Origin of the sequence: Bacillus chungangensis (assembly GCF_030812995.1) — a bacterium.
In the GTDB taxonomy this organism is placed as follows: Bacteria; Bacillota; Bacilli; order Bacillales; family Bacillaceae_C; genus Bacillus_CF; species Bacillus_CF chungangensis.
In genome coordinates, this window is record NZ_JAUSTT010000002.1 from 115343 (window position 1) to 173013 (window position 57671).

The following is a 57671-nucleotide window of genomic DNA, read 5'->3' on the forward strand; positions in this document are numbered from 1 at the left end:
CGCCGCTTAACACCCTTCCACCATTTCCAATTACTTCATCATATCTGTGCGGCAAACTCTCAACAAGCTTTTCAAGACCAGCTGCCTTTATAGCTTGCTCCACTTCTTCTCTGCTCGCGTCAGGTACATAGAAACGTACATTATCAGCCAGCGTCTGATTAAAAAGATAAGGCTGTTGAGGAATGTACGTGATTTGTTCATGCCAGCCTTCTCGCTGCAAGGAGCTTGTTTCCCAGCTGTTTATACGAAGGGAGCCACTGGAAGGTTGGAGAAATCCCCCTAATACATCTATCAAGGTGGATTTTCCAGCACCGCTCTCTCCAACAATTCCAACCTTCAATGGACCGTTTATTTCAAAAGAGATATCTTGTAATGAACTTTTATTTGTACCTTGATGCTTCACTTTTATATGAGAAAATGCCACCGAATCAATTTTCCCCATTTGCAATGCTTCATTATCTTCCGTGCTTGAGGCGTTTTTTAATTGTCCCATTATCGATTGAATATTCTCAGCTGCAGTTCTTCCATCCAATGTCGCATGATAATCAGAACCAACCTCTCTTATTGGCAGAAAATACTCAGGCGCTAAAATTAAGATTGTCAAAGCTGGGCCTAATGTCATCGTTCCATCGACAAGACGCAGGCCGAGACTAACAGCTACAAAAGCTACCGAAAGGCTCGTGAAAAAATCAAGCGCAAACGAGGATAAAAAAGCCACTCTTAAAGTACGAACCGTTGCAGACCGATAAGAATCACTCGTTCGGGCAATCGTTTCTTCATGTGCTTTACTTTGCCCTAAATATTTCAGTGTCTCCAATCCTCGAAGTGTATCAACAAAATGATTCGAGAGCACTCGATACGTATGCCATTGCTGATCCATTTGTTTTCGAGCAGCCATTCCTAATAAAATCATAAACACAATTACTATCGGAACGGTAACCATTAAGATAATTCCTGAAATGATATCCTGCATAAAAACATAGATGAGAATAGCGATAGGCACAACCATCGTCGTGATCATTTTCGGAATAAATAGCTCTAGAAACGTCCGTAATTGTGATATGCCTTCCATCGCTAACGTAACGAGCTTCCCTGTCCCTTCTGCTCTAGTAAATCTAGGACCTAATTGAAACAATGTCTCCAATAGCTGCTTTCTCGTTTTTGTTCCAATTGATTCGGCATAGCGATAAGCAACCTTTTGACGCATCATGGTGAGTAGATGGCGAGCAAGAAAAGCAAGTAAAAAATAAGTAATGCTTTTTGCTACATTTTCAATCGGAATACCATTAAAAAGTGCTGTAATGGCCTCAGCTAGCCAAACCGCTTGTAAAATAATACAAATGCTTTGTAATACGGTAAGCAAGCCCAAAATGAGAGAAAGCGGTTTGATACCATCATATTGTGAAATTCTTTGTTTATTTTTCATTAGTACTCCAGCTGCTTTGGATGACTAAGGCGTTTGCGGAAAACGTAATAGCTCCACAATTGGCTGGCAATAACGAACGGCAAAAGTGTTAAAGAAACATATGACATCACTTTTAACGTATACGATCCAGAAGCTGCATTATAAATCGTTAAATGAAAATCTGGATTCAGTGAACTGATCATCACTCTTGGGAATAAGCCAATGAACGCACTAGCAGCAGATAGAATAATCACTGCACCAGTCATCGTAAAGGCTAAACCATCCCGTTTTTGCTTCGCAGCAATGCCTGTTAACAAGAAAGCGACCCCGGCAAGAATCGGCAATGCGAGCCATCCAGTTCCATGAACGGTGAAAATATCTGTACTTGTGTATGTCATAATTCCAAGAATCAAGAATACAATTGCAACGAACGCACCAATTTTTTTCGCGGCATCGCGGGCTCGTTCTTGCAAATCACCAGTTGTCCGCAAAGTGATAAAAAAGAGGCCATGCAATACGAAAATCCCAATGGCTGCAACGCCGCCAACTAGCGCATAGACATTTAATAGATCAAAAAAGCTTCCGATAAGCTCCTTCTCTTGATCAATTGCAACACCGCGCACAATATTTGCCATTGCAACACCCCATAAAAGAGCGGGTACTAAACTAGAAAAGAATATCGCCCAATCCCATGTTTTTTTCCAGCCTTTTTGCTCCATCTTCCCTCTAAACTCAAAGGCAACACCACGGACAATGAGCGCTAGAAGCATCAAGACAAATGGAATATAAAAGCCGCTGAATAAAGTAGCATACCAATGTGGAAATGCTGCAAACATAGCACCACCAGCAGTAATCAGCCATACTTCGTTTGCATCCCAAAACGGGCCTATCGTATTGATAATCAACCGGCGTTCTAGGTCATCTTTTCCTAAAAACCTTGCAACAATCCCCACACCAAAATCAAAGCCCTCTAAGAAGAAAAAACCGATAAAAAGGACAGCGATTAAAATAAACCATAACTCATTTAGTGACAGCATGTAATCCCTCCTTATCATACGGATCACTGGAACGAGCCGCAGATGTGTCATGTTTTGTTGGTGTCGATCCTTTGCGGATAGTTTTAACAAACAGATACGCTCCAATTCCTCCAACGATAACATAGAGACTTGTAAAAGAAATTAAAGAAAATAATAATTGTCCAGCAGTAACTGTAGGAGATACCGCATCCTCAGTCTGCATTAAACCAAATACAACCCAAGGCTGGCGTCCCATTTCCGCCATGATCCATCCAGCAGTATTAGCAATAAACGGCAAGGCGATTCCCCAAACCATCAGCTTCAAATATAGCTTCTTTTGTTCCAGTTTTCTTTTCATTTGCATATAAAGCCCGTACATGCCAAGAAGAATCATTGCCATTCCACTACCAACCATTATTCTAAAGCTCCAAAAAACAGTTCGTACTGGCGGTATATAATCTCCTGGTCCATACTTTGCTTCGTATGCTGCTTGTATATCATTGATTCCCTCTACCTGCCCGCTAAACTTATTAAAGGTCAATAAACTTAGCATATATGGAATTTTTAATTCGGCAGAGTTTTCTTTGTTCTCTGGATCTATTTTAGCAAAAACAGTAAATGGCGCAGGATCCTCACTTGTTTCCCAAAGTGCTTCTGCCGCAGCTAATTTCATAGGCTGAGAAACAAACAAATGCTGTGCTTGTTGATGCCCAAAGATGGCAACGAGCAACCCTGAAACCATTCCGAGCATGATTGAAATCTGAAAAGAACGTTTAAAGAGCTCATACTCGCTTCGTTTCAACATTTTCCATGCACTAACACCTGCTACAAAAAAAGCACCTGTTGCAAAAGCAGAAAACAACACATGCGGGAACTGCACCCATAAATTAGGGTTTTTCAACAATGCAAAGAAATCAACCATTTCAGCCCGTCCATTTTGGATCACATAGCCAGCTGGCGACTGCATAAAAGAATTAGCAGTAAGTATCCAAAATGCAGATAAAATTGTACCGATTGATACAAGCCAGATGCTTAACAAATGTACTCGTTTTGACAAACGATCCCATCCAAATATCCAAAATCCGATAAATGTCGATTCCATGAAGAAAGCAAGCAGCCCTTCGATGGCTAACGATGGCCCAAACACATCACCGACAAATCTTGAATATGTGGACCAGTTCATTCCAAATTGAAATTCCTGAAGAATACCTGTAACAACCCCAATAGCGAAGTTAATCAAAAACAATTTACCCCAAAATTTCGCCATTTGCTTATACATTTCTTTTCCTTTTATTACATAGAGTGTTTCCATGATCGCAATAATAAATGCTAACCCTATGGACATCGGAACGAAGATATAGTGAAAAATCGTCGTTGATGCAAATTGAATACGTGCGAGAATTAAAGTGTCCATATTGAACCTCCTTTTGTCGTTCAGGATGCTATTTTTCTAGTACGTGAAAAATCTTTCTGGCTGCTCAATAGCAAAAGAACACAGGTCCCCTTTATCCCTGTCACGTACGAATAAATATTCCCTGTAGTTTGATATACTTGTAGTCATATAGAATGGGAATTTCGCTCTATTTCTCACCTACCTATATTTTATATCTTAAAAAAGTAATTAAAATGAAAGTTAAATGGCGAATCATTGACTAATCAATGGCGATTTCATGGCTAAAAAGTGGCGAATTTTTGACATAGAAGATATGCTGAAACAAACATTTATTCGTAATTTTCAATTATCAGATTTACATTTCATGGTTATAAGGGCTTACTTTTGAAATCGACTAAAATGACTAGAGAAGTGACACTGCCTTATTTTGTTTATTTACAGCGGCGGAACTGAACTTGTCGCTAGACGTTGATTTGATTATAATGTTTGGTAAACTAGACAATAAGCTCATGAGGAGGAGAATGTTTTTATGTCTAAAGAGAATTCTTTTGATATTGTTTCTAAAGTCGATATAGAAGAAGTAAGAAATGCAATTAATATTGCAATGAAGGAAATTCAGAACCGCTATGACTTTAAAGGAAGTAAAAGCGATATTAAACTTGAAAAGGAAGAACTAATCCTGATTTCAGATGATGAATTTAAAATGAATCAGCTAAAGGACGTCCTCATTAGCAAACTCATCAAACGGGCTGTCCCTGTAAAAAACATTCATTACGGCAAATTAGAAAATGCATTCGGCGGCACTGTTCGTCAAAAAGCAGCGCTTGTCCAAGGTATTGACAAAGATAATGCAAAGACAATTAACATACTGATCAAAAACAGCAAGCTAAAAGTAAAAAGTCAAATCCAAGAGGATCAAATTCGAGTTACAGGAAAAAACCGCGACGATCTCCAACAAATTATCAGCATCATTCGTGGGGCAGAACTTCCTATTGAAGTACAGTTCGTCAATTACCGATAGTACTCATTTATAGGAATAAAGAAAAAGGGGCTCGAGAAAGTCAGATTACTAACTTTCTCGAGCCCCTTGTTATTACTTTTACTGAAAAACAAACAAACGCTAGTATTGCATATAGCTATTTTTATTTAATTAGTATTAACATCATATTTTGCGGCAAGTTTTTTTCGTACATTCCATGGCAAATATAATTAATAGATATAACGATTTGTATTTTTCGTTCGGAAACACTCTTGTATGAAGTGTATCCTTTTTTAGTAGATAAACATTTAGAAGGATTAACTGTAATAATGTCGAATAGTGTAACTGGAGGCTTATAAAAAGAAAAGGAAGTGGTAACTGCATGTTCATCATGCTCGTACAAGAGAAAAAGAAAAAGTATGTAATCGATTATGATTATCTATGGAAGACGGTGATTACCGAACTGTTCGAGGACTTTATGTATTTGTTTGCTCCAAATTTAGCACAGAAGATCGACTGGCGTTATGAACCGAAAGCACTGGAGCAGGAGCTTTTAAAGCTGTTTCCGAAACACGATAAAAAAGGGACTCGCCATATGGATAAGCTAATGAAAGTAAGGCTGAGAAACGGCAAAGATCAATGGATTCTCATTCACGTTGAAATCCAGCAATCACAAGACGACCATTTTGGCTTACGCATGTTTCAATATTTTTACCGCACCTTTGATAAGTATGAACAGAAAATTGTAGCCCTAGCTCTTTTAACAGATGGCAACCGTTCGTTTCATCCTACAGCATATCACTACAATTTCCACGGCACTCGACTTAAGTATCAATTCAATACCTATAAAATCCTCGATCAAGACGAAACAAAGCTTCTTCAAATGAATAACCGTTTTGCTTATGCAATCTTAGCTGGCAAGTATGCACTACAAACGAAAAAGGACATGGACATCCGCTATCAATTTAAACGCAAACTCCTCACACTCGTACTTCAAGATAAGCACATTCTTCGTCAAAACAAGCGCAGCTACCTCAACACACTCTTTTCCTTCATTGACTATTTGCTTTACATCCCATTAGAATTGAAAGAGAAGCTTCAAACACAATTGAATCCACTAATCGATAAGGAGGTATCCACACTTATGCAGCCGATGAAAATGAAACCAAGCCCAATGATAAAAGACTATATTGCAATGAAACGTGAGGAAGGAGTTAAAAAAGGGAAAGTGGATGGGATTAAAGAAGTAGCGAAGAGGATGCTACAAAAAAAGATGGAGATTGAAAACATCATCGAATGTACAGGTTTGTCGAAAGAAAAGATCATGTTATTGCAAAAGGAGCTAGAAGACTAAGCAAAATAAGGGGTTCTGGAGTTCTTTTGAAATGATTTCAGAAACATAGATCGTGTATTCATCAATTTAAGAAAAATTAAAATTCGAAATAAGCCTCAATTTCGAATTTTTATGGCAAACTGCAAACGCAAAAGGAAACGAATGAAAGCGTTTCTTTTTGCGTTGGATTATCGATACCAAACTTTTATTACTTTTTTGGAGTCTGGATTAAAGAAGATCTTTAATATGACAACAAAACGTTAAATGATTGGCATTCGTATTGATGCTCTTCAGCGTCTATTCGTAAGCTTTTTCTTATTATGTAAATAGAGAGTCACCTTAGCCCCTCCCCCTTCTCTTAAGCCAACTATTACTACCTCACAATTAGGACCTCAATCTATGGCGGCACACATAAACCCATTTTATATTTATTTTCCTATCATTAGTTTATCCATTAAATGATGCTATACTAATGATAGAAAAATATCACCTGAGGAGTGGAAAGATGAACCAAAAGCAGCAGGATAATATTGAGGAAACAACTAACCTAGTAATGGAAACACAAATGGACCCGCCCCCAGAATCTGTACGGTCTACATACAAAGGAAGCGGAAAATTAAATGGAAAGATTGCGATCATTACTGGTGGTGACAGCGGAATTGGCCAGTCAGTCTCCATTTACTTTGCTAAAGAAGGTGCAGATATTGCGATTTGCTATCTTTCTAAAGAGAGTGCAAGTGCGCAGAAAACAAAGCAGCTAATTGAAGCAGAAGGAAGAAAATGTTTGCTCCTTCCCGGCGACTTAGGCAATGAAGCTCACTGTCAGGAAGTTGTCAAAAAAGTGATGGATCATTATGGAAAAATAGATATTCTTGTTAATAATGCTGGTATCCAACATCTTCAAGATAGTATTTTAGATATTTCTTCTGCTCAATTAGAAAAAACTTTTCAAACAAATTTTTTCTCTTACTTTTATATGGCAAAAGCAGTTCTTCCTCATCTACATAAAGGAAGCAGCATTATCAATACATCTTCCCTTACTGCTTATGAAGGGAATGCAAAACTAATTGATTATTCAGCCAGCAAAGGGGCGATTGCAGCTTTTACCCGTTCACTCGCGCTTTCGCTTGCTTCTCGTGAAATTCGTGTGAATAGCGTTGCTCCTGGTCCAATTTGGACACCGCTCATTACCACAACGAATACTCCCGAAGCTGTAGCAGTCTTCGGAAAAACACAGCCAATGGAACGTGCTGGCCAGCCAGCTGAAGTAGCCCCTGCATATGTGTATTTAGCTTCAGAAGATGCAAGCTATGTAACTGGCCAAACGCTTCACGTGAATGGAGGCGGCATCGTCAACGGATAATGATGAGAATTTCAAAAGCAGCAAGCCCTAAAATTTTGAATTGACGAGGCTTGCTGCTTATAAAAGTAATAGATAGAAACACTATTTTATGAAAGAAAAGTACCTAAAATGCAGTATCTTTTCCGGCCACTTTTTTAAGAAGTCGTTCTTCTTTTTCCACGTTTCCACGCTGCGTACATAAACAAAGAGAAAAGTAAAAAGACTGCAAAGATCGAAAAAACGAAAAAGTAATTTATTCCCGATCTATTTTCCAGTTTATAAATGTCTGAGCTTTCTCTTTTAATAACGAATTGATAGGTGCCATTTTCACTGCGGGACATATCCGTTCCAATCAAACTTCGCAATTCTTTATCATTTTCTAATTGATCAGCTGTTAAAGACACTTTTTGATCTTCAGTCGTATTGTTAATCGCAATGACTATTGTTTCATCTTCAAACTGGCGTTTATACACTGCAAGACCGTTTTTGCTCTCTAACAAGGTCAGGTTTCCTTTCGTAAGAGCAGGATATTGGCTCCGCACTTCTCCCAGTCTCGTAATATAGTCTACTAACTCTTTTTCACTTCGAAAATTCATCATTTTTTGATTGTCTGGGGCTTCTCCCCCATCAATCGCAATCTCGGTTCCATAATAGACAACCGGAATTTCAGGTATTGTATACAAAAAGCTTAAAGCTAATTTCCAGCGTCCACCAGGAAATTCATTATTCTCCACCATATCACGCGTGAAGCGCTTCATTTCATGATCATCAAAAAAAGCACCCATGAAAGACGGTTGTTGATAAATTTCCTGACCTTTATCCAATATCGCAAAAAGCTCATCTAAGGAAGCATCTGGCTTAGCAAAAGCTTTTCGTATCGGTTGATGAAGCGGATAATCGAGAAATCCATCGATACCGGCTTTCTCATATTGAAGGTAATCTTGCGGATTATCTGAACGTACTTGTCCTAACAAAAAAAAGTTATCCTTGACTGCCTTTACTTCCTTAGAAAAATCCTTCCAAAAATCAACCGGTGCTTCATTTACAGCATGTAGACGATAGCCGTCAATATCCGTTTCCGTAATCCACCATACTGCGGCATCCATTAAATATTGCTTTACTTCAGGATTGGCATGATTCAGCTTTGGCAATCCCTGAAACCACATAGGCTCTACTTCGGCTTTCTCTTCAAGAAACCAATCCTTTTTCGCTTCGTCTGCTACCCATGGATGGTTAGGGCCGACATAGTTCGCAACGAAATCAATCATTACTTTCATTTCACGTTTATGTGCTTCTTTCACAAGTTCCTTAAATTTGTCAATTGTTCCAAAGTGGGCTTCCGTTTCGTAGAAATTTTCTATCCAATATCCATGATAGCCGCCAGCTTCATTTGAAAAAACCGGCGTTAGCCAAATGGTTGTAAAGCCCATATCTTGTATATAATCAAGCTGATCGATAATGCCTTGAAAATCCCCGCCTTGATAAGCAAGCGGGTCTTGAGTATTGATTTCCAAATCATTGGTTGAGTCGCCGTTTTGAAAACGATCCACCATCAATAAATAAATAATTTCATCTTGCCATGTCCGTTCTTCTTTTTCAACAGCGCCTACAGGAAGGGCATAAAAAAGAAGAAACGGAAGCAACATTGATAATAACATTCTCCTCAACATATCCGTTCCCCCCCTAAAACGAGTTCAAAAATTAATGAAATTGATCGTTCCAAAAAATAAGCATTGTTTATCCTCATATATGTGAAACGCCTTCAATGCTCAAAAACTTTTGAACGTCCCTCTAAAAAATAATCATACGCCCTTTAAGATTATCCTTTTGCACCTCTTGTCGTCAAACGAGAGATAGCCTTTTTAAGCGTTTTAAATTTAACTTCATTAATATGTCACAATACCTAAAACAGTTGCACGTTGGATTTGTTTATTTCAATAAAATGAAATTTTAGAAGTCATATCATCATTTCCAAAAACTCTGTTTCGGATATTACCTTAAAACCTTCTTTTCTTAATAATGCTGCTGTTACGCCCTCTCCATTTATTTTTGTATGAGTAAAACTTCCATTATAGATCAATTGACTTCCACAGGAAGGACTATACTCTTTTAAAACAATGTAAGTAGCTTTTACTTTCTTTGCAAAATCCAATGTTTTGTATGCACCTGCTAGATATTGTTCTGTAACGTCTTTTCCAGATTTTGCGATAATGGACGCCTTCCCATCTAAAACATCTTTCCCGGTGCCACCAATAATTTCTGCAGGTTCACGTGGCGTAGAAAAGCCGCCAAGCAACTCCGGACATACCATCATTGCTTTTTTTTCATTCACTAATTGTTGGATTTTTTTTACTAAACTATGGGTGCCATTATAACGGCATTCTTTACCTGCTAAACAAGAGCTAACGATGATCATTTCCATTCATCCCTTATCACAATTTTTCCAAAAATCATTAAGGTAAATCGAATATTTTTGTTATTAATAAAGGTTAGCATGGCATAAATATAGGTCTATCGTCAATATTTTTTTCTCGTTTTACTTTACCAGAAGCTTGGCATGTATACAATTCGAAGATAGACAATAATGTATTAGAATCATTTTTTCCGCTGTTGCTGCTTTTTATTGAGAATCCAATCACCGGCTCCTTATAAATAAGATAATGATGGATATTCCAGCTAGTCCCTTTTCCCATATATGATTGAACCTGCTTTTTTTCACTCATTTTGCTACTCAGTTATCTCGAATGTACAGATACACCATTATTGATTATTTTGACAAAGCTTTATGTAGAGCCTCTTGTGTATTTTTTTTTAATTTCACCCAAATAACTGCTCCGTTCGGATGTTCATAACGGATAGGTTCACTTAACCTTTGCGGATTTTTTAGTTCCCAAGCAAAGGTTTGTTTATATGGTAAGGTTTGTGTCCTATTTAAATATTGCGGGTCAACACCCCCTCCTAAAGAATACGTTTCAATATATTCCTCCAATGAAAGTGGACCTCTAACTCCAACTAACTCACAGACACCAATTATTTTTCCAGTTCCACCTGCGATAATCCCAATTGGTTCACGAATATTCGTATTTGAACCTCTTATTTCCAATATTTTTTTACCTGATACAATTTTACTTGCCCATGGTTCACGTACAATAAGTGCTCTTTCGATAAGAGCAGGTTCTTTACTACGATCGAAAAGTGATATTTGTTTAAAAAGATTCAACGAATAGTTCCTCCTAAGTAGGTATTACTATTACTTATAAAATAGTTATATGATACACGATTCTATTGACCTATTTAGAATCCCTTCATTTTTTTTATTCCGTCTTATTCTAAAAAAATGCCACCATTCTTACATTTCGGTAAGAATAGTGGCAAATCCTGCAGCATTTAATAGATTAAAATCTATTATTCTTCATATCCAAAATCCAATAGTTGTTGGATGTTTTCTAAACTTGTTTCACCAGATTCCTCGTCAATAATAGATGTGTAAAGATGAGGGATCACTTGTTTTGCACCATTTTCTAAACAGCAATCAACAATCTTTTTCACATTATTGACTGTAATGCCGCCAGTTGGTTCAAAGATCTCTAATCCTGCTTCCACAGTTGCTTTCACCATAGCAGCAACCTCATCAAGACAGCTATCCCCACCTATCGGATAAAATTTTACCGACGGAACACCGATTTCAGCAAGCATCGTAGCCGCCAGCTCACAAGAGACTTTTTCTTTTTTGTGAGCACTATTTGGTCCTGTACCAATATATACATAGCCAACCTCACCAGAAGGCTCTACTAGCGCATTGACAATCGGAGCCGCCTTGAGAGAAACCATTCTCCCCAACGTATAACCAGCAGCAGGAAATACTTGGTTAATATGATCTGGATGAGCATCGGCAGCGACATCGGCTACTTTCTTCCATTGAGCTGGGTCGCCCGCTCCTAAACCAATTGAAACAGGTATGCCTGCCTCTTTATAAAGCTGAACGTCCTTGACTGCTTCTTTTTCATTTGCATAATTTTTTACCAATAGACCAATTAACACACGATCTCCAGCTATTTGGACAATGTCTTTTGCATTGTTAAGGTCTTTTGCTAATACATTAAAGATAACCTTTTGTGTCAATTTCATGTCGCTACTTCCCTTCCTGTAATATTTTTGTGATCTCTTTCACAATGATTGCTTCATCACCAGGCAATAAAGGGCGTGGATCAACATACAGCAAGCCTACATTTGCATAATGATGCCGCAAATAAATAGCGGGATTTCCTTTTTCTAACTTCTCTTGGAGTTGTGCTGCGGTTATTCCTGCTTCTTCTTGTACTTTTATTTGCGCCCGGCAAATAGTTCGCCCTGCCTCGTCCATGTGTAATGAACATGCAAGGCCAGTAAGCTTATTAAGTGCTTCGCACATTACAGACATCTGTTCACGTTGTTCCTCAAGCGTTTTTTCATGGGAGGTTTGCTGTTGCAGAGCAGCAATTAGTCCTGCCACTGATTCCTTCCCTACTTTCATTGCCCTTCCAATTCCTTTGTATTGCGCTCGACAGGCGGCCATCCAGTTCCTTTTTCCACAAAGAAAACCCGAGGTCGGACCTGCTAATGCCTTTGCTCCACTGTAAACGACGATATCCGCCCCCATCTTAATATAATGTTGAAAATCCTGCTCTGCAGCAGCATCAATGATCAACGGAATATGATACTTGGCAGCGAGATCAACCATGACATCGATAGGCTGCATGCCTTTTTGAACGGCATGGTGAGACTTCACATAAAACAATGCGGCCGTTTGATCTGTGATCGTATCTTCAATATGTTCCTTCTCTACTTTGTTTGCAGCTCCTACTTCCATCACTTTGCCGCCACCGAGCCGGATCATTTGTCCAATGTTTGCTCCGTAGTGGACAAGCTGCCCCTTTTGGATAATGACTTCATTCTTTAATCCTGCTGACTGAGGCATTCTTTCTATCAAGCTAAGGTTCGTTCCCGTAATTGTTGCTGCAGTGGCTATTGCGATGCCAGCAGATGCACTAGCTGTTGGACAGCCATCTTCAGCGCCAGTACGAGAAGCGATGATTGTTCCCGCAAATTTGATTAATTCATCCATTTCAACATACCCTTGAGCAGCCTCTTTGAGTGCAAATGCAACTTCCTCACTTACTGAGGATGCTCCTAAAGCTGTCATCTTCCCACTCGCATTGATTACTTTTTTTAGACCAAATACTTCAAAACAACTAGTCATCTTTTATCATCCTCCAATTGTAATGGGGAAAAATGCGCCTAAAATCATTGCGCCTAAAATAGCACCGCCAGCTACAGGTTTATTCCACATATAGAAAATAGCAGCTCCAGCAATCGAACCTAGTCCAACAGGAATGGAGGCACTAACTGCTGAAATGACAATCAAAGGACCTAGAAAACGGCCAGAGGTATTGCCCGCTCCCATCATGACATCTGCCCCAAAGGTTGAATTTGCTTGCCCTACTGTGAACTTCTTAATGCCGATAACAGCATAGCCGATCATTAAGCCTAAAAGCGCACCTGTAAGCAGTGATAAGGTAAAGTTTTCTATTGGCGCTACTATTCCTGCTCCTAATAACAGCGCTGGAACACCAATCCCAATACCCGTTTGCAAAGCTCCGCCAATATCAAGAATTCCAACGAGTGAGCCTTCTAGTACTCGTGCAAATAAAAAACTTGCACCAAAAGCCGCCGCTGCGCCATAGCCTCCGCCTTGAATTCCGGCTTCAAGCATCGCAACAATTGCAACATCATTAAAAGCACCAATATGATAGACATAATACATATGAGTCCCAGCAAAAATCCCAGCGGAAAGAAGAGCGACAAAAATTGGAAAAGACCAGTCCGCATACCAAAAGTTTCTTGACAGCTGTTTCTCTCCTGTCACTGTTTTTTCAGTCATTTGTGCATCCATATTAGCTGCCTCCTCCTTTTAATAATTGGTGAAATTCTCTTAACCAGTTAGGTGGATTCATATGAAAGCTTTCTATTAATTGCAAATCGAATTCGCGGAAAAATCCACTTAAAATAAAGAGAATAATAACAGAGATAAGCAATGATCTTGTTACTTTATTCCACCCGCCATCGTCAACACCTTTACCAATCAAAATTCCTAGTACAACACCTGGTACAGCATTACCCATTATTAAATGAGCAAGACCGCCAAAAATCGTTCCCCACATCCCAGAGCGTTTGCCAGCATCTAATGCAGCTAGCCAGAAAATAACCGGCATAACAGGATTAATTAACCAATTTGCTGCTGGAACTAGTACTTCAATCGCAATTGCTTGTAATGATTCGGGAATCGCTGATGCCGTTGTATTAAGAAAAGCAACAACAATCATACCAATAATTGCCCCAGAAATAGCCATTTTTTTCGAATCATGCAATGTCTCTTCTGGGCTCTTTCCTTTTCGCATTAAAACAGCTGCCGCCCAATTCGGAATAATCCGGTGATCTACATCTTGTGTAAATGCTCCAGCACCTACTGATGATGCCCAAGCGTTAAAAAAGAAACCCAATCCAAATGAAAAGTGTGAAACAGCGTCGCCTGCACAAGCATTTAGCTCTCCTAACGTTCGAAAAGCCCCCATACCTTGGACTTTAGGCGCATGAAACATTCGTGCAGCACCTGCTCCAACACCAAAACCTACTAACCCGCCAATAATGACGGACTTAACGAGAATTTCCACAAATGCCATGTCGTTTTTTTACCTCCCTTTAAGTGCGTACAAAAAGCCATTAAATCAGACACAAGCAAGATAGGAACGGCTGAAAAAATGGCGATTGTAGTATTGGTGCAGAGCTGCTATTTTTTCAGACGTTGTATGAGCGTCCGACATTCTTTGACTGGACTTTTTGATTCACTTTTTATGCTTTGTAAAATGAATTTCTTCTAGTTGAAGGATTGTCACCTGAACCTCTACATGCATCGTTACTGTGAACGTACTTTTCTTTCTTGGGAAAAAGAGTAATAAAAATCGTTCTATCTCTTCTTTCTCTATTGCCTCTACTATCTCTACATGAAGTGGTTCAATTCGAATGATCATCCCTTTTAATTGTTCTGTTACCTTTTTTTGAATTTTACCTAAAGCACTGGCAACTGCCTGCTCTTTCGTTTTTCCGGTTCCTGTAACCTCGACTTTGTAATGCTGCTTTTTCTGCATGTCGATTATCCTTTTAATTTCATCAATTCTTCTGTAAGCCGTTTTCCTAATTCCTCACTATCCAGAAACCCAAACCCTAGCACTTGATAGCCTTCTTGAATAGCCGTTATTCCCTCTTCAATCGAACGCATGCCATAACGTGCTTGATAGCCATATTTAGATTGGGCTGTAATCGCTCCTGCTCCTCCGCTGCCGCAAAAGGAAATTCCTAAAGCTGCTTGATGTTTCTGCATCTCGTCCCCTAGCTTCATATCGGCGCCAAAGCCACTAATGACAACTGCTTGACCACCTGCCGCTTCCACTCCTTTCCCAACGTTTTGCCCCTTGCCTAAACGATCTCCAATAACAACTACCAATTTTTCACTCATTTTTTTATCTCCTTTATCCCTTATTTTGTCTTGCTACTTCAAAATGAATAGATAACAAATAAATTTCATCTGCTATTAAGTTAGGCAAAAAATCTGTAATTTTCTTCGATAATTTGATTGAATTTTCTGAAACATCTGTAAATATTGCTTTATCAACCGCAGTTACTTTTTCTTTTGTGATCGAACGATGCACCATTGCCGACAGATGAGAAATCAATGATAACTGTTGATAATCTGTCATGATAATATTTTCTTGTTGGCATAGCTGCTTTGATAAAAGATACACCTGTTCACAAAGCGCTTCGTCACCACTTTTTTGAAATAATTGCCTCATTTCTGCTGTTATGTTTCCATCTGTCATTTTTTAAAAACAACCTTTCCTTCCCTTAACGTATAACAAGGTGTCAATAATTTGTCTACAATCATTTGTTGTCCCTCTGAATCTGTCAAACTTGTTTCTCCTTCCTTGATGGAGAAAATCGTGACATCTGCTCTCGTTCCAGTTTGAAAAGTACCTTGCTCTTTTAATGATAGTGCTTGTGCAGGTTTACTCGTCACAGCTGCGACTAGCTCTTCCAAAGGAAATCCGAGCGCTAGCAACTTAGACATCGTTGTCATTAAACTACCGACAGGGTTGTCATAGTTTGCTAAATAAATATCGGTGCTAATCGTAAATGGATAATCGTATTGCTGTTTGTACAGCTTCATTACTTCATAAGAAAAACTAGAAGTACCATGGCCAACATCGAATAGAACACCAGCATTCAGCGCTTCCCTTGCTTCAGGAATCAGTGTGCCTTTTTCGTCTAATATCCCGCCTTTTTTTCCATGAAAGGCGTGGGTCACAATATCACCTTGCTTTAAAAGTGGTAAAATCTCGACTAATGGAGGCGGCGCATTGCCAATATGAACCATAATCGGCAAATCGACTGCATCTGCAAGCTTTCGTGCATGTTTTAAAGGTTTTATTCCACTATTTTTCACGACAGAATGACTCATTCGTGCTTTTAAACCGACAATCGTGCTTTCTTTCAATATACATGTCTGCAGGTCATTCAGTTGAACGAGCTTGTCCATACTGTCTAGCTCCGATAACCCATTGCAAAGCCCATGCTTTGAAATATTCAAAAAAGCAAGCACTTCTGTTGCACTTTTCGCTGTTTTTTCTTTAAATATCGGAAAATCTTCGATTCCAGCACTTCCAGCATCAACAATGGTTGTGACGCCTTGCTTAATGCCGACAAGGTCGGGGTTAATTCCAAGCGGTGTTTTATCTTGAAAAACATGGACATGCATATCAATAAAGCCAGGTGCGACAAAACAGCCTGCTGCATCAATTTCCGTTTGTTTTACATCCTTCTCGTGAGGAGAGTTGGCAAATTTGCCGTCTTTCATAAAAAGATCTTTTTTCTCTATTTGCATTGTTTCTGGATCGATGACTAATCCATTTTTAATGACGACTGCTTCTTGCATCTTTCCTTCACCACCTCATTATTTAAAATATTGGCTTAATGAAATAAGCTCTGTTTTATTAACTGATACATGATATTTTTTCAAGACAGTGTCGAGCTGTTCTAATAATTGTTCTGTTTGATGCTTCTCTTTTGAACGGATCATAAAATGATCGTACTGTTTGTTAAAATAAAATCGGTGCACCATTAAAAAGAGATGAATCATAAAGCCTTCTTTTCTGTCGGGATGAAGCTGTGAACCGAAAGTATCCATTATCTCATGTGCAATTTCAAAACCTTTGAGAATGATTTCCTGACTGATCTCTTCATTGTTTTTTTCTTCCTCAAATGCTTGATTGCTTTGTTGTAAAAATGCTGTAGAAGTATCGGCCGTTTCTTGAATGATTTCGTACACAGCCTCCCGAATAGCGCGTATATTTTCTTCACTTGGAACGGAATCAACAATAATGACTGGAACATTTGCTTTTAAAGGAAATACACTAATAATTAAGTCAATATCTTGTTCCTTCATTCTTTCCTCTACTTCCAACATCGAGCAATATGCAGCAATTTCGATTTGTTTAATTTCCCTTTCCACACGATTCTTAATTAACCTGGCAACACCGCGTCCAGTTGAGCAGACATACAGAGCAGTTACACACGGTTTCTTCTTAAAAACATTTTCATATGATACTAGAAAATGCAGTGTAATAAAGGAAATGAACGAATCGTGGACAATACTCGTGTAAGGGCCTATGTACTTCAAACAGGCATCCCTAATATGTGAAAACAAGGAAAAATGACTGTTTTTAATTTCTTCCTTAAAAGGGTTGATTTCCGTTAAATAGGTTGTGCTTTTTTCAAAGCGCAGTGATAAATGCGCTAGCAAGTTGCCATACAGTTTAACATCTTGTACATAAGGCACATCTTCTTTCTTGCTTACATAATGAATAATTTGATTCGTAATTTTAACCAAATCAAGCTTTTGATCAAGTAAAAAATTTCGGTGTACATAATGAAATTCATCTTCTAACATCGGCACTTGATATTCTGTACAAACTCTTGCCATCAATTTTTCAAGAAACGATGAAGATTTATCATCCGATTGGAACAAGCGATAGCTTCCGATCGTACAACCGCAATCCATTCTAACTAACATAATGGTAAGGCGAATAAATATGGACAAGATTTCAACATGAGAAATGCTTTCTCCCTTTGCTTCCAGAAGAATTTCTCTCGATTGTTTCATGACATTTTTACATGCAGCAAGGATTGTGTCGTCTAAATTTAATGACAGCTCATCTATTTTCCCTGTCTGAATGGTAGTGAAAATATGATACATATCATAGTCGCTTACATTTTCGCGTATGATATGTTCTGTCAACAAGCGCAGGTGGATTTCCTTGCCAACTATACGATACCCTTTTCGCTGTTTTCGTTCTAAGTGCAGCATCCAAGGCTGAATAAATTCCTCAAAGGCTTTTAAATCATTAATAATGGTGTTGCGGCTTACCTGAATTTGATCTGCTAATTGCGAAGCTGTGATATAACCCTCTTTTACAAAAAACATATATAAAATTCTTTCTAAACGAGCATGCTGGTCGACATAGAATGATTCATTTTTATTTTCGATCATTGCTCGATAAAGCTGCAGCTTTTCATTTTCGCTGCATTCCAGCCACAGCCCTTTGTTCGGCTGTGCATAGATCTCAATGCTAAACTGCTCAAGCCATTTTCGAATATTTTCTAAATCATATTTAATCGTTCTTGTACTAACCTCCAACTCTTTAGATAAATCTTTAATTCGAATTGTTTTTCTCGCTTCGATTAATTTTGACACGATTAAATTTTCTCTCATCGTCAACAATGTACATTCACCACGCTGCTTGTAGTTCGCTCATTTTTTGACTGACACAGGCCGCTCAAAAAGTCTTACTTTTACTGAATATGTTGAAATCATCCTTTTTTTTCAAGCGTTTCGAAACGTCTTTCGTATCATCTGCTCACTTATTTTTCTTTTTGAACTTGCCTATATCTTGATTATAGACGGTTTAAAGTGAAAGCGACAGACCAAGTTGGCTCACCATCATTAGTGAAATTTCCTGATATAATACAAATATCTTAATCTCCACCTGTTTCACAGTGAGTTCAAGGAATGGCGAGAAACTATTGATGAAGGAGGAAAAAGAAATATGCATTATTTCTCTGAAATTTTTATAGGTTATTTAACTATTTTTGTTTTTTTGGAAGCTTTTTTAATTGGCGTATTCATTTCAACATCCATTTATTTTTTTACTAAAAATAAATGGGGCAGTATATTGCTATGTGTTCCTTTTAGCGCTGCATATCTTTTCATCATTTACGAGTATCCTTTTCATCTAATATTTATGCTTTTTGAATTAATCATGCAATATGCAATCATACAACTAATTTCAAACTTAACAAAAAAGCAAAGCCATCAAAACATATCATTTTTCAAATTTAAAGTATGTCAACCATTAGTTAATACCACTAACCAAATGCAGGGAGCACCTCTAAAGTGACGTTTACAAAAAGCATCAAACATTATCTTTTTATGCTTTTTGAGAAGAGCGAAAGATGGTTCACTCACTCGAAACAAGCGATAAACTTCCGATCTTTACAACCGTAAAAAAAGGGCAGTCATCATTGACTAGCCCTTTTACTGGCTTCTACTTCTAGATTATTTATCTTTCTCATGAGACAATTGCATAGAAATCACAACGCTAGTCCCTTTCCCCACCTTTGAATGAACGGTTATTTTTCCTTTATGCGCATCTACGACAGCCTTTGCGATACTCATTCCAAGACCAGAACCTTCTGTAGACTCTATCGTATTAGTCCCTCGATAATAGCGGGTAAATAATTGCGCCAGCGTTTCTTCATCCATTCCCTTCCCATTGTCTTCGATCCGAATATGTACGCAGCCTCCCGCTAACTCAATCGTAACAGCAATCTTTACTTTATGATGATTATGCTTGATCGCATTCATGATGACATTGTTAATCAAACGTGTAAATAACGTTTGATCCACTAATAAAAAAATGCGCTCTGGCGCCTCATTAAATTCAAATTTGACACGCTGCAGTGTTCTATCATTGACAAAACGAATCACGATGGAACGGAGCAAGCTATTCAGCTCTACAGATGTAAGTGTAAGCGGCAGGTCTGTATTTCTTAATTGAAAAATAAGCGAGAAATCTTCTACAAGTCTTTGCATATATTCACTTTTCTCACGAATCGTACTCCCCATCTTACATATTTCTTGCTCCGTAAAGGAATACTCTTTATTCTCCATTAAATGACCATAGCCTTTCATTGTCGCTATAGGTGTCCGTAAATCATGAGAGATGCCAGACATCCATTCTTCACGCATACGTTCCAACTGCTGCCGCATTTCTTCATTTTCTTTAAGCGAATGTCCAAGTTCTTGAAATGATGCAATCACCTCTTCGTAAATTTGATATTTTTGCCGCAAGGCTCCCTTCTTTGTGTACAGCTTTTCTTGTTCGCCATCAGCGATTAAATAAGAAAAATGCGGCTTGCCTAGCCGTTCAAGCCAACTAACAAATAAAAGCAGCGGACGGCTGTAGCGATTCGCATACCAAATAGAGTAGAGGATCATCATAATTAAAATAAGGCTATTGATGATAATGCCGATATAAATGGTTTTTTTCACCCAATTTATTTCAGTATGGATAATATTGTTCTGTTTTTGGAACACAACCCATCTCAATGAACTGCCAAGAGGATGATGTGTGGCAATATTTCGATTCTGTTCTCCTTGTCGATATTGTTTTAATAATATATCTAATGGATGATGCTGCAGCTTCGCCTTTTCTGCACCGAATGCTTGCACGACCTCATTATTTGCATCTACAATATATAGTTCCGCATATGCTTCTCTTACCTTCTGATTGAATACATCACTTTTCGCCTCTGGAATCATGCCATTTTCAGCATATTGATTGCTCCATTCCTCCACAAGCTGCGGGAGTTCGTTTTTCCTGCCAAGCAGCATGATATAGGAATCTTTTTGTTGATCAAATTCAACATGCCAGCTTACTTCATAGCCCGCAATTTGACCTGTTTCTTGTATATCAACTAACTGAGAAATCGTATACTGTTTTGGTATTTCTTGTGCTTCCCCTTGTTCATAGATGACCTCACCATCCATCCGAATGATTTGCACCCACATATGATGCTGCTCAAGTTGATGAACATAGCTACTTGATATTTTTGGCCCGCCATCCTCTATCGATGTTTCAAGGCTAATGAGATGAAGCAAAGATTCAGGAAAATCTGCATATAGCTGCTCTCGAGATACATACACAATCAAAAATAGCACTAAAAGGGTAAAGAAGATAACTGCAAAAACAAGTCCTAGTAGAAATTGACCGCTAAAATGAAACATTAAACGTTTGCGAATCGATTTCATTTTTTCTAACTCTCCTTCACAAGCTTGTATCCCAGTCCTCTTAACGTGATCAAATATCTAGGTTCACTTGGATTCTCTTCAATTTTTTCACGAAGCCTGCGAATATGCACCATCACAGTATTGTCGTCACTCACATCTCGAAATCCCCATACTGCCTGCAATAAATGTTCCTTTGAAAATACTTGGTTCGGATATTTACAGAAATGTAAAAGCAATTGAAAGACTTGAGGTGGGCATTCCACTTGCTTTCCTTCTACGATCAATTCACCAGCAGCCTCATCTACTTGAAAGCGGCCAAAATCAAAATGATCAGTATTTTTTTTCCGTTCATTTAGCTGACTTTGTTTCACTAGCGGGTATTGACGGCGTAATTTAGCATTAATACGGGCAACCACTTCAAGTGGATTGAAAGGCTTCGTTATATAATCATCGCCTCCAAGGGCAAAGCCTAAAATCCGATCAAGATCGGATACCTTTGCAGTTAAAAATAAAATAAAAGCATCCGTTTTTTCACGGATCGTCGGACAAATGTTAAAGCCGCTTTCATCTGGCAGCATCACGTCTAAAATAATAAAATCAAATGGTTCGGCATCTATCATTGAAATAGCTTCTTTCGCATTATACGCATAAAAAAGTTGCTGAAAGCCCTCTTTTTTCAAAGCCATTTCAAGTACATGGATGATTGATGGCTCATCATCAATGATTAGAATACGTGTTCCTTCCATTTTATTCCCCTCCAAAAATATCGTATCACAGCGACTTTACGAAAACCTTACAAGTAAACGTGCCAAAAATGGTCCATACATACGCACCAATTAATAAAGCTGTTATTTTCCCAGATGCAACAAAGAAGCTATGACTTTTAGACTGAGTAGCTGTATTACGAAAACCTTATCGAATGCTTACATTTTTATATAAAAATTGTAAGGCACTCGTCAATATTCCGTTACATTCATTTTTTAAGATAACCCTCAGCAGCAGTTTCCTTCGCATCGCTGTCAGTGGAGTTTTTTTCCTCTCCCCCTCATTAAATTGATTTAATCCCTCTAACTAATGAGATTGTCGGATAAAGTGAAACTTCCATCAGTGGGGGTTTTCTCTCATCCCCCACTGATGGTTAGTTGAACCAATCGGACATTTGACTTTCAGTTATCCCCCACCTAGACTTCTTCGATTCCTCTTAATCTTGAGGTGGGGGTCTTACTGCCAGTTAGATGTGGGATAAAGGAGGAAAGCTTTTTAATTAACAAGAGATAAAGATGAAGGAAAGCGGAAATGGCAAGCTATTCACTATTTTCAGGAGGAATTAGGATGAATCATTCAATCAAGATCGCTCATGATCGTGAGCCGACAGCTCCTATCGAACGAGAGAAGCTGGCAATAAGAACAAAGAGGATTACAGTCGTCGATGCAATGCGCGGTGCCAGCCTGCTTGGAATATTGATAAGTAATATGCTTATTTTCCAATATGGGATGTGGGGAAAGGATGCACTGGATCTTTCATCGTTCTCAGCACTTTCACAAGGAGTCTATTATTTTATTAAAATATTTATTGAAAGCAGCTTCATGCCGATTTTTTCATTTTTATTTGGCTTTGGTGTCGTGAAAATGGCAGAAAGCTTAGCCCGTAAACAATTGCGTGTAAAATGGCATTTATTTCGCCGTGCCTTATTTTTATTATTTGCTGGTTTTGTGCATCGTTATTTTTTATGGGAAGGAGATATTTTATTCGGCTACGGTTTAACTTGCCTTGTATTAATCATGTTTGTCAATCGGCAAGCAAAAACGATTCTAATTTGGGGAATTCTCTTTTTAACTTTATTAGTAGGAATGATGGCAGTACCACAAGTAATGATAGAAAAAGATCAAGAAAAAGTAGATCACTTTATTGAAGAAACAAATCATATTTACCAGAATGGAAATTATCTTGCAATAAAAGATCATCGAAATAATGCCCACCCAGTTGAGTTAAGTCCAGAAATGAATATTTTATTCGTGATATTAACACCATTTATGACAAGTGCCTTATTCTGGTTTGGCATGTATGCGGCAAAGCGTAATTGGTTTATAGAAGGATCGTTTCGGTTAACAACAGGGATTGGCATCACGGTTATTGCACTTGCTTTAAAATCAGTTCAATATATTTTTCCACATTCCCCTTTACAAGGCTTTACCTATATAGCTGGCAGTTTATTGCTTTCAGTCGGATACATGATCATTTTTGTCAACCTTTATCGCAAAACAGAAAAGCTTCCAATCCACCAATTTTTTATTGCCGTTGGAAGGCTATCACTATCGAATTATTTACTGCAAACGGTTATTTGTACAACTATTTTTTACGGCTATGGCTTTGGATTATTTGGAAAACTGGGAGTCTTTCTAGGGTTAGTGCTTTCATTCGTCATTTTCGCTTTCCAAATGATTGGAAGCAAGCTGTATTTAAAAAAATTCCGCACTGGTCCATTTGAAAAAGTACTGCGATATTGGACTTACTTGCGTTCAGTCTAATCCATTCAACACGTAATTAAGTTCGGCCAAAAAAACCGCCCGTGAAAATATAATGGGCGGTTCGTTTAAATTTATAATGGAAGTTTAAATCCTAAATAAATTGTTGCTCCTAACGACAATAGCAGAAGAATCCAGAACACTGTTGTCGGCTTCCCTTTTGATAATTTTACTAGAATCATTTCAAACATAGCAATAACAACGAAGCCAAGCAGCATTTTAACGCCATAGAGCGCTGGATCCAGCGTTTGAAACTTGAAAAATAGCAATGCTCCTGTCAAGATGATAAGTAAATAGAACAAACGCAAAATCATATGTGTAATTTTAAAACCTTTTCCTGTACTCTTGCTTAGGCCAAGCGCGACCAAAAATAAAATAAGCGCAATGACCCATGCCGTAATATGAGCATGTGTACTTTCCATCATATCAATGTTGCCTCCCTCTTTCCTTTCAATTTTTCACATAATAATAGTGAAAACATTGGATTAACATCATTATCTTACCACATCGTTAAAAAAAGCAATAATGATAGATTTCTCACACAATTGTATTTATTAATGTCCCAATTCCTTCAACAGTGATCGCAATTGTATCACCTGGCTGTAAAAATTGTGGCGGATTTAATCCTTTCCCTACTCCTGCCGGTGTTCCGGTAGCGATAATATCACCAGGCTCCAAAGTCATTCCTTGTGATAGCGTTGAAATAATGGTTTCAATTGAAAAAATCAATTGCTTCGTGTTGGACTGCTGGCGAATATCGCCATTGACCGTCGTCATAATATCTAATTGATTTGGATTTGCTATTGCCGTATGATGTACAATCCATGGACCAATCGGACAACTTGTATCGAGGCTTTTCCCAATAAAATATTGTTGATGGCGAGCTTGTAAATCGCGGGCAGTAATGTCATTGATGATCGTATAGCCAAACACATGCGATAACGCATCTGATGGTTCGATATTTCGCCCGCTTTTTCCAATGACAATTGCCAGCTCACCCTCATAATCTAATTCTTTTGTTAAATGTTGATGTGATTCTATCAATTGTTGATGGCCCGTTACACTTGTCGGCGCTTTCGTAAATACAATAAGCGCTAAAGGTATGTCTGCTTCACTTCCCATTTCAATGGCATGGTCGCGATAATTTTTCCCAACGCATATGATATTCTTCGCGGGACGGGGAATAGGAGCAGTCAACGTTATCTTATCTAATTCTAGACAATGAAGAGTAGATGGATAGGCTTTCCACCAATCATATAAATCAGAAACACGGCGAATAAAAGCATCTCCTAAAGTAATGCCTTCTTGTAATGTGGATGGCAAAAGCTGCTCCTTATTCCTTGCTTTTTCAAGCGCTTGTAAATCTACTATTTTTCCTGTTTCTTCAATAAATAAACCATAGCTGCTTCTATCTTGAGTAGTAAAGGATACAAACTTCATTTATATACACCTTCTCCATGTAAGATCTTATGCTTCTATTTTTCGAGCAACGGCTTTTCTTCCATACGTCATTGTGCGCCACAATTTCTCCACTGGCCCGTAGCGGAACTTTGTAAACCAAATTTCTGCGAAAACAACTTGGAGTACGTATATTGCTAATGCTAATAAAGTACCGTTTACTAAGCTAATTTGGTTATACAATCCTAATCCATAGCTATAAAAAATTAATGTTCCGATAATAGATTGCGACAAATAAATGGTCAAAGACATTCTTCCAGCTGTTGCAAATGGCTTCAACACTTTCGCAATCTGTTTATTTGTCATTAACAATACAATGAGAGCAGCAAAAGCAAATCCCAATATCGGACCGCCTAACATATCCTGAATAACCATATATCCAAGATTCGGTTCGATTAAATAAGGCAGTAATTTAATTGGCAAGCCAACTACAAGAGAAAGGAGTAAAATAACGAGCCATTTTACTTTTTGTTCTTGAGCATTTTGCAGCCACTGAAGCTTGCTTGCTCCTGCTCCAATCATCATCATCGGCAAAATCATGAACAAGAGAAAGAAAATATTTTGCGGGCCGTTGACCATATACCAATCAGTGAAGCGCTGTCCCATAATCTCGATAAAGGAGCCAGATGAATAAAAATTGATCGAATTTGTTACACTCGTAATATCCATCCAAAATGTCATTTCTTTTGGTTCAAAAACAGCTGCGAGAAGCATGAGACCGCTCATCGGTATTTGAACTAGTAAAAATATTCCCATCCCAAGCCATATTAACAACTTGCCAGATAACCGGAGCATACTTAACAGAATGAGACCAAACAGTGCATAATTGATTAAGATATCACCAGACCAAATTAAAAATGCATGAATAATCCCGATGAAGAGAAGCGCAAGCAGCCTCCTCACTCCTATTTTTCCAAATGAGATGCCTCTTTCCTGTGAACGCTGCCACATGATCATAAGACCATATCCGAACATCATCGCAAAAATAGGATAGAAGCTTCCTTGTACAAGCACATCAAGCCAAGCATACAACGTGGCGTCTTCATATTCCCACCACTCTATCGGATTGTAATACTGCCAAGGAGAATGCATTGCCATGATATTGACGAGAAAAATACCTAGCAAGGATACCCCTCTTAACACATCAAGTGATAAAATTCTTTCTTGTACCTTTGTTGGCTTCATCTGAACCATAAACATCCCCTTTTCCAAAACTCGTTAATCTGATTTTAAATGATTTACTTGTATTAGGCGAATGAATCGCATCATTAATTGTTATGTTATTCTCTACGAAAGTTAACTATTTTCTTAAAGTTTTTATTAACAGGGTGTTCCATTACGTCCTGGAACATAGAAACTGCATTCTTTTCTTGCGATGTATCGCTTCACGTTGCTCCCGCCAATGTAGCTAATCGGATTTTTGAGGGAGGAAGGCTTACAGCTAGTTAGATTCGGATAAAACGCTGTAAGAATTTCTCGTCAGCGATTTGAAATTTAATATAATAGTAGGAAGAAACGCTATTATTTTTTAGAGATATATTTAAAACATGATTTATTCAAACATCTAACTGGCAAGTAAGACACCCTCACCTGAAGAGTAAGAGGATCAGAAGCGTAGGTGAGGAATAACTGAAAGTCAAATGTTCGGTTAATTAGGGCCGACAGGATAAGGAAAGCTTCTTGAATCAGCATCGCACGAAGAAAAAGCGGTTTCCTTATTCGAGGACGGTTTGACTTTAGCATTTGTTCTACTTCTATGAGTGGAGGATGGGAGAACCCCCTCCACTCATAAGAAGTTTCACTTTCTGACTTCCTTCTTTTGATTTCGGAATCAGCTCTTATTTGTATGAGGTTCATGAAGGATAGATTTTGTTATTAGTTTTGCAATTAAAATTATACCAAATAACGAAGAGATATACTGCTATTTTTGAAAGGAGTTCCTTTAACGAAATGATTCATGATAAAGTATCACGACTTTTTGAAATTAACCGCAGCTTGACACAATCACTGGATGTTGAGGATGTTCTTATTAAACTTGTAAAGGCTGCATTTGATTTAATTGATAATGCCGACACCGTCATTCTTTATAAACTGAAAGAAGATGGGTTGATACATTATTCCCATGGTGTTGGTGTAAATGAGAAAGCAATGCAGCATGTAAAATTTAGACCGGGAGAATCTATAACAGGGAAAGTGTTTTTATCTAAAAAAGGCGTTGTTTGTTCTGGCAATGCGATGAAAGAGCATATGACAAGCATGTCTAAAATCAATTTTGATTACTTTTTAAAAGGAGTCAACCATCGGGAAATCAAAAGTGGCATGGTCGTTCCGCTATTATATAAAAATGATTGTATTGGAGTCCTCGTTGTTGATAATTTCAATGAAAACAACGTTCAATTTTCAGAAGACGAAATTAACATTATGGAGATTGCAGCCGATCAAGCCGCCATTGCAATAATGAACTCTATGCTTTTTCAAGAGGTGAAAAGCAAAAATGAGGCATTAACTTATTCGCTTGAAGTTCAGCGGAAATTTACAAAGATTCTTCTTGAAGGCAAAGGATCACCAGCAATTCTTGACATGATTAGTAGAATGCTAAAAATAACAGTTACGTATTCTGATACAATTTTAGACCATGCAAACTATTACCCCATTATTAGTTCGAGGGAAGTATTTGGATATTTGGTACTGAATAAACCTCTCAAAAGTTTGTCTCTCATACAGAAAGCAGCTTTAGAACATGCTGCAACTGCAATGGCACTTGAATTTTTTAAACAACATACGCTTTTTGAAAAAGAAATGCATGGAAGAGAAGAGCTGTTTCAAGAGATTCTTAATGGTAGCCGAACGGAGTCAACTAAAAAAATGCAGGAAAAACTCGATCTATATGATCATAGTAAATTAACCTGTATGATTGCTGAATGTAAAAATGGCATGATTTGGAATAGCAATGCTGTTTTTCAAAAAGAGAAATTGATTCGTTCGATTGAACAAATTTTAATAAAATATGGTTTCACCCCGTTTGTGTTTACGAAAACATTTCAAATAGTCATTTTGCTAACTGACATAGAAAATGAGAAATATAGGAAATTGGTCAAGGAAATTTTAAATGAAGCGAATTTAAATAATCGAATGGTCATAGGCATAGGTAGAGCAGTTCTACTCCCAGAAATAGTAGATTCTTACAACGAAGCTTCTGAAGCAGCCGCTTTTTGCAAAAGTACAAAGAATAAAGAATTTGCAGCTTATTCAGAGCTAGGTGTGGAGAGGCTTTGGTTAAATACAGACCAATATCTGTTAAAAAAATTTGTCCATGATAAAATCGGATTGCTTTTAAAAATGGATGCAGAATATGTTGCGACAATGAAAGCCTTTATTCATTATAATAAAAGTCACAAAAAAACAGCTGCTTCATTGCATATTCATCCTAATACACTTTCCTATAGGCTCAAAAAAATAGAAAAGCAATTAGGCATCGATTTTCAACGTAAAGAAGACTGGATTAATGTCGTTCTTGCCTTTCAAATGGATGATTACATAAAAGTTTAACTGTGGATATACACAAAAATGCAAGCTTATTTTTGTAACCCGGCATATATGAAATTAATAATCTGAATTTTATTATTAATATTATTAATAAGGGGTTTTCCTTCATCCCCCACTCATGGGAAGTAAAGGACGCAACGTCCTCGAAAAGGAAACCGCTTTTCTTCGTGCGATGTATCGCTGCCGAAGCTTTCCTTGTCCTGTTGCAACGCCTTTGTGACCGACATCCTCGAAAAAGAAGAGCACTTTTTCTTCGTGCGATGCTGATTCAAGGAGCTTTCCTTATCCTGTCGGCCCGAACCAATCGGACATTTACTGGCAGTCCCCTACCTAGACTTCTTCGGTTCCTCTTATTCTTGAGGTGGTGGTCTTACTGCCAGTTAGATGTGGGATAAACCTTTAAAACAAGGGAGAGATTCAGATGACAACGATCAAAACATATCAAAACTACATTGATGGCAAATGGGTATCATCTGTAACTGGAGAAACATACCCAAGCACGAATCCAGCAAATACCGAGGAAGTGTTGGGCTATTTTCAAAAATCAAATGAAGTCGATGTTCAGCGGGCAATTGAAAGCGCTAAAAAAGCATTCCCTGCTTGGGCAAAGACTTCGCCAATAAAGCGCGGTGATGTGTTATTTCAATTAATCTATTTAATTGAACAGCAAAAAGAAATGTTGGCAAACATCATTACAAAAGAAGTCGGAAAGACAATTTCCGCCGCTCGAAATGAAGTAAAAGCGACAGTTCAAGCATTAAAGCATTTCAGTGGAGAGGCTAATCGGCTATCAGGTGAAACTGTTCCTGCAATTGATCCCAATACATTTGCTTGTACAATTCAAGAGCCTTTAGGCGTCGTCGGTGTTGTAACGCCTTTTAATTTTCCGCTTGGTATTGCGATATACAAAATTGCACCATCCATGTTAGCAGGAAATACGATTATTTATAAACCAGCAAGTGATACTTCTCTTATTGCAGTAAAAGTGATCGAGCTGTTTGAACAAGCAGGCATGCCAAGCGGGGTCTTGAATCTGATTACAGGGCCGGGATCAGTTGTAGGAGAAGCGTTTGGCAATAGTCCCGACATTAAAGCGGTTTCATTCACTGGCTCTTCGGATGTAGGAATTCATCTTGGAAAACAAGTTACTGCTCGAGGCGGAAAAATGCAGGCAGAAATGGGCGGAAAAAATGCGACGATTATTTTGGAAGATGCTCATTTGGAAGAGGCTGTTCAAAGCGTTGTCATTAGCGGATTTTATAACAATGGCCAAAGCTGCACAGGGACGAGCCGTGTCATTGTTCCCCGTTCCATTTCACAACGAGTCACAAAGATGTTGGTGGAAAAAGCGAAGCAGATAAAAGTAGGCGATGGATTTCAAGAAACAAACGATAATGGTGCTGTCGCAAACAAGCATCAATTAGATACATATCTTCATTACGTTAACACCGCCATTTCTGAAGGTGCTGTTCTTGAATATGGCGGAAAGCAGCTAACTGAAGGCGACCTAGCAAAAGGCTATTTTGTGGTTCCAACTGTTTTTAGTAATGTTGCAAAAAATAGTGCAATTGCGAAAGAAGAGATTTTCGGTCCTGTTATTGTAATTATGGAAGTAGACAGTTATGATGAAGCGATAGTCTTAGCAAATGATAGCGATTTTGGTTTGTCTTCCGCGATTTTTACGAATGATCTTCAAAAAGCATTTTATTTTATTCGGAATATCGAAACAGGAGTAACCCATGTAAATATTCCATCCAATCACTATGAAAATCAACTCCCTTTTGGCGGAAAAAAGACTTCAAGCATTGGGCCTCGTGAACAAGGCAGCACCGCATTAGACTTTTGGCTTGAGACAAAAACCGTCTATATAAAACCTTAAAATGGCTCTTATGATAAAGTGAAACTTCCATGAGTGGGGGTTTTCTCTCATCCGCTACTCATGGTTAGTTGAACCAATCGGACATTTGACTTTCAGTTATCCCCCACCTAGACTTCTTCGATTCCTCTTACTCTTGAGGTTGGGGTCTTACTGCCAGTTAGATGTAGGATAAAGTGAGGAAGTGAATGGAAATGAAGAACATCGGTTTAATTGGCTGCGGCGCTATGGGGAAAGGAATTGCTAAAAATTTAGTAAAGAACGGTTTTCACGTTTTCGCTTATGATAGAGATCAACAGGCATTGGATATCTGCAGCGATATTGGCGCACATCCACAAGCCTCGCCTTTTGAAGTAGGGAAACAGGCTGATGCAGTGATTACCTCGTTACCTGGTCCTCAAATCGTAAAAGACGTTTTGCTTGGAGACGACGGTATTTTTGCAGCATTGAAGCCAGGAAGTTTCGTGTTGGACATGAGTACAATTGACCCAAAGACAGCCCAGGATATATATCTGTTCGCAAAAGATAGAAGCATTCATTTTTTTGACTGTCCTTTAAGTGGAGGGCCCGCAGGAGCTGATTCAGGAACATTAACGATTATGGTCGGTGGAGATGAAGCTTACATAAATGATGTTCTGCCAATCCTTCATAGTGTTGGGAGAGATATTATTCTTCTCGGTTCTTCTGGTTATGGACAAGTTGCAAAATTGTGCCACAATATGCTCGTTGCAACCATTACAGCTGCATTGGGAGAAGCATTTGCTGTCGGAGAGAAGGCAGGTGTTCCCCGAAAACAGTTAGCAGAAGTCATACAAAGCGGTTCGGCACATAATCGAGTATTATCCGTTTTTGGCGAAAATATTGTGAAAGATTCATATGAACATGTCCTTTTTAGCCTTCAGCATATGAATAAAGATATTCATTTGTATACAGAAACAGCACAGTATTTTGCTCAACCTTCTCCAATAGGTTTGTTGGTAAGCGACATCTATCAAACAGCGATGGAAAAAGGAAAAGGTCTGCTCGATTCATCTGCTGTCTGTCAATCAAATGAATGAATTGCCTAAACCCAAGAAATCAGATCTTGGCTTCTATCCTCTTGATTGAAAAATCCCGCTTCTATAAGCGGGATTCTCAATCCTTAGAAACTTCCATCAGTGTGGGGGGAGGGTTCTCTCATCCTCACTGATAAGAAGTAGAACTAAAATTAGGACGCAACATCCCGTTGCAACTCGTTTGTGACTGATATCCTCGAAAAAAAAAGAGTACTTTTTCTTCGTTCGGATGCTATTTCAAGAAGCTATCCTTATCCTGTCAGGCTTGAAACAATAGGACATTTGACTTTCAGTTATCCCCCATCTAGAGGGTAGGGGGTGTACTGCTAGTTAGATAAGAGATAAAAATAAGGGAGGAAAGAAATGCACCTACTTAAGAATATGAAGATTCACCTTATCGTATTTGTCTTAGTAATTGTCGCAGAATATATTGGTGTTTATAAATTGGACATTGGAATTGGGGTGTTGGCGCTATTTCCATTGCTCTATGCGATGCTATTCGGGGCAATCATTAGTTGGCCATCTTTAAAGTTATTAAAACAGAAAGAAATGAAAACTGCTTCACGCGTCTTAGAAGTGGCATTCCTACTCTTTGTCGCTAAATTAGGCACAATGATGGGACCGTCACTTTCACAATTGAAAGATGCCGGACTTCCTTTAATCTTTCAAGAAGTTGGACATTTTTTAGGCACGATCATATTAGGGCTGCCAATTGCCATTTTAATTGGAATGAAACGTGAAGCAATTGGTGCTACATTCTCCATTGATCGGGAACCGAACTTGGCAATTATCGCTGAGAAATATGGAGCTGATTCAGCTGAGTCCAGAGGCGCACTTGGTGTATATGTTTGCGGAACATTATTCGGAGCTATCTATTTAGCTTTGTTAGCTGGTTTTCTAGGCAACCTTGGCATCTTTCATCCGATCGCTTTAGCAATGGGAGCTGGGGTTGGATCTGGAAGTATGATGGCAGCAGCAACAGGAGCTTTAGCGGTCGTTTTCCCTGAAGATGCTGTTGAAATTGCTCTTTTTGCAGGAGCAGCTAATATTATGACGATTATTATCGGTACATATGTATGTATTTTCTTTTCTCTGCCTGTTACTGTTCGGTTATACAATTGGCTTGAACCAAAATTAGGAAGATGGAAACAAAGTAAACGGAATAGTAAGGAGGAGAACACTTTATGAAGCAGCAAATATCCATCATTATCCTTATTGGCATCATTGCATTATTCGGAAATTGGGTAGGCTATGGTGTTTCTCCATTAACAGCGCTGCCAGGAATGTTCATCATCATGGCTGTTACTGTAGTCGGATTAGCCCTTACAAAGGTCTTGCCGATTAAATTTCCTGCTGTTGTGTGGATCTCCCTTTTAGCGCTTATAATTACTTCTCCTATTTTCCCAGGACATGCAACGTTAGCTGATGCAACTGGCAAATTAGAATTTATGGCTTTGGCAACACCGATTTTAGCATACGCAGGCTTGTCATTCGGAAAGGATATCAAAGAGTTTAAGAAGCTTGGCTGGCGGATTATTGTCATCTCGCTTGTCGTATATACAGGAACCTTTTTATTTGCGGCTCTTTTTGCAGAAATCTCTTTTAGAATGACAGGCAAGTTCGGGTGAATATTCGAGTCAATATTAATGCCTTAATGAATATATTCCCTGTTGTTCATGAAACGAATTATCATTCAAGGCTAACTGCTCACAGACGCTTTATCTCGCTCTTGAGCAGTACTGCTATTGATCTTCCACAACAATATATGTTGCCTTCATTGGTCCGTGGACACCGACTACAAGATTCATTTCAATATCAGCTGAGTTGCTCGGCCCTGAGATAAAGTTAATGCAGGAGGCAAGCTTCTCTCCGTTTTTGATGCGTTGGTGAATACTCGTAGCTGCCTGCGTTATACGAGGAACGATCGTGCTCTTAGGAATAATCGCAATATAGGTCTTCGGAAGTAAGCTGACAGACCGCCCTTTCCCGCTGCTGCTAAAAAGGACGACGGTGCCTGATTCTGCTAGCGTTTGATCACTAAAAGTAATGCCTACATTTGCTTCTTCTGCTAATGTAATATTGTTTTCACCTGCTTCAGGACTCCAAATATGGACAGGAACGCCTTCCTTTGGCCATTGATGACACAATAAATCAGAAAGGCCAAATTGTGCAAACCTATCATCTTTCCAAGCTATTACAGGGCCGCCGCCGTGATTAGACACAACTGCTTTTAACGTTTCTGTAAGACTACTTTGTTTCGTCTCCACTAGCTTTGTATGGATATGGACACACTGTTCCTTTAAGATGACAAGCAGCTCATCTTGTGTAAGACCTTGCCATCCTTTCCACTGAGGCTGATGCTGCCATTGTGGATTAGGATTTACCTCTGTTTGTACACCTCTCCCTAAGTTTTTTGCGATTTTTTCTAAAAAACGTTCACGATGATAGATGTTACCTTTCATCATGCTTTCCCTCCTTCTTTTCTCGCTTTGCATACCAATCACGCAATCTTTCTTTTCCTGGTGCTGGAAAATCGCGTGCCTCTGTCCACGCTCGCAGCGGCCCTGGGCCTTTGGTGATCTTTGATTGCGTAGAAAAAGGAGACATAGCAATAGGTGCTAGCTTTGATCCCATTTGATAGAGAGAAGAAGAAGCCGCACCAATTCCAAACACCTTCATGACAAGCTTTTCGGTGATTGGAACTTTCTTTTCGCTTTCTACGATCACTTGACGATGCTTGTGAAGCAGCTCATGTAAAGGAATTTTTACTGGACAAGCCTCCGAACAGGCTGCACAAAGAGTTGATGCATATGGAAGCTCTTTGTAAGCTTCGTAACCGCCTAGCAATGGAGAAAGCACCGCTCCAATCGGGCCGGGATAAATAGAACCATAAGCGTGACCACCGATATGACGATAGACTGGACAAACGTTGATGCAGGCTGCACAACGAATACATTGCAGCACAGACTGAAATGCAGTACCGAGAATATTGGAGCGCCCATTATCGACAATGACTAAATGGAATTCTTCTGGACCGTCGACATCTCCCGCTTCTTTTGGTCCAGTTAATGCTGTAACATAGCTTGTTAGCTTTTGGCCGACTGCGCTTCTCGTTAATAAACTAACAAGTACTTCCAGTTCTGTAAACGTTGGAACGATTCTCTCCATACCCATGACCGTTATTTGTGTTTTTGGAAGTGCTGAAACAAGGCGAGCATTTCCTTCATTTGTTACAAGCGTAATTGAACCAGACTCTGCAACTGCAAAATTGCAGCCTGTAATGCCAATGTCAGCAGACAAAAATTCTTTGCGCAGCATTTCACGAGCATATAACGCTAATTCCTCAGGTTTTGCTGTTTTTGTATAGGCTAATTTCTCTCTAAAAACATTGCGAATTTGTTCTTTGTTTTTATGCAGTGCTGGCGCCACAATATGCGACGGCGGATCATGATCATCGATTTGAAGAATATATTCTCCTAAATCTGTTTCAATAACATCACATCCTGCTCTTTCTAAACAATGATTCAAGCCAATCTCCTCTGTAACCATCGATTTTGATTTGACCACTTTTTTTCCGTTCTTTTGAGCAATCACCTCTTGAATGTACTGATTTGCATCGTCCGCTGTCTCTGCAAAAAACACATGCCCCCCACGATCTGCGACATTTTCACTTAACTGCATTAAATAGTAGTCCAAGTGCTCTAGTGTATGCTGACGAATTTCTTCTCCCAAAGCGCGCCACTCTTCCCAATTTCCGAGCTCTTCTGCCGCATTCAACTTCCTTTGGATCAAACGCTCCTGTGCACCTGAAACAGCTCCACGCATAAATGGATTATTTATTCCTTCTTCTACTCGTTTTTGAAATGAATTCTCTCCAATTTGAATCGCCATTCATTTTCCCTCCCATCATTCTTAAATAAAGGTCAGCTATTAGTACGTATCCCTTAAAAGGCAGTTACTGACTGATTAGTACTTCAGCAATATGCATCACCTTCATTTTCGTTCCTTTTCGCTCCATTCTTCCTCTTATATTCATCATGCAGCCGCTATCAGCTCCAATTAAAAAATCAGCATTTGTTGATTCGACATGTGCTGCCTTCTCCTCTACCATTTGCTCCGATATATGTTCCATTTTCACTGCAAAGGTTCCGCCAAAACCGCAGCAATGGTAGCTTTTCGGCAGTGGTATTAGTTCTAATCCTTCTACATTCCTTAATAATGTCAAAGCTTCCTCTTTCACCCCAAGCAGTCTTGTCATATGACAGGATGGATGGACAGTTGCTTTCCCATATAACGAGGCACCTACATTTTCAATTTTTAACACGTGGACAATAAATTGCGTTAATTCGTACGTTTTTTTCGCTAATGCTTCCGCTTGTTTCTGCCAATTTCCGTTACCTGCAAAAATACGCGGATATTCTTGAAACATCGCAGCACAGGAGCCAGATGGTGCTACAACATAATTGGCATCCTCAAAAGCTTCCATCATTCGTTTCATCGCTTCCTTTGATTGCTTTACATAGCCGCTATTATAAGCAGGCTGTCCACAGCAAGTTTGTGCTGAAGGAAAAGAAACTTCACAGCCTAATCTCTCTAATAAAACAACCGCAGCTTTTCCGACATTTGTTTCAAATAAATCAACAAGGCAGGTCGCAAATAAACTCACCTTCAATTTTGCTCAGCCCTTTCCTACTTTTTTATCTCTTCGCCGTATGACCAATTTTTATTAAGAGTATAAGATCCATCGCTCTTCATTCAATACAATGTCTATGTATGAAAGCAGAGTAAACTACTTAAAAATATCATTTAAAAATTCAACAGGTCATCTGATGTATTATTTATTCAACTATATCTGAATATTCCTTATTATTCAATTGATTATGATATAATAAAATGAGGTGAAGGAGTGGAAACGATTGATCGGAGAAATAACAGTTCAAGTACGTGTCAAAGATATAAAAAAAGGACAAAGATGGTATCAAACATTACTTCATAAGGAACCTGATTTTATACCACACGAAGGGTTTGCAGAATGGGAGATTATCCCTGGATGTTGGCTGCAAGTAGCTGAAGGAGTACCGGCAAAAGATAGCGGCCCAATTCGGTCTAGTGTTGTGGATATAGAAGCAGAACGAGAACGGATAACAAAAAAATTAAATGTCGAGAACTTTGTCATCTATTCAAGAGAAGAAGTTCCGGTTAAATGGTGTACTTTTACTGATCCATGGGGAAATCGTCTTGGTTTTTTCGAATATTTGAATCAGACTAAAAAAAAGCAAGAGTAACACTCCCGAACTGAAAAACAAGCTAAAGAATCGGGAGTGTTCAAAAAGTGAGTTGTAATAAGCTTTGGTTATTATTGCTTTAAGTAATCTTTCAACACTTGTTCAACATGATGCAAATGATGAAGTAAATATTGTTGTGCCAGATTTCCGTCTTTCTTTTTAATGGCATTAAATAATTGTTGATGTTCATCATAAAGCTGATCTGCTGCAGTATGATCGGCATGCATCCAAATTCTGCGTGTTTCTCTCATCGTTTCAACCGTCATTTCAGAAACATTGCGCATCAAGTGGATTAAAAGTGGATTGTGAGAAGCTTCAGCAATAGCGAGATGAAAAGCAAGATCAGCATTTTCTCCTAATTCATCCTGTTCGCCGTTTGGATCTTTCATACTTTGCAGCACTTTTTCCATTTTTCGCAAATCAACTTCTGTGCGTCTCTCTGCTGCCGCTATGACGGCACCAGCTTCTAAAATCTTTCTTACCTCTAACAAATGCTGAATATCTTGCTTGTTCATCAGAACAGCAGATCGTATTGGAAGTGAAAGGAGTGAGGCATCAAATTGACGGACAAACGTTCCTTCTCCTTGTCTCATTTCCACTAATCCCATTGCCTGCAAAGCGCTCAATGCTTCACGAATCGCTGAACGCCCAACCTGAAAATTTTCCGCCAGCTGTTCAACAGAGACGAGTTTATCACCCGGCTTAAGTTGCCCTTCTTTGATCATCGCTAAGATCGTTTCGGCCACTTCTTCATAAATTTTTTTCGGTTTTATTCGTTTGTACTTCACTGTCGTTCACCTCATTTCTGCAAAATAATTGATATGAACTGAGTGAAAATTAGATGGAAAACTTACCCATAAGATCCTTGAAACGCGAAGATAATGAAGATATTTCTCTTTTTCTTATCTATCCGATAATTTCAATAAATGTCCTCCATCAAAAAAATATAAATATGTTTCAAAAACCGGTTTTTTCCATATCTGTGTCAATGCTTTCTTATAAAGTGCCAGTTGAACACGATAACGATTTTCTAATACTGGTTGAGCTTGTCTAAAATCGCCTTTGAAACGTTCTTGAATATTATCTGTCTTATAATCAAGTAAGATGATCCCATGAATATCTTCGATCACACAATCGATCACGCCCTGTACAAGAATCTTATCGTCTATGTGCGTTGGCACGCCTAGAAACGGCGACAGGTTTTCCTCTTGATCATGCAGTAGTTCCTGATTGGCATACAGCGCTTCGATAGGCACTCCTAAACTAAAAGGAACTTCACGATGCACTTTTAGTGCTGTCAACATTCGTTTCCCGATGTCCGTGTCAAAAAATTGAATGATCTCGTTTGGATCGATCGACGCGATTTGTTCCGGTGTCAATAATTCCTTTCGTTCCATCTCTTCTAATAATTGGCGAATAGAAGCCTTCGTTGGTACATCCCGCAAAGAAATATGCTGCATGACACTATGCATCACCGTTCCACGTTCAGCTGGAGAAAGCTTCTTAGCTTGCATAAAACGAGGCCGTTGGTAAATTGGCTTTTCAAAAGAGCGGACAAGCTCTGTACTGCTCGCATCGTCCCGGGCCTCAAATAATCTTTTTATTTCAGAGACAGACTGTTTAGAGCGCATTTTTGCCTCTTCGATAAATGGATATTGCCATGTTAAACGAGCATATATTTCCGCTTTATTCTCTGATTCCTTCGCAACTGCCTTCCCTAAGCGCACCTCTTCCATCCAGTCAGCGTCATCTTCTCTTGTTTCGGTTTCAGACATTTCGAACGCAGATGATGGAAAAACCTCAACTTGCCATGAGGACGCATGCGCAACAATTTCCTCCTTGACTAGCGGTGTTAAAGGAACATTCTCATCTTGCATTAAATAACAATCTTGATGACGAACAAGTGCTGGGCCCAGCCAGTCTAAATAAGATCTGGCTTTATAGCGTGTGTAATCATATAAAAGCCAATCTGATTGCTTCTTGGCTCTTGACCATTGACTTTTTGCCTTTTCCATATTTTTTACACTGGCTATGAGATATAGTTTTTCTTTCGCCCGTGTCATCGCAACATAGAATACACGCATTTCTTCCGCTAGCATTTCCAACGCTTGTTTCCGTTTAAAAGCAAGCTGCGGAAGAGATGGATACGTAATGCGCTTTTCAGGATTCACATATTTACTAGCGAAACCGTACTCTTTATCTAATAAATAAGCATTATTTAAATCCATCATATTAAATTTACGGCCAAGTCCAGCAATAAAAACAACTGGAAATTCTAATCCTTTACTAGAGTGTATGGTAATTAGCCGTACAACATCCTCTTGTTCACTTAAAGCACGAGCAACCCCTAAATCACTTCCTCGCTCCCGCATTCTTTCAATAAAACGAAGAAAGCGAAATAACCCTCGGAATGAAGTTGCTTCATATTGTCGTGCCCGATCATATAAAGCGCGTAAATTAGCCTGTCTCTGCTTTCCTCCTGGCAGACCGCCTACAAAATCGTAAAATCGTGTATCCCGATATAGCTGCCAAATCAATGAAGACAGTGCACCTTCTTTCGCTAAATCACGCCATTCATCAAGAAGCTCAAAGAAAAGGACTACCTTTTCGTACAAGTTATTCTGTTCATTCGCAGGTGTCTGTTCTAAAAATCGTTTAAGCGCTTCGTAGTAAGTTGCCTGCCGAGAATGCAAACGAATCGTTGCCAGATCCTCTTCATCTAATCCAACAATCGGAGAACGCAAAACAGCTGCCAACGGAATATCTTGATAAGGATTGTCAATCACTTGTAATAATGACAGCATAATAGAAACTTCAGTTGCATCAAAATATCCTGTTGATAAATTAGCATAAGCGGGAATGCCTTCATGTCTCAATTCTTCCATTATTTGCGGCGTCCAAGCCATCGAACGCAATAAAATGACGATATCTTTATATTGAATCGGCCGGAAGCTATTCGTTTTTGGCTGATAAATCGGTGTTTTTTCAGCTATCAAACGTTTAATCTTGTTTGCAATATATCTTGCCTCCAACTGAGACTGTTCAAGCTCCTGTTTATGAAAGTCAGTTGCTTCGCTTGTTTCAAAATCATTCGCCTCTATTACATCATCCGCTTGATCAATCAACGCTACTTCAATTGGATATGGTTCCGTCTCAGGATAAGCAGCGCCTTTGACGAGCTCGGCATCTTGGTCATAAGCCATTTCACCAACATTTTCACCCATTAACTGTTTAAAAATATAGTTAGTGCCAGCTAATACTTCTGAACGGCTGCGAAAGTTTTTAGATAAGTCAATGCGAAGTCCAGTCTGATCACCTTCACTGTTAAAGCGGCGGTACTTCGTTAAAAATAGATTCGGCTCTGCCAAACGAAAACGATAAATCGATTGTTTGACATCGCCAACCATAAATAAATTTCCATCTGTCTCACTGTCAGCCGTTACAAGCTGCAAAATCGTTTCTTGCACCAAATTTACATCCTGATACTCATCGACAAGTACTTCGGTAAATAGCTCCCGATAACTAAGTGCTGCATCAGAAGGCTGAATATGCGCAGACGATTGATTCATATCAGCAAGAATTTCCAAGGTATAATGTTCTAAATCTGCATAGTCAACAATCCCTTTTTCGATTTTCATTTCTTGAAAACGAACCGCAAATTTTTTGACGAGCATCACTAATGATGCCAATACCTCTTTCATTTCCTGCATATCCTGTAAAAACCCTTCAGGACTCCGAGAAAAGAGTTCTTTTTTCAATTTCTCCAGCATTGCCTTGGCATTCTTGCGCAATTGATCGGCTTCCTTCACTAAAGCTTGATCAAATGCATCTCCTCGACACGCTTTTGCTCTCGAAAAAGACCATTTGTTCATTTCTTTATAGAACGCTTGCCATGACTCCTCCTTAGCACGGTGGAGCTTTTCAATAATAGCAAGATCATCTAAATAATTTTCAGCCCGCGGCGCCGGGCCGCTTGGAAGCTGCGCCATCTCATATGCTTCTTCCAATAGTGCTTTCGCACCATCAAGCTGCAATTGAATATCAAGGTGCAGCCCTTCCATAAAAGGCAGATCTTCGATGTTCATCGTTTCATCAACATCATACATTTCCACAAGCTTGTCCAACCATTTGTCCGGCTGTGGATGGGAACGGGAAAAATCGTATAAACGATGAATCAAATCCTCGAGTGCTGCATCACTTCTATCATTTGTAAATGTATCAACAAGGCGATAAAAAGCTTGATGATCCTCCGCCCCATATTCTTCCTCTAATACATCGTCTAATACTTCGTCGCGCAGCAAAGCTATTTCCGTATCATCTGCAATTCGGAAACCCGGATCAATATGAAGCAAATAATAATATTTCCGAATGACATTGAGACAAAAGGAATGCAAAGTTGATATCATTGCTTTATTTAGTAAGCCAAGCTGCCTGCGCAGATGGTGAGAATCAGACTGTTTTCTGATTGCAGCTTCCAAAGCTTCCCCAATGCGATGACGCATTTCTGCTGCTGAAGCATTCGTGAATGTCACCACTAATAAACGATCAATATCAAGAGGATGGTCTTCATCCAGTATTTTTTCAATGATGCGATTAACAAGTACAGCAGTCTTCCCAGAACCAGCGGCAGCAGCAACTAAAATATCTTGACCTTTAGCTTTGATTGCTTTCCACTGGCCATCCGTCCAGGCGGCGTCCTTCTGTTTAGCTGGAATAACCGTCTTCATGATCCATTTCCTCCTTTCGCATCCGCTCCAGAATGTCAGCTTCATTTTGAGGAGAAATCATCCGAAAATGATTTTCTTCTAATGATTGATCAAATTGACATACAGGCTGATAAGCACAAAACTGACAAGGTGTTCTGTTTTGCAGACGATATGGGGAAATATCAGCCACTCCCGATACAATATCGTTTCCAGCCTTTTCATACAGCTTTCTCACATAGCCTCTTATCGCAGTAAAATCTTCTTCTGCCACCACTCGTGAACGAGCTGTAAATGTCCCGTCTTTTTTCAAGCCTGCAGATACAACATGCGAAGAGCCATTTTCTAATGTTTTATCCATCAGTTTCACGACCTCTTCATTTTGAAGCAATAGTCCTTTCATCTTGAAGCTTTTCATGATTTCATCTTCAATTTCATCCATTGTCAACAACTGATTGCTTTTCACAATCGGATGGTGAAGATGGAAATATAAAACACCTGCAGGAGAAGCCTCTGTTCCAACTAGGATGTTTGCATGGGTAATAACCATGTCTAAATAAGTGAGCATTTGTAAAGAAATCCCATAATATATTTCTGTTACATCTACCTCTCTTGTACTTGATTTAAAATCAATCACACGCAAATATGTTCCTTGTTCATTTTTAGCTTGATCGACACGATCAATCCTGCCTCTCAGTTTCATAGTTGCACCATTTTTCAATCTAAAATGAAATGGGGGCAATGTCCCATTTGGGCCAAAATCAACTTCCATTCCAATTGGATGAAAACCACTCACTTTCGCATGCTCGCTTAAAACTTGAGACGCTTTCCGAACAATTTGTTCGAGCTTATAGGTCACATACCGATATCGATTCGAGCTTAGTAAGATCGGCAGCTTTGGTGCTAAAAAAGTAATTGCTTCTTTTGCCAAATATGTGCATTGATCCTTTGTAAGCGACGCCCATGCTATTTTTCTTTTATCTACTTCTTTCCCAATCCATTCAAGCGCACTATGGAAAAGCTCGCCAATATCTGGTGCAGCAAGACGATAGATTTCTCTTTCTCGCAGCTGTAGTCCATAGGTTGCAAAATGGGAGAATGGACAGCTATGAAAAAGCTCCATCCTCGACACGCTCGCTAGAATGTCATCTCCATATAATGCTTTACTCGTTGACGGTGCAATTTTTTTGGCTTTATTTTGATAAAACAAGCTGGAGAACACGTTCATTGAGCGCCGTTTCCACTCTGGATTTTCGAGGTAAAAATTATACACATCCCACCAAAAATCAGCAACAGGATATCGGCGTTTCTTTAATTGAAGCTGGGCAGATACGTATGCAATCGCTGCATTAGGATGTGAGATATAGTCAAGCTGATCATGCTCCATTAATTCTGCAGGATCATTTGCCGCTATCTTCTCTTTCATCATCGGGAACAGCTCCTTCACTCTTTGGATATAAGGAGAAGGCAGCAAAGCATTTCCCTCTTCATCTGCCAATGGATAAGAAAAATACATAAGCTCTGATGCAATTGTAAAAGCACAGTATGCAATAAACGCTTCATCTAATAGTTTCATTTTACTACTTGGCGCAATTGATAAGCCTTTATGAATTAGGAGGCTGCGATCATCGTCAGCCAAAACACCGTCATCCATCATCTTAGCAGGCAGAACACCATCATTTATCCCAATAACAAACGCAGCCTTAATATTGGAAAGCCGCGATTTTTCCAAATCAGCTACGAGCACTTGATCTAGGGCAGGCGGCACGAGCGAAAATTTGAGTGATTCAAGGCCTGCGTCAAGAAAAAGGGCAAAATCCTGAAATGAAATTATTTCATCTCCAAGCACTTCTACATATTGATCTAGTAAATCAACAATTGCGTTCCATGCTTGGCTATGCTCTCTAGCTGCCAGGAGCCTGCCTTCTTTTTCAGCAGTTTCCTGCAATGCCTCGAGCTTGGCTGGAATGTCTAAAGTTTCTAAAAAAGTAAACAGTACCTCGCATACATCACGGACAGTCTTGGCTTTTTTCACTTGAGAGGCAAATCGTAAAATCGGCTCTGCAGCCATTTGCCGCAATTCATTGATCGTCTCTTCTTTTTGCTTTTCTTCATCTGTTTGAACACCTTCGTTTAAAGAAAGACCGCGAAACCGCCGATAGTGCCATTTTTCTTTTTTAACCCAGTGGTCTCCTTTTATCCCATATGCGAGCACATAGTTTTCAAGCTGATCCATTTTTTCTCGCAATTCTTTACTATTACTAGATAATGGGAAAAGAAGACCTGTTTTAATCGCTCGAAAAATAGGTTCATAGCGCCAATGACTATTAATGATTTCTAATGTAGAGCGAATGAATTCAATCAGTGGATGATGGAACATAGGACGCTTTTGATCAATAAATAATGGAATGTCATAATCATAAAAAATCGTTTCCAAAAAGTGATAATAATCATTTCCATTTCGTACCAATATCGCTATTTCCTTATAGCGATAGCCTTTTGTTCTCACTAATTCACGAATTTCCCGGGCAATTGCTTCGACTTCTGCACGCCTATTGCTTGCTTGCTGCAAATAAACTGCTGCGGCCCCTTTATATACTTGAACAGGCCTTGTTTCAAGTTGCGATTCTAAATGCCGCAAACTCCCATGAGAGAAACGAAACGGCTGATTTAAACACAGATCAGCTTCAATCTTCACTCCATTACGCTTTGCCATTTCTACTAAAATAGCATTTGTTTCCCCAGTCATACGAAATAAGTGCAAGTCATCAGGAACAGTACTGTGAAAAGGCTGGTCAAGGGTTAGAGCAAAAGAAAGACGTTTACTTGTTTGCATCAGCCTTTCAATAATCATATATTCTTGCGGTGTAAAGCTGTAAAAACCATCTATAAATATTTCCGCATCCTGTAAATATGAAGACTTCGGAATCGCTTCAGCAAGCAAGCGCAAATAATCATTGGCATCTATGTATTTTCCAAACAATCTTGCTTCAAATTCACGATAGATTACTCCAAGATCATGCAATTTATCGGCAAGTGCCCGAGATCCAGCCTTCTTCTCCAATTCTTGTTGTTTTTCTAGCAGCTGTTCGGGCGTTATACAATAATGTTTAAAATCTGTAAACATCTCTTCTACTTGTTCCATAAAGCCAGGTTTATCGATTGCTCGTCCAAATATTGTTAATTCTCCTTTTTTATCTTCTACCACTTTGCGAATGAGCATATTTAAACCAGCACTAGATAAATGAATACGCCCAAGACCGCCTGTCTCTTGTAAAACACGCCAAGCCAAACGGGGGAAGCTAAATACTTGAGCACGGATCATCCCAGCTAACGATTGTTGTTGAATGAAGCGAGTTTCCGACAAAAACGTCATCTGATCGGGAACTAAATAAATAATGGGGGAACCGCTTGGGTCTTGATGAAGTTTATCCCTCATTTCTTCTAAAAATATAGCGGTTTTTCCTGTACCAGCCCGACCAATAACAAAGCGAACAGACATGCAAACTCTGCTGAAAATCCAAGTGGGATGCATTCTCCCTCTTGTATCAGCAGACGCACCTCCTTTCTATTTAACTATGTAATTTTTTAACGATTGGCGAGCAACTTTTTAATATCATCATACCACAAAAATAGAACGAATGTTCCATCCAATCTTACCCTTTAGAAGCGTAAATCAAACTAATTTCCTCTTATACATGTACTTCTTGTCTAGTTTATACTTTTTTTTTAATGGCGGAAACTTTTTTATGATGTTTATAACAAAGCATTGGTTTGCATTCATTGACTAATAATCTATAAGGGGGTACATTTTTTAGACGTGAAGACAACTCATAGGTAAGGACCATGCGTTTCGGTCTTTTGATTCATAAGAAGCTTACTATTATTATTTGAATGCTATGACCCTCCCTATAACAGGGGAGAACACAGCATTCAATCGCTACATCATCATTCCACCATCGACATGAAGAACCGTTCCATTTACATAATCAGCCTCATCTGACGCCAAATATAAATAGGCATTTGCGATATCTGCTGGTTTCCCTAATCGCTGCATCGGCACCGCTGCTTTTAATTGTTGAATGACTTTATCAGGGACACCCGCTACCATGCTCGTTTCGGTAAACCCTGGTGCGACAGCATTTACGTTGATGCCCTTTCGGCCGAGCTCCTTCGCCCACGTTTTTGTCATACCGACAATTGCTGCTTTTGCAGCCGCATAATTTGTTTGTCCAACATTGCCATAAATTCCACTGACAGAGGACGTGTTAATGATCTTTCCTCTCCCTTTCGCGATCATATGAGGAGTAACTGCTTGTGTACAATGAAATACACCGGTTATATTAACATCGAGTACCTTTTGAAAGTCCTCTTCTGTCATTTTCACGAGCATTGCATCTTTTGTAATACCAGCGTTATTAACAAGGACATCCACAGCCCCATACACTGACAAAACCTGTTGCACCATTTTATCTACGCTTGCTCGTTTTGCAACATCAACGGGAAAAAATATTGTTTCATATCCAGCTGCTTGCAAATGTTTTGTACTGCTCTTCCCTTGAACTTGATCGACATCAGCAAGCACGACTTTCGCACCTTCTTCAGCAAACCGCTTGGCAGCTGCAAAACCAATACCATTAGCGGCTCCTGTAATGATTGTCACTTTATCTTTTAATCTCATGACTTTTTCCCTCCTTTTTCTATATACCATTCAAGAAAATGGAATTGTTCTCCAGCTCTCATTGAAAATATGCTAGATGCTATCCCAATAGAAAAATCAAGCAGCAAACACTGAATTAATGTCACTTTTGTCTTTATTTTACACTTATTTTAGGTAATATTTTGCACATGAAACTTTAAAATAACAGCTATTCTTCACGAAAATCTACTTAAGCTTAATGAAAATTTACAAATAGAGGTGAATTAATAATGGAAAATATTAAACAAAAAAACCTTTAGTACTTCTATTAATGATAATATATTTTTCTAGGAACTATTTCTTTTTTATGTGGGATGTTATTCAAGATAAATCAGATACACATTTATAAATCCAGTAGAATGCTTCTTATTATCTGAATTCTACTGGATAAGTCATATTACATTTCTCTCCAAAATTGTTCCGGATTATCGATAATCACATTTTCATACTCACAAACAATTTCCTTCATTCCTACCGGCTCATCAAAATCAACAGCATACCATGGATTCATATCGGGAGGGCCAAGACTTACCTTCAATTTCTTATCCGTTATATCAAATATCATACTTCTAAGCGTGCCCATTCCACTTGAATAAAAGTGGCAGCATGGGCCAAAGGGATACTTCGTTGAAAGTAAGTTTCTAATCTTTTCATCATCAAGGTTTGGTGATTCCCGCAATAAAGTATTCCAGACAGCGGAATAACGCATTTCCGAGTGCCAAAAATGATGTTCATCGAATTCTTCCATTTCGTGACTCACATAGTGATTGGTAGAAACGATTAGGCCTCCCACCGGTTTACGTACGGCAATTCTTTTCTTGTGTTCAGAAAAGCTGGCAATTTCGAAGATGGATACATTATTAGAGGCATCTGCCACCAGAATATTCGCATTAGTGCATAAAGGCATCTCTTCAAGCAGGCATTGAGCTTCATATACATCTTTGCATCGATCTAAAATTGCCCGAATGGCGATCCAGAACTCACATCCATACCCTGCCAGAGGTTTTAAATATGCGGTACTCGACATGGAAACCACGAGTCCGTATTCATTCATACCATCCATTCGACCTGCATTTTGCAACGAGAAACCCATATGTTTTGGTTTTCCCTTTACACGGGTAATACACAAACTTCTCTCATCCCTTACAAAATACTCATAACTCCTGCCAACGTAAAAATGTCCATCACTTGTATTTGAAGGAAGAATAGCGAATTGACAGCAATTCGGTGAGTCATGGAACGAGTTGGCGTAGCAGAGGATCTTTTCAGCTTCGATATTTACTTCATCTGCAAATCCCTGTATTTCATCTGTAAACCCGGGGCATATTTTATCAATCATCATCATTCTTTTATGAGCCTCTGCCGCAGGGAGAAAATCCCGCCCTTCCAAAGGATTGATATAGTAGGCAATATCCTCCGGATAATGTTTCTTAAATGTAATCGCTCGTTGTTTCCCTACCTCATAGTGTGTTCCTTCTGTGACATGAATATCAAAAATCATCGGTTCTTTTTGATCGTTATTTTCCATGATAATCAACCTTTCCATCTAAGTTTATTAGATTTAATTTTTTAAAACTATTCTGAAGTATAAAATAACAAAAATTGATAAAATATTTGCTAAAGTTACATCAAAATCAAAAATAATACCTTTTCATCGTATTCTATCCCTTCTTTTTATTCTCCTTCCAATATTATCAAATTAAAAATTTAAAAGAAAACAAATTTATAAAGTATTTTCAATTAACCACTGCCATAAGGAATACTGCCTGATTGTATAATAGGTGACTAGAGTTTTAATCTTATTATGATAATATCCAAACCTGTGAACTACTCACCACTTATCGGCCTTGCGGTCTGATTGAAGTGGGAGAATTCTTTTCGGAAATCCACTTAAAAAAGCAAGCGCTTTCATTTTTTTTGCTTTTTTAACTAGAAAAAAAACAGTCCCACATGCATCATTGCGAAACTGTTTTTAGGAAAGTTCAAAATAGCTTTCAGAGCGAAGACTAGTTAAAAACGAAAGCCAAATTCCTGTATAGGCCAATAACGAAGATTCACCTTCCCTACAACACTGTCAAGGTCAAAAAAACCTAAGTGGCGGCTATCTGTACTTTTTAGGCGATTATCACCAATGACAAATATCTTTCCCTCTGGTACTCTGTCTTCACCAGTTAATTCAAAGAGTGTAAAATCACCAGTCAATTTTTCTCCATGAAGCTGCTGTTTTTGTTTTTCAAGATACGGTTCTTCGACTTTAGTTCCATTTATATACAAAACATCATCCTTATACTCAATCGTATCTCCTGGTAATCCAATTACTCTTTTTACATAATCATCTTTATCATTCGCATGAAAAACGATGACTTCAAAGCGTTTTAGTTTTGCTGGTTGATAGCCTATTTTATTAATAAAGAGTTTATTCCCATCGTGGAGTGTAGGATCCATTGACTGTCCTTTCACTTGATAATTAGTAAAGAAAAATGTTTGAATAACAACAAAAATGATAAGAGTAATCACGATTGCTTTTAACCATTCAAAGCCTTCCTTTTTCCAATTTTCATCCATGCAACATTCCTCCTAACTAGTTTATACTGTGTAAAAAATTTCAACGCTGTAGAAAAGTCCCTGTTCACCAAAGAACAGGGACTTAAACTTGTCTTGTTCATCAACACAATTGGCTACATCATCAGCATAACAAAATTTCTTAACTTGCTATTTTACAGATATGTTACAAACCAATCTTTGATATATTCTAAACGCTTGATTCTTAGTGTCGGTTTTCCACTTCTTGATAGTTCGTGATTTGATTCTGGAAAGCGAATAAATTTTGTCTCTTTCTTTTGCTGCTTTAAACGAATAAACAGCTGTTCAGCTTGTTCAACTGGACAACGATAGTCTTTTTCACCGTGTAAAATTAATAACGGCGTTTCTATTTGATCAGCATAAGCTAACGGTGAATGCTTCCATAAAGTATCAAGATCGGTTAAATCAGCAAGAATTTGCCACTCTGTGAAGTAATAGCCGATATCACTAACCCCATAGAAACTAATCCAATTAGAGATTGAACGTTGTGTCACTGCAGCTTTAAAGCGATTTGTATGACCGACAATCCAATTCGTCATAAATCCGCCATAACTGCCGCCTGTAACACCTAAGCGATCTTCATCAATAAAATCATAATTTCTAAGGGCATAATCTACTGCACACATCAAGTCTTGATAATCATTGCCGCCATAATCACCGCGAACAGCATTAACAAATTTTTGCCCATAACCATGGCTGCCACGTGGATTCACATATAGAACTGCATATCCCTTTGCAGCTAACGTTTGAAATTCATGAAAATACGTATTAGCATACATCGCATGTGGGCCGCCATGAACTTCTAATATGAGCGGATATTTTTTTCCTTCTTCAAAACCGATTGGCTTCATAAGCCAGCCATGAACTTCCCATCCCTCTGCACCTTCGAAGCGAAGCTCTTCTGGGGCAGATAATTCTTTTTTCGCTAAAAATGCTTCATTCACATTCGTCAACTGCTCTAGTTCCCCAGTTGATATGTTTAAATGATATAATTCACCAGGCTCAGTTGGCTTGCTTATCGCAACGATCGCTTCAGAACCATCTTTTGCAAGTGAAAAGCCGTAAACATGTTGTTTATCCAATAAAGCTGGATACAATTCACCAGATATATTTCCATAGTAAATAGCCGTACTGCCTTGATCTGTCACAAGAAAGTAAAAGCTTTCGTTATCCGCTGCCCACTGTACACCTTGCGTCACTGCTCCTTGTTGAAAATCGCCAATCGCATAGTCGCCAATCGGAGCATCTAAATCGCTTGTCGTACATTGCATTGTTTGCTCTTTGAGGTCATAAATCCAAATCTTCGTATGAGTAGCATTTTTAAACTCGCGCTCACTTCCAATTAAAGACACGTAGCGGCTATTCGGCGACCAAGTTGCTTCACCGAACGAGCCTGTTCCTGTTGTGAGCTTTTTTGCTTTTGCTGTTGCAAATTCGTATAAATATACATCAGACATAAATGAAAAATCTGTATCCTCTGAGAGATCTGCAGTATATACAAGATACTTTCCATCTGGAGACCATGATTGAAGTTGGAAGTGATGGTCTCCCTCTGTCACTTGTGTCAACTCATCTGTTTCCAGATTGTAAATCCCAATTTGGGAACGATTGTCCAAATTAAGAAATCCGCCGGCATCTGATTTATATTTCATTTTTTCTACTTCTAATGGCTTTAATTCATTGTCTTGCTGCTCTTTCGTCTCTACATCATGAATTGTTTCATTCTTTCCAATCGTCACTGAAAAAGCTATTTTTTCTCCACATGGAGACCAAACTGGATTTGCCGCACCATGTTTGCAATAGGTAACTTGCTTTGCTTCTCCGCCCATAGTAGGTAATACATAAATTTGTGGTTTCCCATTTCTTGTCGAAACAAAAGCGAGCTGTTTTCCATCTGGAGACCAGCGGGGACTATTAGTTTGATAATCTCCATAAGTCCATTGCGACACTTTTTTATCTTCCGAGCTTATGTAAAATAAATTAGATACATATTCATTTTTTTCCTTGTCAATATGGGTTTGGACATAGACTGTGCCTTTCCCATCTGGGGATAAGCGAGGGTCGACGACAGATTTTAATTCATATAAATCTTCCGGTTGCAAACCTTTTTTCTCCATTATGATCACCTTTCTTTTTTGAATCGCGCTTCTAAAAAGTTTAGCATTTTTATGTATCCATCGTGTACTTCTTTCTTTATATGATACTTTTCAAAAGCGCTGGAAATGAAGTCATTCGTATCTGCCTTCTATGCGGATCATGTAACTTCTTCTTTACATATATTTCGACACCCAAAATAAATTTTCCTGCTGTTTTAGAAAAAAATCATCTTCTTCAATATGTTCAAAATTCTTACTAGTTACTCAACTAAAACCCAATCAAAAACGAAACATCCTCTAGAAAGAAGGAAACGTTTATTTGGGATAAATTGGCACGTTCATTAAGTTGATAAGTTTTCTTTATATGACTTAAAATGATAGAACAAACGTTCTTTCAGGGAAGGAAATAACTAAAGATGTTAAGGATACCGGAAAAAGATCAAAAAATTTTAGAGCAAGCCATTTATTTGCCCCTTGTTCTTACTGTTTTAAACCGAGATTTACTTATGATAGAAAGAGTTCCATTCAAATTAAAACAACCATATGTAGACTTAATAGAAGCAGCGATTATTACGATTCAAAAAGAACTAGCAAAAATAAAACGCTATATGAAAGAAGAACAGATGAAAGTAAAACACATTAAATCTAGTGGAACATTTACGATATATTTATTTTTCTATAAAGGCTATCAAGAGCAGCAGCATTATTTTAATCCCCGTCTTCGCAACCGTACTGAAGAAATAATGCGATATTATTTATATGAACGATTCTCTACTCATGACACTACTTGATGGCAGATTGACTTCAAAAAGTTTTGAGTTCTCCGAAATAGTCAGCGAAGATTTTTTAAAAGTGACTAAACTTCGAGGAAACAAAGAACTGCTAAGCACTTAGACTTCGATTATTTAGATGATAAAGTGAAAGTTCCATCAGTGGGGGTTTTCTCTCATCCCCCATACAAAGGATCTCAAAGCTAAAAGCGCGACGTCCAGTCGCAACGCTTGAGTGACCTACGTCCTCGAAAAAGAAGTTCACTTTTTCTTCGTGCGATGTTGATTCAAGAAGCTTTCCTTATCCTGTAGGCCCGAACCAATCGGACATTTGACTTTCAGTTATCCCACACCTAGCGCTTCTGATTCCTCTTACTCTTTTAGGTGGGGGGCTTACTGCCAGTTAGATGTGGGATAAAAAAACATCCCCTTCCTACTTACGATCTATATCCTGACATATTTTTAGGAAGGGAATGTTTATTCTGTTTTTCTGTCATATATTTAAGGAATTTTATCTATAGAGGCACTACTTCAAAATCACTTAGAAATCAACTTTCATCTTCTGTATCATATATACCTCTTCTTTCTGATGCTTTTTTAGGCCAGAGATATATTGATTTTTTTATATATTTCTGCTCCATATATTCCATATTTTGCATGAATTTAACTTGCAGTCTTGATCCTCTTGACATTTGATTATTAAAGGAATTTTTGGAAATTGGAATCACTAATTTTTGATTATTGCGGAAAACGACGACTGTCGTACCTGATTCCTGTTTTTCAAAGTGAGCAATATGAACAAATAGCAGCCAAATACATTCGAGGTTAGACGGTGATGTAGTGGGCAAAGCAATTATAGGGGTATGAGAATCTATTATAATGGGTGATTTATGTGTCACACCTATCAAATGCTTCGTTCCTTCTTTTCTACCTGGATAAGAAGAGCCAAAAAACTCACAACTTTTTTTGATAATGGCTAGTGGCTTAAACGGTGAAATAAATTGATTGTTCACTTCAATTACTTTCGAGTAGATTTTCGTGCCATATTGGAAAGGAAGAATAGCCATCGTTTCTGGATTAATTTCATATTCTTCAATTATCCTCATGCTTTCTTTTCTACTAGTTTTCATTTTCTATCTCCTTTCTACGCTTTTTGAAACCACCAACATGATACCATAGAACTATTATTTTGTCTCTTTTTTTATCTAAACAATCAGAATATTGCCCTCTGTCCTTTATTTATCAATGCTTATAGATTTTTAATGTAACATAACAAATAGATGAAGTAGGTCTATTTAACGATTCATTATATATGCTTTTTGATATAGATAAAGATTTCTCTATTAGTATGGACGAGCTCATTCGTTATGAAAAAACCCTTGTCTCAAAAATGAACATTTTCTTTTTAAATTGCATAAAATTTTTTCTGCTGCAAGAAATCAATGTCATCATGCTTCATTATTGGGTAAGAAACCGCATCACATTCATCTTTTGCTTTTCGTTCCCTTATCTGAAAATTAGTATAATTCTGTTGTTATTTTTCATTAAATAGGGTATAATAAAAAAAAGTTTCCGAGGTGATCATCAATGGAAAATAAAAAATCCTATAAAGAATTGATGAAAGAATATGAGATGAGTCAAAACCAAGCGGAAAAAACATTAACAGTTGAGGCTTACATAGATAGGCTGTTAAATAACATTTTATTAGAAAAGCAAAAAGATGCGCTTCTTCACAAGATTGATCTAGCGCTAGATGAAAAAGATTTTGATGCGTTTATGGCACTTTCAGCTAAGCTTAACAACTTGCTGGAGAACAATAATAACCAAAAGGCGGATTCGCTTTAAAAAATATAATAAAGAGTCGTGCACCTACAAGTGTCACGACTCTTTATTGTTCTGTTAATCATGATCAACTGGGTATGCTTCAATCATTTGTATTCGTTCAAGCATCGTTGGATGGCCATAACGAAATATTTTCACTAAAAAGGGCGGATGAACTTGGCTTAATCCTGCTTTTGTCAATGCTTGAAAAGATGATACTCCCGCTTTCTTATCCACTGTCAATTCAATCGCATATCGATCTGCCCTCATTTCTTGATATCGTGATGCCCAATTGCTTAATGGGCTCGCTGCAAATAGTAGTATAGAAGTGATAAGCAAGATGAGCGGCAATGAACTGATGCTTGAAACTCCGGTAATCTTCAATCGATCCCCATGAATACGCACCGTTCTATTCATTATTTTCGCAGTAAGCCACAATCCAATAAATGTAAGCAAGAGATAACCGCCAATCCCTACATAAATATGTTTTTCCACATAATGCCCCATCTCATGTGCCATAATAAACAATATTTCTTCATCATTTAACTGTTCAAGCGTCGTATCCCACAATACAATGCGTGAATTTGACCCTACTCCAGTTACATATGCATTCATCGCATTTGTTTTTGTTGACATATCTACTTCATACACATGTTCAGCTGGAATATTTGCTTCATCAGCAAGCGCTAAAATTTTTTGTTCCAACTCTTTATCTTTCAATGGGTAAAAATCGTTATAAAGTGGATCAATTAATACTGGCTTTATGAACATCATAAAAATCATAAAAGGAACAGAAAGCAGCCAGGCGAATAACCACCATCTTTTTTGGAAGCGCCGCATAAGAGCATAAAGAACAGCCACAATAATGAGCATGGTCACAAAATTCACCCAAAAATCAATCATTCCATCCTTCATCCAGGAGGAAAAAACTTGAGTAGAAATTCCATATTTACTTGAGAAATAATAAGAAAGATATCGGAACGGAAATTGAATAACAAAGACAATAAAAGAAAACGAAAAAACATAAATAGCTGTTTGTACAATTGAAAAATGCGAGATAGATCCACCCCACCGTTCCAACAGCCGAGAAACGCCAAAAAGAAGTAGAAAAAAATAAAGCAGCCATTCATATGGAGTAGATAAAAAGAAGAGCAAGTTGCGAATTTTTGAATACTCTTCGCTTAATAAAAGTTCTTTTCCACTCATAAATGTCGTTGGATCGGCGCTCGTCCCTCGAAAAACATCTGGTACACCGCTGCCTGCTAGATAAAACAGATAAATATAAATCATTACACCAAATAAAATATATGCAAATAAGGCTCGAAAAGTCCATTTCTTCATGCATCTGTTCCCCCTTCTAAGCTTGAATGAATGATGTTGAACAACCTCCATAATACAAATGTAGTAACTGCAAAAAGAAAATAGAACCTTATTTATCAAGCGTATTGGTGGAGAAGTGGTTTCTTATTACAACAATCCTAACTTATTCTTTAATAAACAAGCTTTCTCTTCAACAAGCGATCAATTTTTTTAGTAAGCATACTCCATATCCTTATTCTTCCAATGTCAACAAATAATATTCCTTATTTCAATTAGTATCAATCACACTAAATGTTAGAACATTTCATGCAAGCTTTTCATCTATACTCTGTATCTTTTGGATAAGTTTTGCCTCATTTGTTGCTGAACCATTTTTATCATGATACAAAGCGCATCTGCAAAAAAAAGCAGTGGCCATTCTAATCAGACATACAAGAATGTACAAATCAAGATTGCTAATAAAGAAGGCGGCCCAAAACATCGTCTTGAGCCGACTTCCATACAATCAACGCCCTTTAAAATTTGGTTTTCTTTTTTCATTAAAAGCCTGAAGCGCTTCGACACGATCTTCAGTTGGAATCGTGATTTCATAAGCTTTCCGCTCAATTGCTAGCCCTGTATGCAAATCAGTATTCATCCCATTTTTAATTGCAAATTTTGCTTGCTGCACTGCAATCGGGCCATTGGCTAGGATGCGCTCGCTCAGTTCCATAACAGTATCCATCAAAGCTGCTTGCTTGACTACTTTTGTGATAATTCCATATTGATATGCTTCTTGGGCAGTCATTCTTTTTGCTGTTAAGATTAACTCCAACGCTTTTGCTTCACCGATTAATCTTGGCAAACGCTGTGTTCCACCTGCACCTGGAATGATTGCAAGACTCGTTTCTGTCAAGCCCATCCATGCTTCCTCTGCTGCAATCCGAAAATCACAGGCAAGTGCCAGCTCCATCCCCCCACCAAATGCATGCCCATTCAATGCTGCAATTGTTGGCTGAGGCAATGCCTCCACAGCTGAAAATACCTCACCTATTTTCAGCACATTTCTCTTTACCTCTTGCTCGCTTAACGACCTCCGTTCCTTTAAATCAGCTCCAACACTAAATGCTTTATCACCAGCTCCTTTAATAATCACAACCCGAACATCCTGATGAACCCGTAAAGTCTCGATGATACTTTCCAATTCACACAACGTATGATAATTAAGTGCATTTAACGCATTCTGCCGATTAATCTCCACTATTGCGATTTGTTTTTTATGCTCTAATAAAATCGTTTTCAACTTTGTCACCAACCCTTTTATCGTCAATATCTTTATCTATTTCTATAATGATTATTGAAAACCCTTTCATTTATGTTTATTTTAATGTTAAGTTGAAACTTTTTGCGTTTATTTCCGTATTCAACAAGTACATAGTCACAACAGTTCGAAAGGATTGGTGAGTTGCAAATGACCACATATTTTTTAAACCTTCCTATCAGTAATTTATCTTCTAATAAAATACATATCTTTGACCATCAAGGAGAAAAAAACAACGCTTATATTCAAAGATGCTATAAACATCCAATCCAAAAAATACTGACTGCAACGCCATTAGTTGATCATTTATTCGAAAAGGTAAACGTATATGGAGAACGTCCTTCCTTTAAAGTGAGCATTACAGAAAAATCGTTTCGAGAAAATTTGCGCAAGATGAAGTGGGATGTAGTTATTCATAATGGGACAGAGGAAAAAATATATTTACTAGAAGATATAACAAAGGTTAGTACAAATCCTCGTTTTTTATACCATCAAAATAATAGAGAAATTCTGTGGAAAAAAGATATATTAAATCGAACGGCTATCGTTTCTTACCACGATACAAAAGAAGTGCTTGCAGAGATTACAAAAATAAAAATGATGCCTACCGGGTTAGAAATAAAACTAAATACTGATATTGTTAAAGAAGTAGAAATTGCGGCGATATACTATACGATGTTTTTAACCTATAAAAATTGAATAAGTGGATGGTGTTAGGGAAGAAAGCAGGGGCAGTATTTTAAACAATCGTTGCAGACAAATATTCTCAACCTCTGGTTTACGAGTGTTACCCGATAGTATCCAAGACAAATTGGTTTCTGAATCTCCAATGAAACCGATGGAGAAGGTTATATCTTGGTTTCTTTTACCTTGATAATGTATTTGATTATGACAAATATTCTAATGATATTCAGGTTTTCCTTGTATTGTACAGCTGGTATTGCTTTAAAAGCCTCAGCAGTCAGTACACAAAAAGCCATAGAGCATAGCCCTATTCAGGCAGTTGCTCTATAGCTTAAAATAAAGTGAAACTTCCATCAGTGGGGGTATTCTCTCATCCCCCACTGATAAGAAGTAGAACAAAGGCTAAGATCGCAACGTCCTGTTGCAACGCCTTTGTGACCGACATCCTGTCGGCCCGAACCAATCGGACATTTGACTTTCAGTTATCCCCCAACTAGACTTCTTCGATTCCTCTTACCTTGAGGTGGGGGTCTTACTGCCAGTTAGATGTGGGATAAATTTCTTACGCTTTCGGGTTAACCAATATTTTAATTTCATTCTTATTTTTAAGCAATGCTTCAAAGCCTTTTTCAGTAATGTCATCAATTTTTATTTTGCTAGTAATAAGTTTCTCAGACTCTAACGTACCACTAGCAATCATATCGATCACCGCAGGGAAAATGTCTCGATAGCATATCGTTCCTTTAATATCAATTTCTTTAAAGACAAGTGCATTCAAATTGATAGCAGGATTCCGTTCCCATAAGCTGACAATAATGACCTGACCGTCCACTTTGACACTATCAACTGCGCTAGCAAGCGTTGGTTCTACTCCTGCTACTTCAAAGCATACATCTGCTCCACTTCCAGTCAATTCACGAACAAACCCTGCTACTTCCTGCTCGATTGGATTCACAGCATGGGTTGCTCCTAGACTTAACGCTTTCTGTCTACGCTCCTCTGAAATATCCACAGCAACGATCCGAGTTGTTCCAGCTGCTTTT

48 protein-coding genes (2 of these 48 running past the window's edge) are annotated in these 57671 nt (G+C 38.4%); 13 read left to right on the top strand and 35 right to left on the bottom strand.

Annotation, left to right across the window (positions count from 1 at the left end; genetic code table 11):
- The 3 genes in view from cydD to J2S08_RS02510 are tightly spaced (each overlapping or abutting the next) and all read right to left on the bottom strand, a layout consistent with a single transcriptional unit that may run on beyond the window.
- On the bottom strand, positions 1-1426 hold the 5' portion of the coding sequence (gene cydD / locus J2S08_RS02500) for a thiol reductant ABC exporter subunit CydD (RefSeq protein WP_307226346.1). 305 nt of this gene lie to the left of the window's left edge; 1426 of the gene's 1731 nt are visible here — the first part of the coding sequence; its start codon is at positions 1424-1426; the stop codon falls past the left edge of the window.
- Entirely contained in the window at positions 1426-2442 is a 1017-nt protein-coding gene (gene cydB / locus J2S08_RS02505; RefSeq protein ID WP_307226348.1) for a cytochrome d ubiquinol oxidase subunit II, read from the bottom strand. The genes cydD and cydB overlap by 1 nt, the downstream gene beginning before the upstream one ends.
- Complete coding sequence (locus J2S08_RS02510; RefSeq protein ID WP_307226350.1) at positions 2426-3835, bottom strand: cytochrome ubiquinol oxidase subunit I; 1410 nt, start codon at positions 3833-3835, stop codon at positions 2426-2428. The genes cydB and J2S08_RS02510 overlap by 17 nt, the downstream gene beginning before the upstream one ends.
- Positions 3836-4343: 508 nt before the next feature.
- Between J2S08_RS02510 and J2S08_RS02515 the strand changes: the two genes are divergently transcribed.
- From J2S08_RS02515 to J2S08_RS02525, 3 genes are all read left to right on the top strand, one after another.
- Positions 4344-4835: a YajQ family cyclic di-GMP-binding protein gene (locus J2S08_RS02515; protein WP_307226351.1), complete on the top strand. Its 492-nt coding sequence runs from the start codon at positions 4344-4346 to the stop codon at positions 4833-4835.
- Positions 4836-5175: 340 nt separating this feature from the next.
- On the top strand, positions 5176-6147 hold the full coding sequence (locus tag J2S08_RS02520; protein WP_307226353.1) for an RpnC/YadD family protein: 972 nt from the start codon (positions 5176-5178) through the stop codon (positions 6145-6147).
- A gap of 484 nt (positions 6148-6631) precedes the next feature.
- Complete coding sequence (locus J2S08_RS02525) at positions 6632-7489, top strand: SDR family oxidoreductase (RefSeq protein WP_307226355.1); 858 nt, start codon at positions 6632-6634, stop codon at positions 7487-7489.
- Positions 7490-7623: 134 nt separating this feature from the next.
- On the opposite strand, the gene J2S08_RS02530 is transcribed toward J2S08_RS02525, so the two are convergent.
- The 15 genes from J2S08_RS02530 to J2S08_RS02600 form a co-directional block, all read right to left on the bottom strand.
- The gene (locus J2S08_RS02530; protein ID WP_307226357.1) at positions 7624-9138 is read right to left on the bottom strand and encodes an alpha-amylase family glycosyl hydrolase; all 1515 of its coding nucleotides are present in this window, start codon (positions 9136-9138) and stop codon (positions 7624-7626) included.
- 287 nt (positions 9139-9425) lie between these two features.
- A complete protein-coding gene (locus J2S08_RS02535; protein WP_307226359.1) occupies positions 9426-9884 on the bottom strand; it encodes a 2-thiouracil desulfurase family protein in 459 nt (152 codons plus the stop codon).
- A 73-nt stretch (positions 9885-9957) separates the two neighbouring features.
- On the bottom strand, positions 9958-10191 hold the full coding sequence (locus J2S08_RS02540) for a hypothetical protein (protein WP_307226361.1): 234 nt from the start codon (positions 10189-10191) through the stop codon (positions 9958-9960).
- A 44-nt stretch (positions 10192-10235) separates the two neighbouring features.
- Positions 10236-10688, bottom strand: coding sequence for an ASCH domain-containing protein (locus tag J2S08_RS02545; protein WP_307226362.1), 453 nt, complete (start codon positions 10686-10688; stop codon positions 10236-10238).
- A 185-nt stretch (positions 10689-10873) separates the two neighbouring features.
- Positions 10874-11596 carry a KDGP aldolase gene (locus J2S08_RS02550; RefSeq protein ID WP_307226365.1) on the bottom strand — a complete coding sequence of 241 codons (723 nt, stop codon included), beginning with the start codon at positions 11594-11596 and terminating at the stop codon, positions 10874-10876.
- Between the two features lie 4 nt (positions 11597-11600).
- Positions 11601-12707, bottom strand: coding sequence for a DgaE family pyridoxal phosphate-dependent ammonia lyase (locus J2S08_RS02555; RefSeq protein WP_307226366.1), 1107 nt, complete (start codon positions 12705-12707; stop codon positions 11601-11603).
- Positions 12708-12713: 6 nt separating this feature from the next.
- Entirely contained in the window at positions 12714-13400 is a 687-nt protein-coding gene (locus tag J2S08_RS02560; RefSeq protein WP_307226367.1) for a DUF4310 family protein, read from the bottom strand.
- Between the two features lies 1 nt (position 13401).
- Positions 13402-14187 carry a DUF4311 domain-containing protein gene (locus J2S08_RS02565; protein ID WP_307226368.1) on the bottom strand — a complete coding sequence of 262 codons (786 nt, stop codon included), beginning with the start codon at positions 14185-14187 and terminating at the stop codon, positions 13402-13404.
- 162 nt (positions 14188-14349) lie between these two features.
- Entirely contained in the window at positions 14350-14652 is a 303-nt protein-coding gene (locus J2S08_RS02570; RefSeq protein WP_307226369.1) for a DUF4312 family protein, read from the bottom strand.
- A 5-nt stretch (positions 14653-14657) separates the two neighbouring features.
- A complete protein-coding gene (locus tag J2S08_RS02575; RefSeq protein WP_307226371.1) occupies positions 14658-15020 on the bottom strand; it encodes an SFCGS family glycine-rich protein in 363 nt (120 codons plus the stop codon).
- A 13-nt stretch (positions 15021-15033) separates the two neighbouring features.
- Positions 15034-15381 carry a hypothetical protein gene (locus tag J2S08_RS02580; RefSeq protein ID WP_307226373.1) on the bottom strand — a complete coding sequence of 116 codons (348 nt, stop codon included), beginning with the start codon at positions 15379-15381 and terminating at the stop codon, positions 15034-15036.
- Complete coding sequence (locus J2S08_RS02585; protein WP_307226374.1) at positions 15378-16493, bottom strand: amidohydrolase/deacetylase family metallohydrolase; 1116 nt, start codon at positions 16491-16493, stop codon at positions 15378-15380. The genes J2S08_RS02580 and J2S08_RS02585 overlap by 4 nt, the downstream gene beginning before the upstream one ends.
- Positions 16494-16511: 18 nt before the next feature.
- Positions 16512-18329, bottom strand: coding sequence for a BglG family transcription antiterminator (locus J2S08_RS02590; protein ID WP_307226588.1), 1818 nt, complete (start codon positions 18327-18329; stop codon positions 16512-16514).
- Between the two features lie 843 nt (positions 18330-19172).
- Positions 19173-20927, bottom strand: coding sequence for a sensor histidine kinase (locus J2S08_RS02595; RefSeq protein WP_307226376.1), 1755 nt, complete (start codon positions 20925-20927; stop codon positions 19173-19175).
- 5 nt (positions 20928-20932) lie between these two features.
- Positions 20933-21652 (bottom strand): response regulator transcription factor, encoded by a 720-nt coding sequence (locus tag J2S08_RS02600; RefSeq protein ID WP_307226378.1) that lies wholly within the window; start codon positions 21650-21652, stop codon positions 20933-20935.
- Between the two features lie 586 nt (positions 21653-22238).
- Here J2S08_RS02600 and J2S08_RS02605 point away from each other — a divergent pair.
- Positions 22239-23435, top strand: a complete 1197-nt coding sequence (locus tag J2S08_RS02605; RefSeq protein ID WP_307226380.1) for a DUF418 domain-containing protein — start codon at positions 22239-22241, stop codon at positions 23433-23435.
- Between the two features lie 71 nt (positions 23436-23506).
- Here the strand turns inward: J2S08_RS02605 and J2S08_RS02610 are convergent, their stop codons facing one another.
- The 3 genes from J2S08_RS02610 to J2S08_RS02620 form a co-directional block, all read right to left on the bottom strand.
- The gene (locus J2S08_RS02610; protein ID WP_307226382.1) at positions 23507-23857 is read right to left on the bottom strand and encodes a YisL family protein; all 351 of its coding nucleotides are present in this window, start codon (positions 23855-23857) and stop codon (positions 23507-23509) included.
- A gap of 112 nt (positions 23858-23969) precedes the next feature.
- Complete coding sequence (locus J2S08_RS02615) at positions 23970-24872, bottom strand: fumarylacetoacetate hydrolase family protein (protein WP_307226384.1); 903 nt, start codon at positions 24870-24872, stop codon at positions 23970-23972.
- A 27-nt stretch (positions 24873-24899) separates the two neighbouring features.
- On the bottom strand, positions 24900-26084 hold the full coding sequence (locus J2S08_RS02620) for a DUF418 domain-containing protein (RefSeq protein WP_307226386.1): 1185 nt from the start codon (positions 26082-26084) through the stop codon (positions 24900-24902).
- 756 nt (positions 26085-26840) lie between these two features.
- On the opposite strand from J2S08_RS02620, the gene J2S08_RS02625 reads away from it, so the two are divergent.
- The 5 genes from J2S08_RS02625 to J2S08_RS02645 all read left to right on the top strand — a co-directional run bounded on the left by J2S08_RS02625 (position 26841) and on the right by J2S08_RS02645 (position 32995).
- A complete protein-coding gene (locus J2S08_RS02625; RefSeq protein ID WP_307226388.1) occupies positions 26841-28439 on the top strand; it encodes a helix-turn-helix domain-containing protein in 1599 nt (532 codons plus the stop codon).
- A gap of 418 nt (positions 28440-28857) precedes the next feature.
- Positions 28858-30315: an aldehyde dehydrogenase family protein gene (locus J2S08_RS02630; RefSeq protein ID WP_307226390.1), complete on the top strand. Its 1458-nt coding sequence runs from the start codon at positions 28858-28860 to the stop codon at positions 30313-30315.
- A 191-nt stretch (positions 30316-30506) separates the two neighbouring features.
- Positions 30507-31370, top strand: coding sequence for an NAD(P)-dependent oxidoreductase (locus tag J2S08_RS02635; protein ID WP_307226392.1), 864 nt, complete (start codon positions 30507-30509; stop codon positions 31368-31370).
- Between the two features lie 360 nt (positions 31371-31730).
- Positions 31731-32555: a DUF3100 domain-containing protein gene (locus J2S08_RS02640; protein ID WP_307226394.1), complete on the top strand. Its 825-nt coding sequence runs from the start codon at positions 31731-31733 to the stop codon at positions 32553-32555.
- Positions 32552-32995 carry a hypothetical protein gene (locus tag J2S08_RS02645; protein WP_307226396.1) on the top strand — a complete coding sequence of 148 codons (444 nt, stop codon included), beginning with the start codon at positions 32552-32554 and terminating at the stop codon, positions 32993-32995. The genes J2S08_RS02640 and J2S08_RS02645 overlap by 4 nt, the downstream gene beginning before the upstream one ends.
- A gap of 114 nt (positions 32996-33109) precedes the next feature.
- Here the strand turns inward: J2S08_RS02645 and J2S08_RS02650 are convergent, their stop codons facing one another.
- The 3 genes from J2S08_RS02650 to J2S08_RS02660 form a co-directional block, all read right to left on the bottom strand.
- On the bottom strand, positions 33110-33832 hold the full coding sequence (locus J2S08_RS02650) for a LutC/YkgG family protein (RefSeq protein WP_307226398.1): 723 nt from the start codon (positions 33830-33832) through the stop codon (positions 33110-33112).
- Positions 33819-35258 carry a LutB/LldF family L-lactate oxidation iron-sulfur protein gene (locus J2S08_RS02655; protein WP_307226400.1) on the bottom strand — a complete coding sequence of 480 codons (1440 nt, stop codon included), beginning with the start codon at positions 35256-35258 and terminating at the stop codon, positions 33819-33821. The genes J2S08_RS02650 and J2S08_RS02655 overlap by 14 nt, the downstream gene beginning before the upstream one ends.
- 64 nt (positions 35259-35322) lie before the next feature.
- Positions 35323-36039 (bottom strand): (Fe-S)-binding protein, encoded by a 717-nt coding sequence (locus J2S08_RS02660; RefSeq protein ID WP_307226401.1) that lies wholly within the window; start codon positions 36037-36039, stop codon positions 35323-35325.
- 244 nt (positions 36040-36283) lie between these two features.
- Between J2S08_RS02660 and J2S08_RS02665 the strand changes: the two genes are divergently transcribed.
- Positions 36284-36652, top strand: coding sequence for a VOC family protein (locus J2S08_RS02665; RefSeq protein WP_307226403.1), 369 nt, complete (start codon positions 36284-36286; stop codon positions 36650-36652).
- Between the two features lie 71 nt (positions 36653-36723).
- Here the strand turns inward: J2S08_RS02665 and J2S08_RS02670 are convergent, their stop codons facing one another.
- The 7 genes from J2S08_RS02670 to J2S08_RS02700 form a co-directional block, all read right to left on the bottom strand.
- Complete coding sequence (locus tag J2S08_RS02670) at positions 36724-37440, bottom strand: FadR/GntR family transcriptional regulator (RefSeq protein WP_307226404.1); 717 nt, start codon at positions 37438-37440, stop codon at positions 36724-36726.
- Between the two features lie 114 nt (positions 37441-37554).
- Entirely contained in the window at positions 37555-41379 is a 3825-nt protein-coding gene (gene addA, locus J2S08_RS02675; RefSeq protein ID WP_307226406.1) for a helicase-exonuclease AddAB subunit AddA, read from the bottom strand.
- The gene (gene addB / locus J2S08_RS02680; protein WP_307226408.1) at positions 41357-44857 is read right to left on the bottom strand and encodes a helicase-exonuclease AddAB subunit AddB; all 3501 of its coding nucleotides are present in this window, start codon (positions 44855-44857) and stop codon (positions 41357-41359) included. The genes addA and addB overlap by 23 nt, the downstream gene beginning before the upstream one ends.
- A gap of 438 nt (positions 44858-45295) precedes the next feature.
- Positions 45296-46036, bottom strand: a complete 741-nt coding sequence (gene fabG / locus J2S08_RS02685; RefSeq protein ID WP_307226410.1) for a 3-oxoacyl-ACP reductase FabG — start codon at positions 46034-46036, stop codon at positions 45296-45298.
- 415 nt (positions 46037-46451) lie between these two features.
- Positions 46452-47582 (bottom strand): C45 family autoproteolytic acyltransferase/hydolase, encoded by a 1131-nt coding sequence (locus J2S08_RS02690; RefSeq protein WP_307226412.1) that lies wholly within the window; start codon positions 47580-47582, stop codon positions 46452-46454.
- A gap of 482 nt (positions 47583-48064) precedes the next feature.
- Complete coding sequence (lepB, locus tag J2S08_RS02695; RefSeq protein ID WP_307226414.1) at positions 48065-48619, bottom strand: signal peptidase I; 555 nt, start codon at positions 48617-48619, stop codon at positions 48065-48067.
- Positions 48620-48771: 152 nt separating this feature from the next.
- On the bottom strand, positions 48772-50757 hold the full coding sequence (locus tag J2S08_RS02700; RefSeq protein WP_307226590.1) for a S9 family peptidase: 1986 nt from the start codon (positions 50755-50757) through the stop codon (positions 48772-48774).
- A 392-nt stretch (positions 50758-51149) separates the two neighbouring features.
- On the opposite strand from J2S08_RS02700, the gene J2S08_RS02705 reads away from it, so the two are divergent.
- Positions 51150-51524 (top strand): hypothetical protein, encoded by a 375-nt coding sequence (locus J2S08_RS02705; protein WP_307226417.1) that lies wholly within the window; start codon positions 51150-51152, stop codon positions 51522-51524.
- A gap of 527 nt (positions 51525-52051) precedes the next feature.
- Here J2S08_RS02705 and J2S08_RS02710 read toward each other — a convergent pair.
- Positions 52052-52633, bottom strand: a complete 582-nt coding sequence (locus J2S08_RS02710; protein WP_307226419.1) for a competence protein ComK — start codon at positions 52631-52633, stop codon at positions 52052-52054.
- 457 nt (positions 52634-53090) lie between these two features.
- On the opposite strand from J2S08_RS02710, the gene J2S08_RS02715 reads away from it, so the two are divergent.
- A complete protein-coding gene (locus J2S08_RS02715) occupies positions 53091-53348 on the top strand; it encodes an IDEAL domain-containing protein (protein ID WP_307226421.1) in 258 nt (85 codons plus the stop codon).
- Between the two features lie 54 nt (positions 53349-53402).
- Here J2S08_RS02715 and J2S08_RS02720 read toward each other — a convergent pair whose 3' ends face one another.
- Together J2S08_RS02720 and J2S08_RS02725 are read right to left on the bottom strand one after the other, a co-directional pair.
- On the bottom strand, positions 53403-54665 hold the full coding sequence (locus tag J2S08_RS02720) for a M48 family metallopeptidase (protein WP_307226422.1): 1263 nt from the start codon (positions 54663-54665) through the stop codon (positions 53403-53405).
- A gap of 484 nt (positions 54666-55149) precedes the next feature.
- Positions 55150-55926, bottom strand: a complete 777-nt coding sequence (locus tag J2S08_RS02725; RefSeq protein WP_307226424.1) for an enoyl-CoA hydratase-related protein — start codon at positions 55924-55926, stop codon at positions 55150-55152.
- Between the two features lie 168 nt (positions 55927-56094).
- Between J2S08_RS02725 and J2S08_RS02730 the strand changes: the two genes are divergently transcribed.
- Positions 56095-56643: a tubby C-terminal domain-like protein gene (locus tag J2S08_RS02730; protein WP_307226425.1), complete on the top strand. Its 549-nt coding sequence runs from the start codon at positions 56095-56097 to the stop codon at positions 56641-56643.
- A 547-nt stretch (positions 56644-57190) separates the two neighbouring features.
- On the opposite strand, the gene J2S08_RS02735 is transcribed toward J2S08_RS02730, so the two are convergent.
- Positions 57191-57671, bottom strand: the end of a protein-coding gene (locus tag J2S08_RS02735) for a 2,3-butanediol dehydrogenase (protein ID WP_307226427.1). It continues 575 nt past the right edge of the window; 481 of the gene's 1056 nt are visible here — the last part of the coding sequence; its start codon lies beyond the right edge, outside the window; the stop codon is at positions 57191-57193.

What these genes read in the sequence shown, in the direction of transcription:
- cydB (WP_307226348.1), bottom strand. Translation starts at nt 2,442, where the DNA reads ATGCTGTCACTAAATGAGTTATGGTTTATTTTAATCGCTGTCCTTTTT.
- J2S08_RS02510 (WP_307226350.1), bottom strand. Translation starts at nt 3,835, where the DNA reads ATGGACACTTTAATTCTCGCACGTATTCAATTTGCATCAACGACGATT.
- J2S08_RS02515 (WP_307226351.1), top strand. Translation starts at nt 4,344, where the DNA reads ATGTCTAAAGAGAATTCTTTTGATATTGTTTCTAAAGTCGATATAGAA.
- J2S08_RS02520 (WP_307226353.1), top strand. Translation starts at nt 5,176, where the DNA reads ATGTTCATCATGCTCGTACAAGAGAAAAAGAAAAAGTATGTAATCGAT.
- J2S08_RS02525 (WP_307226355.1), top strand. Translation starts at nt 6,632, where the DNA reads ATGAACCAAAAGCAGCAGGATAATATTGAGGAAACAACTAACCTAGTA.
- J2S08_RS02530 (WP_307226357.1), bottom strand. Translation starts at nt 9,138, where the DNA reads ATGTTGAGGAGAATGTTATTATCAATGTTGCTTCCGTTTCTTCTTTTT.
- J2S08_RS02535 (WP_307226359.1), bottom strand. Translation starts at nt 9,884, where the DNA reads ATGATCATCGTTAGCTCTTGTTTAGCAGGTAAAGAATGCCGTTATAAT.
- J2S08_RS02540 (WP_307226361.1), bottom strand. Translation starts at nt 10,191, where the DNA reads ATGAGTGAAAAAAAGCAGGTTCAATCATATATGGGAAAAGGGACTAGC.
- J2S08_RS02550 (WP_307226365.1), bottom strand. Translation starts at nt 11,596, where the DNA reads ATGAAATTGACACAAAAGGTTATCTTTAATGTATTAGCAAAAGACCTT.
- J2S08_RS02555 (WP_307226366.1), bottom strand. Translation starts at nt 12,707, where the DNA reads ATGACTAGTTGTTTTGAAGTATTTGGTCTAAAAAAAGTAATCAATGCG.
- J2S08_RS02560 (WP_307226367.1), bottom strand. Translation starts at nt 13,400, where the DNA reads ATGGATGCACAAATGACTGAAAAAACAGTGACAGGAGAGAAACAGCTG.
- J2S08_RS02565 (WP_307226368.1), bottom strand. Translation starts at nt 14,187, where the DNA reads ATGGCATTTGTGGAAATTCTCGTTAAGTCCGTCATTATTGGCGGGTTA.
- J2S08_RS02570 (WP_307226369.1), bottom strand. Translation starts at nt 14,652, where the DNA reads ATGCAGAAAAAGCAGCATTACAAAGTCGAGGTTACAGGAACCGGAAAA.
- J2S08_RS02575 (WP_307226371.1), bottom strand. Translation starts at nt 15,020, where the DNA reads ATGAGTGAAAAATTGGTAGTTGTTATTGGAGATCGTTTAGGCAAGGGG.
- J2S08_RS02580 (WP_307226373.1), bottom strand. Translation starts at nt 15,381, where the DNA reads ATGACAGATGGAAACATAACAGCAGAAATGAGGCAATTATTTCAAAAA.
- J2S08_RS02585 (WP_307226374.1), bottom strand. Translation starts at nt 16,493, where the DNA reads ATGCAAGAAGCAGTCGTCATTAAAAATGGATTAGTCATCGATCCAGAA.
- J2S08_RS02590 (WP_307226588.1), bottom strand. Translation starts at nt 18,329, where the DNA reads ATGAGAGAAAATTTAATCGTGTCAAAATTAATCGAAGCGAGAAAAACA.
- J2S08_RS02595 (WP_307226376.1), bottom strand. Translation starts at nt 20,927, where the DNA reads ATGAAATCGATTCGCAAACGTTTAATGTTTCATTTTAGCGGTCAATTT.
- J2S08_RS02600 (WP_307226378.1), bottom strand. Translation starts at nt 21,652, where the DNA reads ATGGAAGGAACACGTATTCTAATCATTGATGATGAGCCATCAATCATC.
- J2S08_RS02605 (WP_307226380.1), top strand. Translation starts at nt 22,239, where the DNA reads ATGAATCATTCAATCAAGATCGCTCATGATCGTGAGCCGACAGCTCCT.
- J2S08_RS02610 (WP_307226382.1), bottom strand. Translation starts at nt 23,857, where the DNA reads ATGATGGAAAGTACACATGCTCATATTACGGCATGGGTCATTGCGCTT.
- J2S08_RS02615 (WP_307226384.1), bottom strand. Translation starts at nt 24,872, where the DNA reads ATGAAGTTTGTATCCTTTACTACTCAAGATAGAAGCAGCTATGGTTTA.
- J2S08_RS02620 (WP_307226386.1), bottom strand. Translation starts at nt 26,084, where the DNA reads ATGGTTCAGATGAAGCCAACAAAGGTACAAGAAAGAATTTTATCACTT.
- J2S08_RS02625 (WP_307226388.1), top strand. Translation starts at nt 26,841, where the DNA reads ATGATTCATGATAAAGTATCACGACTTTTTGAAATTAACCGCAGCTTG.
- J2S08_RS02630 (WP_307226390.1), top strand. Translation starts at nt 28,858, where the DNA reads ATGACAACGATCAAAACATATCAAAACTACATTGATGGCAAATGGGTA.
- J2S08_RS02635 (WP_307226392.1), top strand. Translation starts at nt 30,507, where the DNA reads ATGAAGAACATCGGTTTAATTGGCTGCGGCGCTATGGGGAAAGGAATT.
- J2S08_RS02640 (WP_307226394.1), top strand. Translation starts at nt 31,731, where the DNA reads ATGCACCTACTTAAGAATATGAAGATTCACCTTATCGTATTTGTCTTA.
- J2S08_RS02645 (WP_307226396.1), top strand. Translation starts at nt 32,552, where the DNA reads ATGAAGCAGCAAATATCCATCATTATCCTTATTGGCATCATTGCATTA.
- J2S08_RS02650 (WP_307226398.1), bottom strand. Translation starts at nt 33,832, where the DNA reads ATGATGAAAGGTAACATCTATCATCGTGAACGTTTTTTAGAAAAAATC.
- J2S08_RS02655 (WP_307226400.1), bottom strand. Translation starts at nt 35,258, where the DNA reads ATGGCGATTCAAATTGGAGAGAATTCATTTCAAAAACGAGTAGAAGAA.
- addA (WP_307226406.1), bottom strand. Translation starts at nt 41,379, where the DNA reads ATGAAGACGGTTATTCCAGCTAAACAGAAGGACGCCGCCTGGACGGAT.
- addB (WP_307226408.1), bottom strand. Translation starts at nt 44,857, where the DNA reads ATGTCTGTTCGCTTTGTTATTGGTCGGGCTGGTACAGGAAAAACCGCT.
- fabG (WP_307226410.1), bottom strand. Translation starts at nt 46,036, where the DNA reads ATGAGATTAAAAGATAAAGTGACAATCATTACAGGAGCCGCTAATGGT.
- J2S08_RS02690 (WP_307226412.1), bottom strand. Translation starts at nt 47,582, where the DNA reads ATGGAAAATAACGATCAAAAAGAACCGATGATTTTTGATATTCATGTC.
- lepB (WP_307226414.1), bottom strand. Translation starts at nt 48,619, where the DNA reads ATGGATGAAAATTGGAAAAAGGAAGGCTTTGAATGGTTAAAAGCAATC.
- J2S08_RS02705 (WP_307226417.1), top strand. Translation starts at nt 51,150, where the DNA reads ATGTTAAGGATACCGGAAAAAGATCAAAAAATTTTAGAGCAAGCCATT.
- J2S08_RS02710 (WP_307226419.1), bottom strand. Translation starts at nt 52,633, where the DNA reads ATGAAAACTAGTAGAAAAGAAAGCATGAGGATAATTGAAGAATATGAA.
- J2S08_RS02715 (WP_307226421.1), top strand. Translation starts at nt 53,091, where the DNA reads ATGGAAAATAAAAAATCCTATAAAGAATTGATGAAAGAATATGAGATG.
- J2S08_RS02720 (WP_307226422.1), bottom strand. Translation starts at nt 54,665, where the DNA reads ATGAAGAAATGGACTTTTCGAGCCTTATTTGCATATATTTTATTTGGT.
- J2S08_RS02730 (WP_307226425.1), top strand. Translation starts at nt 56,095, where the DNA reads ATGACCACATATTTTTTAAACCTTCCTATCAGTAATTTATCTTCTAAT.